59 protein-coding genes and 2 other annotated features (1 of these 61 running past the window's edge) are annotated in these 57,295 nt (G+C 43.1%); of the genes, 35 read left to right on the forward strand and 24 right to left on the reverse strand.

Going from position 1 to position 57,295, the window contains the following annotated elements; translation table 11 throughout:
• From CES82_RS02080 to CES82_RS02090, 3 genes are all read left to right on the forward strand, one after another.
• On the forward strand, nt 1-35 hold the end of the coding sequence (locus tag CES82_RS02080) for a glycoside hydrolase family 43 protein (protein WP_098823674.1). The gene continues 940 nt to the left of window position 1, outside the view; only the last 35 of its 975 coding nucleotides appear in the window; its start codon lies off the left edge, out of view; its stop codon occupies nt 33-35.
• A 17-nt stretch (nt 36-52) separates the two neighbouring features.
• On the forward strand, nt 53-1,312 hold the full coding sequence (locus CES82_RS02085; protein ID WP_098823675.1) for an oligosaccharide MFS transporter: 1,260 nt from the start codon (nt 53-55) through the stop codon (nt 1,310-1,312).
• Between the two features lie 136 nt (nt 1,313-1,448).
• Nucleotides 1,449-1,675, forward strand: a binding site (T-box leader).
• 60 nt (nt 1,676-1,735) lie between these two features.
• Nucleotides 1,736-2,818: an Ldh family oxidoreductase gene (locus tag CES82_RS02090; protein ID WP_098823676.1), complete on the forward strand. Its 1,083-nt coding sequence runs from the start codon at nt 1,736-1,738 to the stop codon at nt 2,816-2,818.
• 68 nt (nt 2,819-2,886) lie between these two features.
• On the opposite strand, the gene CES82_RS02095 is transcribed toward CES82_RS02090, so the two are convergent.
• Both CES82_RS02095 and CES82_RS02100 read right to left on the reverse strand, forming a co-directional pair.
• Nucleotides 2,887-4,077, reverse strand: coding sequence for an acetate/propionate family kinase (locus CES82_RS02095; RefSeq protein ID WP_098823677.1), 1,191 nt, complete (start codon nt 4,075-4,077; stop codon nt 2,887-2,889).
• 150 nt (nt 4,078-4,227) lie between these two features.
• Nucleotides 4,228-4,869 (reverse strand): histidine phosphatase family protein, encoded by a 642-nt coding sequence (locus tag CES82_RS02100; RefSeq protein ID WP_098823678.1) that lies wholly within the window; start codon nt 4,867-4,869, stop codon nt 4,228-4,230.
• 155 nt (nt 4,870-5,024) lie between these two features.
• Between CES82_RS02100 and CES82_RS02105 the strand changes: the two genes are divergently transcribed.
• Both CES82_RS02105 and CES82_RS02110 read left to right on the forward strand, forming a co-directional pair.
• Entirely contained in the window at nt 5,025-5,810 is a 786-nt protein-coding gene (locus CES82_RS02105; RefSeq protein WP_098823679.1) for a carbon-nitrogen family hydrolase, read from the forward strand.
• A 63-nt stretch (nt 5,811-5,873) separates the two neighbouring features.
• Complete coding sequence (locus tag CES82_RS02110; protein WP_098823680.1) at nt 5,874-6,347, forward strand: S-ribosylhomocysteine lyase; 474 nt, start codon at nt 5,874-5,876, stop codon at nt 6,345-6,347.
• Between the two features lie 255 nt (nt 6,348-6,602).
• Here the strand turns inward: CES82_RS02110 and CES82_RS02115 are convergent, their stop codons facing one another.
• The 7 genes from CES82_RS02115 to CES82_RS02145 all read right to left on the reverse strand — a co-directional run bounded on the left by CES82_RS02115 (nt 6,603) and on the right by CES82_RS02145 (nt 12,220).
• A complete protein-coding gene (locus CES82_RS02115) occupies nt 6,603-6,803 on the reverse strand; it encodes a cold-shock protein (RefSeq protein ID WP_089108851.1) in 201 nt (66 codons plus the stop codon).
• Nucleotides 6,804-7,103: 300 nt separating this feature from the next.
• Nucleotides 7,104-7,781: a phosphate signaling complex protein PhoU gene (gene phoU, locus CES82_RS02120; RefSeq protein ID WP_098823681.1), complete on the reverse strand. Its 678-nt coding sequence runs from the start codon at nt 7,779-7,781 to the stop codon at nt 7,104-7,106.
• Nucleotides 7,782-7,794: 13 nt separating this feature from the next.
• A complete protein-coding gene (pstB, locus tag CES82_RS02125) occupies nt 7,795-8,550 on the reverse strand; it encodes a phosphate ABC transporter ATP-binding protein PstB (protein ID WP_098823682.1) in 756 nt (251 codons plus the stop codon).
• Nucleotides 8,551-8,566: 16 nt separating this feature from the next.
• Nucleotides 8,567-9,367, reverse strand: a complete 801-nt coding sequence (pstB, locus tag CES82_RS02130; protein ID WP_098823683.1) for a phosphate ABC transporter ATP-binding protein PstB — start codon at nt 9,365-9,367, stop codon at nt 8,567-8,569.
• 7 nt (nt 9,368-9,374) lie between these two features.
• Nucleotides 9,375-10,262, reverse strand: a complete 888-nt coding sequence (pstA, locus tag CES82_RS02135) for a phosphate ABC transporter permease PstA (RefSeq protein ID WP_098823684.1) — start codon at nt 10,260-10,262, stop codon at nt 9,375-9,377.
• Nucleotides 10,259-11,182 (reverse strand): phosphate ABC transporter permease subunit PstC, encoded by a 924-nt coding sequence (gene pstC / locus CES82_RS02140; protein ID WP_098823685.1) that lies wholly within the window; start codon nt 11,180-11,182, stop codon nt 10,259-10,261. The genes pstA and pstC overlap by 4 nt, the downstream gene beginning before the upstream one ends.
• Before the next feature lie 141 nt (nt 11,183-11,323).
• On the reverse strand, nt 11,324-12,220 hold the full coding sequence (locus CES82_RS02145; protein ID WP_098823686.1) for a phosphate ABC transporter substrate-binding protein PstS family protein: 897 nt from the start codon (nt 12,218-12,220) through the stop codon (nt 11,324-11,326).
• 181 nt (nt 12,221-12,401) lie between these two features.
• On the opposite strand from CES82_RS02145, the gene CES82_RS02150 reads away from it, so the two are divergent.
• The 3 genes from CES82_RS02150 to CES82_RS02160 are packed head-to-tail and all read left to right on the forward strand — an operon-like array spanning nt 12,402 to nt 14,412.
• On the forward strand, nt 12,402-13,142 hold the full coding sequence (locus tag CES82_RS02150; RefSeq protein WP_180245630.1) for a response regulator transcription factor: 741 nt from the start codon (nt 12,402-12,404) through the stop codon (nt 13,140-13,142).
• A 17-nt stretch (nt 13,143-13,159) separates the two neighbouring features.
• A complete protein-coding gene (locus tag CES82_RS02155) occupies nt 13,160-13,627 on the forward strand; it encodes an NUDIX hydrolase (protein ID WP_098823688.1) in 468 nt (155 codons plus the stop codon).
• A complete protein-coding gene (locus CES82_RS02160; RefSeq protein WP_098823689.1) occupies nt 13,612-14,412 on the forward strand; it encodes a C39 family peptidase in 801 nt (266 codons plus the stop codon). The genes CES82_RS02155 and CES82_RS02160 overlap by 16 nt, the downstream gene beginning before the upstream one ends.
• Here the strand turns inward: CES82_RS02160 and CES82_RS02165 are convergent.
• Nucleotides 14,409-15,503 carry a DmpA family aminopeptidase gene (locus CES82_RS02165; RefSeq protein WP_098823690.1) on the reverse strand — a complete coding sequence of 365 codons (1,095 nt, stop codon included), beginning with the start codon at nt 15,501-15,503 and terminating at the stop codon, nt 14,409-14,411. The genes CES82_RS02160 and CES82_RS02165 overlap by 4 nt on opposite strands.
• A gap of 225 nt (nt 15,504-15,728) precedes the next feature.
• Between CES82_RS02165 and hisJ the strand changes: the two genes are divergently transcribed.
• The 13 genes from hisJ (at nt 15,729) to CES82_RS02230 (ending at nt 26,905) form a co-directional block, all read left to right on the forward strand.
• Nucleotides 15,729-16,565: a histidinol-phosphatase HisJ gene (hisJ, locus tag CES82_RS02170; protein WP_098823691.1), complete on the forward strand. Its 837-nt coding sequence runs from the start codon at nt 15,729-15,731 to the stop codon at nt 16,563-16,565.
• Nucleotides 16,566-16,708: 143 nt separating this feature from the next.
• Nucleotides 16,709-16,968: a binding site (T-box leader), on the forward strand.
• A 57-nt stretch (nt 16,969-17,025) separates the two neighbouring features.
• Nucleotides 17,026-18,168 carry an ATP phosphoribosyltransferase regulatory subunit gene (locus CES82_RS02175; RefSeq protein ID WP_098824003.1) on the forward strand — a complete coding sequence of 381 codons (1,143 nt, stop codon included), beginning with the start codon at nt 17,026-17,028 and terminating at the stop codon, nt 18,166-18,168.
• Nucleotides 18,169-18,807 (forward strand): ATP phosphoribosyltransferase, encoded by a 639-nt coding sequence (gene hisG, locus CES82_RS02180; protein WP_098823692.1) that lies wholly within the window; start codon nt 18,169-18,171, stop codon nt 18,805-18,807.
• On the forward strand, nt 18,807-20,087 hold the full coding sequence (hisD, locus tag CES82_RS02185) for a histidinol dehydrogenase (RefSeq protein WP_098823693.1): 1,281 nt from the start codon (nt 18,807-18,809) through the stop codon (nt 20,085-20,087). Before hisG ends, hisD begins: the two co-directional genes overlap by 1 nt.
• A gap of 11 nt (nt 20,088-20,098) precedes the next feature.
• Entirely contained in the window at nt 20,099-20,683 is a 585-nt protein-coding gene (hisB, locus tag CES82_RS02190) for an imidazoleglycerol-phosphate dehydratase HisB (RefSeq protein WP_098823694.1), read from the forward strand.
• Nucleotides 20,683-21,309, forward strand: coding sequence for an imidazole glycerol phosphate synthase subunit HisH (hisH, locus tag CES82_RS02195; RefSeq protein ID WP_098823695.1), 627 nt, complete (start codon nt 20,683-20,685; stop codon nt 21,307-21,309). The genes hisB and hisH overlap by 1 nt, the downstream gene beginning before the upstream one ends.
• Nucleotides 21,287-22,015 (forward strand): 1-(5-phosphoribosyl)-5-[(5-phosphoribosylamino)methylideneamino]imidazole-4-carboxamide isomerase, encoded by a 729-nt coding sequence (gene hisA, locus CES82_RS02200; protein WP_098823696.1) that lies wholly within the window; start codon nt 21,287-21,289, stop codon nt 22,013-22,015. Before hisH ends, hisA begins: the two co-directional genes overlap by 23 nt.
• Nucleotides 22,005-22,763 (forward strand): imidazole glycerol phosphate synthase subunit HisF, encoded by a 759-nt coding sequence (gene hisF, locus CES82_RS02205; RefSeq protein ID WP_098823697.1) that lies wholly within the window; start codon nt 22,005-22,007, stop codon nt 22,761-22,763. The genes hisA and hisF overlap by 11 nt, the downstream gene beginning before the upstream one ends.
• A 2-nt stretch (nt 22,764-22,765) precedes the next feature.
• Nucleotides 22,766-23,101 carry a phosphoribosyl-AMP cyclohydrolase gene (gene hisI, locus CES82_RS02210; RefSeq protein ID WP_098824004.1) on the forward strand — a complete coding sequence of 112 codons (336 nt, stop codon included), beginning with the start codon at nt 22,766-22,768 and terminating at the stop codon, nt 23,099-23,101.
• 1 nt (nt 23,102) lies between these two features.
• Nucleotides 23,103-23,423: a phosphoribosyl-ATP diphosphatase gene (gene hisE, locus CES82_RS02215; RefSeq protein ID WP_098823698.1), complete on the forward strand. Its 321-nt coding sequence runs from the start codon at nt 23,103-23,105 to the stop codon at nt 23,421-23,423.
• Nucleotides 23,424-23,438: 15 nt separating this feature from the next.
• Complete coding sequence (gene hisC / locus CES82_RS02220) at nt 23,439-24,518, forward strand: histidinol-phosphate transaminase (RefSeq protein WP_098823699.1); 1,080 nt, start codon at nt 23,439-23,441, stop codon at nt 24,516-24,518.
• A gap of 168 nt (nt 24,519-24,686) precedes the next feature.
• The gene (locus tag CES82_RS02225) at nt 24,687-25,556 is read left to right on the forward strand and encodes a helix-turn-helix domain-containing protein (protein WP_098823700.1); all 870 of its coding nucleotides are present in this window, start codon (nt 24,687-24,689) and stop codon (nt 25,554-25,556) included.
• A gap of 254 nt (nt 25,557-25,810) precedes the next feature.
• Nucleotides 25,811-26,905 (forward strand): PTS sugar transporter subunit IIC, encoded by a 1,095-nt coding sequence (locus tag CES82_RS02230; RefSeq protein WP_098823701.1) that lies wholly within the window; start codon nt 25,811-25,813, stop codon nt 26,903-26,905.
• Between the two features lie 65 nt (nt 26,906-26,970).
• Here the strand turns inward: CES82_RS02230 and CES82_RS02235 are convergent, their stop codons facing one another.
• Together CES82_RS02235 and CES82_RS02240 are read right to left on the reverse strand one after the other, a co-directional pair.
• The gene (locus CES82_RS02235) at nt 26,971-27,588 is read right to left on the reverse strand and encodes a DedA family protein (protein WP_098823702.1); all 618 of its coding nucleotides are present in this window, start codon (nt 27,586-27,588) and stop codon (nt 26,971-26,973) included.
• Nucleotides 27,589-27,687: 99 nt separating this feature from the next.
• Nucleotides 27,688-28,860 (reverse strand): NAD(P)-dependent oxidoreductase, encoded by a 1,173-nt coding sequence (locus CES82_RS02240; RefSeq protein ID WP_098823703.1) that lies wholly within the window; start codon nt 28,858-28,860, stop codon nt 27,688-27,690.
• Between the two features lie 65 nt (nt 28,861-28,925).
• Between CES82_RS02240 and CES82_RS02245 the strand changes: the two genes are divergently transcribed.
• The 5 genes from CES82_RS02245 (at nt 28,926) to CES82_RS02265 (ending at nt 33,041) form a co-directional block, all read left to right on the forward strand.
• Nucleotides 28,926-29,549, forward strand: coding sequence for a DapH/DapD/GlmU-related protein (locus tag CES82_RS02245; protein ID WP_098823704.1), 624 nt, complete (start codon nt 28,926-28,928; stop codon nt 29,547-29,549).
• Between the two features lie 135 nt (nt 29,550-29,684).
• A complete protein-coding gene (locus CES82_RS02250) occupies nt 29,685-30,008 on the forward strand; it encodes a PTS lactose/cellobiose transporter subunit IIA (RefSeq protein WP_098823705.1) in 324 nt (107 codons plus the stop codon).
• 116 nt (nt 30,009-30,124) lie between these two features.
• Nucleotides 30,125-31,423, forward strand: coding sequence for a nucleobase:cation symporter-2 family protein (locus CES82_RS02255; protein WP_098823706.1), 1,299 nt, complete (start codon nt 30,125-30,127; stop codon nt 31,421-31,423).
• A gap of 282 nt (nt 31,424-31,705) precedes the next feature.
• Entirely contained in the window at nt 31,706-32,494 is a 789-nt protein-coding gene (locus CES82_RS02260) for a hypothetical protein (RefSeq protein ID WP_098823707.1), read from the forward strand.
• Between the two features lie 73 nt (nt 32,495-32,567).
• Entirely contained in the window at nt 32,568-33,041 is a 474-nt protein-coding gene (locus CES82_RS02265; RefSeq protein WP_098823708.1) for a nucleoside 2-deoxyribosyltransferase, read from the forward strand.
• A 366-nt stretch (nt 33,042-33,407) separates the two neighbouring features.
• Here the strand turns inward: CES82_RS02265 and CES82_RS02270 are convergent, their stop codons facing one another.
• Nucleotides 33,408-34,286, reverse strand: coding sequence for a matrixin family metalloprotease (locus tag CES82_RS02270; RefSeq protein ID WP_098823709.1), 879 nt, complete (start codon nt 34,284-34,286; stop codon nt 33,408-33,410).
• A gap of 190 nt (nt 34,287-34,476) precedes the next feature.
• Between CES82_RS02270 and CES82_RS02275 the strand changes: the two genes are divergently transcribed.
• Nucleotides 34,477-35,670: an acetate/propionate family kinase gene (locus tag CES82_RS02275; protein WP_098823710.1), complete on the forward strand. Its 1,194-nt coding sequence runs from the start codon at nt 34,477-34,479 to the stop codon at nt 35,668-35,670.
• A gap of 84 nt (nt 35,671-35,754) precedes the next feature.
• On the opposite strand, the gene CES82_RS02280 is transcribed toward CES82_RS02275, so the two are convergent.
• Nucleotides 35,755-36,366, reverse strand: a complete 612-nt coding sequence (locus CES82_RS02280) for an alpha/beta hydrolase (RefSeq protein WP_098823711.1) — start codon at nt 36,364-36,366, stop codon at nt 35,755-35,757.
• A gap of 4 nt (nt 36,367-36,370) precedes the next feature.
• Entirely contained in the window at nt 36,371-37,333 is a 963-nt protein-coding gene (locus CES82_RS02285) for a ring-cleaving dioxygenase (RefSeq protein WP_098823712.1), read from the reverse strand.
• A 349-nt stretch (nt 37,334-37,682) separates the two neighbouring features.
• Here CES82_RS02285 and CES82_RS02290 point away from each other — a divergent pair, with 349 nt between their 5' ends.
• From CES82_RS02290 to CES82_RS02315, 6 genes are all read left to right on the forward strand, one after another.
• Nucleotides 37,683-38,591, forward strand: coding sequence for a GH25 family lysozyme (locus CES82_RS02290; RefSeq protein WP_098823713.1), 909 nt, complete (start codon nt 37,683-37,685; stop codon nt 38,589-38,591).
• A gap of 566 nt (nt 38,592-39,157) precedes the next feature.
• On the forward strand, nt 39,158-40,327 hold the full coding sequence (locus CES82_RS02295) for an aminotransferase class I/II-fold pyridoxal phosphate-dependent enzyme (RefSeq protein WP_098823714.1): 1,170 nt from the start codon (nt 39,158-39,160) through the stop codon (nt 40,325-40,327).
• Between the two features lie 31 nt (nt 40,328-40,358).
• Complete coding sequence (locus tag CES82_RS02300; RefSeq protein WP_098823715.1) at nt 40,359-41,354, forward strand: D-2-hydroxyacid dehydrogenase; 996 nt, start codon at nt 40,359-40,361, stop codon at nt 41,352-41,354.
• Nucleotides 41,355-41,453: 99 nt separating this feature from the next.
• Nucleotides 41,454-42,215, forward strand: a complete 762-nt coding sequence (locus CES82_RS02305; RefSeq protein ID WP_098823716.1) for an alpha/beta hydrolase — start codon at nt 41,454-41,456, stop codon at nt 42,213-42,215.
• A gap of 209 nt (nt 42,216-42,424) precedes the next feature.
• The gene (locus CES82_RS02310; protein ID WP_098823717.1) at nt 42,425-42,718 is read left to right on the forward strand and encodes a hypothetical protein; all 294 of its coding nucleotides are present in this window, start codon (nt 42,425-42,427) and stop codon (nt 42,716-42,718) included.
• Between the two features lie 12 nt (nt 42,719-42,730).
• Nucleotides 42,731-43,009 (forward strand): hypothetical protein, encoded by a 279-nt coding sequence (locus CES82_RS02315; RefSeq protein WP_098823718.1) that lies wholly within the window; start codon nt 42,731-42,733, stop codon nt 43,007-43,009.
• Between the two features lie 168 nt (nt 43,010-43,177).
• Here the strand turns inward: CES82_RS02315 and CES82_RS02320 are convergent, their stop codons facing one another.
• Nucleotides 43,178-44,941: a hypothetical protein gene (locus CES82_RS02320; RefSeq protein WP_098823719.1), complete on the reverse strand. Its 1,764-nt coding sequence runs from the start codon at nt 44,939-44,941 to the stop codon at nt 43,178-43,180.
• A 16-nt stretch (nt 44,942-44,957) separates the two neighbouring features.
• A complete protein-coding gene (locus CES82_RS02325; RefSeq protein ID WP_143466281.1) occupies nt 44,958-46,445 on the reverse strand; it encodes a hypothetical protein in 1,488 nt (495 codons plus the stop codon).
• A 298-nt stretch (nt 46,446-46,743) separates the two neighbouring features.
• Between CES82_RS02325 and CES82_RS02330 the strand changes: the two genes are divergently transcribed.
• Nucleotides 46,744-46,923: a hypothetical protein gene (locus CES82_RS02330; RefSeq protein WP_098823721.1), complete on the forward strand. Its 180-nt coding sequence runs from the start codon at nt 46,744-46,746 to the stop codon at nt 46,921-46,923.
• 265 nt (nt 46,924-47,188) lie between these two features.
• Here the strand turns inward: CES82_RS02330 and CES82_RS02335 are convergent, their stop codons facing one another.
• Nucleotides 47,189-48,352: a phosphoglycerate dehydrogenase gene (locus CES82_RS02335; protein WP_098823722.1), complete on the reverse strand. Its 1,164-nt coding sequence runs from the start codon at nt 48,350-48,352 to the stop codon at nt 47,189-47,191.
• Nucleotides 48,353-48,363: 11 nt separating this feature from the next.
• The gene (serC, locus tag CES82_RS02340; RefSeq protein WP_098823723.1) at nt 48,364-49,440 is read right to left on the reverse strand and encodes a 3-phosphoserine/phosphohydroxythreonine transaminase; all 1,077 of its coding nucleotides are present in this window, start codon (nt 49,438-49,440) and stop codon (nt 48,364-48,366) included.
• A gap of 444 nt (nt 49,441-49,884) precedes the next feature.
• On the opposite strand from serC, the gene CES82_RS02345 reads away from it, so the two are divergent.
• Nucleotides 49,885-50,496, forward strand: a complete 612-nt coding sequence (locus CES82_RS02345; RefSeq protein WP_098823724.1) for a histidine phosphatase family protein — start codon at nt 49,885-49,887, stop codon at nt 50,494-50,496.
• A 3-nt stretch (nt 50,497-50,499) separates the two neighbouring features.
• Here the strand turns inward: CES82_RS02345 and CES82_RS02350 are convergent, their stop codons facing one another.
• The 5 genes from CES82_RS02350 to CES82_RS02370 all read right to left on the reverse strand — a co-directional run bounded on the left by CES82_RS02350 (nt 50,500) and on the right by CES82_RS02370 (nt 57,156).
• Complete coding sequence (locus tag CES82_RS02350) at nt 50,500-50,985, reverse strand: GNAT family N-acetyltransferase (RefSeq protein ID WP_098823725.1); 486 nt, start codon at nt 50,983-50,985, stop codon at nt 50,500-50,502.
• Between the two features lie 301 nt (nt 50,986-51,286).
• Nucleotides 51,287-51,916, reverse strand: coding sequence for a BglG family transcription antiterminator (locus CES82_RS02355; RefSeq protein WP_098823726.1), 630 nt, complete (start codon nt 51,914-51,916; stop codon nt 51,287-51,289).
• A gap of 316 nt (nt 51,917-52,232) precedes the next feature.
• Nucleotides 52,233-55,307 (reverse strand): carbamoyl-phosphate synthase large subunit, encoded by a 3,075-nt coding sequence (gene carB, locus CES82_RS02360; RefSeq protein ID WP_098823727.1) that lies wholly within the window; start codon nt 55,305-55,307, stop codon nt 52,233-52,235.
• The gene (locus CES82_RS02365; protein ID WP_098823728.1) at nt 55,300-56,370 is read right to left on the reverse strand and encodes a carbamoyl phosphate synthase small subunit; all 1,071 of its coding nucleotides are present in this window, start codon (nt 56,368-56,370) and stop codon (nt 55,300-55,302) included. The genes carB and CES82_RS02365 overlap by 8 nt, the downstream gene beginning before the upstream one ends.
• A gap of 555 nt (nt 56,371-56,925) precedes the next feature.
• Nucleotides 56,926-57,156 (reverse strand): P8 family protein, encoded by a 231-nt coding sequence (locus CES82_RS02370; protein ID WP_098823729.1) that lies wholly within the window; start codon nt 57,154-57,156, stop codon nt 56,926-56,928.
• Nucleotides 57,157-57,295: the final 139 nt, after the last annotated feature.

A 57,295-nucleotide genomic window follows, 5' to 3' on the forward strand; every position in this document is an offset into this window, starting at 1 on the left:
ACTTCGGTAAGCCGGTTCCTTATAATTACGAATAGAATAGGAGTGAAATATCTTGGATAATACTGTTAAAACAAGTAAAAAGAAGGATTTCTGGGGTTTCCCAGTCACCCACTTTACTTACTTCTTCATGTGGCAAATTATTAATGGTTATTTAACACTTTGGATGGAACAAGTTGGCCATCTAAACGGGACCACAGCCGGATTCGTATTCTCAATGATGGCTGGTATGTCCTTAGTATTCCAACCAATTTTCGGGGTTATTTCCGATAAATTAGTCTTCAAAAAGAACTTATTAGTTACAATTGCGATTGCTGCTATTTTAATTGGACCTTATTTCCAATGGTTATTCTTGCCACTAGTGCACATGAACGCTGCATTAGTTGCCGTCGTAACTGGTATCTTCTTGAGTTTCGTATTCAACGGTGGTGTTTCTGTTGTTGAACAATATGTCCAACGTGCCAGTCTTGCCAACGGTTTTGAATATGCTCACTCACGTATGGGTGGTTCATTAGCCGGTGCCTGCGCCTCATTCTTAGGTGGTAAGCTCTTCCTATGGAGCCCTAACTCAATTTTCTGGGCATGTACTGTTATGGGTGCCATTTTAACCTTCACCATCATTTTCAGTGATAAAATTCACATGGAAAATGCTGCTGCTGCTGGTGACACCTCTGATTCACTTAACTGGGGCTTAATCGGTCAGATCTTCAAAATCCGTAACTTCTGGATTCTTTCAATCTTCTACATTGGTACTTCAGCTTTGTATGATGTTTTTGATCAACAATTCATCATCTTCTTCAAGACATACTTTAACAGTGCGTCTGCTGGTACCACTGCATACAGTTATATGACTACTGCACAAATCGCTTTGGAATTCTTACTCATGTTCCCAATGCCATGGTTAATCAACAAGATTGGTTCACGTAATGGTTTGATTGCTTATGGTTGCATCTTAGCTATCCGGATCATTGGTAGTGCCCTTTCACCTAGTGTTGTTTGGGTTGTCATCCTTCGTTTGTTAGCTGGTTTCGAAATGCCTTTGGTATTAACTTCAATCATGAAGTACATTGCCGGAGCCTTCGATATCCGGGTTTACGCGACGGTTTATGCGTTAGCTTCTAATTTTGCTAAGCAAATATCCGTCTTCATCTTCTCTACTGTTGCTGGTAACTTATACGATTCAATCGGTTTCCAACACACTTACTTCGTTCTTGGTGCGATTGTTATTGTCGCAACAATCATTGCTGCATTATTCTTAACTAAGGAAAATCGTGTGGCTGCTGGTGAAGCTGAAGCTCCGGATGGTAGTAAATAGATAATTTTTAATGTCAGAAATCTCAGGACGCGTTCCTGAGATTTTTTTGTGTTAAATTCTGGAATTTACCGAGTCATGTCACACTCTCAATCTTGACAATTGTTTCAACGAGTTCTAACATGAAATTATTTATAAATATTGTACATTGATGAGAAGAGTAATCAATTTTTAATTTTAAGAGAGTGCCGGTAGCTGGAAAGGCATCATTGAAGGTTGGTGAAGATGAGCTCGGAGTGCTAAACGCGTTCACGCGACGTTTACGGCAAGCAAACCGTTATCCTTGCATCGCTTGTTTGAGCGAACTGAGGCAGTTCTATGGAACTGTAAATTTAGGTGGTACCACGATTGCAAATCGTCCTTGTTGTTATAACAGGGACTTTTTTTATGGTTTAAAATCATTTACTAAGAAGAGGAGTACTAACAATGCGTATTGATGCAAAAGAAGAAAAGGTCTTTTTGAAGAAGGTATTAGCAGCCTTTCATTTTTCGGAGGAGGATGGAGAATTTCTTGCTGATACCTTGGTTGATGCTGACCTACGTGGCATTTCATCACACGGTATTCAGCGGATCACTTGGTATACCAATATGATTAAGGACGGCACGATTGATCCCACTAACAAGCCAGAGATTTTACGAGAAACACCGACCAGCTTGTTAGTTGACGCTAACAAAAACATGGGGCAGATTGCTTCTGGTTTTACCATGAAACGTTTGATTGAAAAAACGAAGAAGTTAGGTGTTTCCATTGCGGTCATTCGCAACTCTAACCACTTTGGAACTGCCGGTTACTACGCTCGGATGGCGGTTAAAGAGGGCTTGATTGGCATTGCAACAACCAATACGCGGCCATTAGTGCTCCCTACGAATTCCTTAGAGGCCTTTCTGGGGTCGAATGCTTTTGCGTTTACTTTTCCAGCAGAACCGCACCCATTTGTTTTTGACGGTGCGACCTCAGTGGTTTCAAGCGGTAAGATTCAAGTTTTAGCTAAAAAGGGTGAAAACATTCCCGGCGAATGGGCCGTAGGTGAAAATCGTCAAGTTGATCAGGATGCTCAGCGGGTTGAAGATAATTTATCGACCATTGCTTTCAGTGATGACCGGCCAGATGGTGGTGTTCTGACCTTAGGCGGTAACTTGGAGAATAATTCGAACTACAAGGGCTTCGGTAACTCATTAGTTGTTGAGATGCTGACGGGTATTCTTGCTCAAGGGTCAATTTCTGCTGATACCAACAAAGGCAAACACGATTTCAGTCAGTTCTTCATGACCATGGATCCGTCACTGTTTGGGGATCTGGATACCCTAAAAGCCAATGTTTCAACGATGTTTGACCGCATCAGAAATTTGAAGCATTTACCAGGTACGGAAATCAAGATTCCCGGTGACCGTGAATATCGGCGCTATGCTGAAAACCAAAAGCAAGGCGTATTAATTGATGACAAGACGGCCGCTGAATTGGCGACACTTGGAGAAGAAGTTGGTGTTAAAGTGCCAGAAGCACTGTAAAATAATGATGACGTTAGGTTCCCGATTATCGGCAATCTAACGTCATCATTATTAATGGCTGTATTAGTTTAGTTCTGTGTTAATCTTTCCACATCGCGAACAATCATCAACTCTTCGTTAGTTGGCACCACCATAACGGTTACCGGTGCACCATCTGGGCTGATCACCTGTTCCTTACCACGAACTTGGTTGCGGTCATGATCGATCTGAATACCAAAGTAGCTTAACTGATCAGCAATTTTGGCACGCATATCAATGCCGTTTTCGCCAGAGCCAGCGGTGAATATCAGGGCGTCTAAGCCGTTTAATTCTGCGATATATGAGCCAATATAGCGGACGATTCGGTTAGCATACATGTCCAATGCCAACTTAGCTTGTGGATTGGTATCCTGAGCTGCTTCCAAATCACGTTGATCGGGTGACAGTTGAGAAATGCCTAGTAGACCGGATTTTTGGTTTAAAATATCGATCATATCACTCATCTTAACGTGCATTTTTTCAGCCAGGAATGTTACCAGCGAAGGATCGATGTCACCAGAACGAGTGGCCATCATGACACCAGCTAATGGCGTAAAGCCCATGGAAGTATCAACAACTTTGCCATGGTCAAAAGCGGTGATGGATGAGCCAGAGCCAAGGTGCAGAGTAATTAATTTTAAATCTGAGAGGGGTTTACCTAATAGTTCGGCTGCTCGTTTTGAAACGTAGCGGTGGCTGGTACCATGTGCACCGTATTTACGCGCACCGTATTTCTTGTAATATTCATAAGGAATGGGGTAAAGCGCGTTGATCTTTGGCATATCCGTGTACAGTGCAGTATCGAAGACGGCTACTTGCGGCACGTTTGGCAGCAATTGTTGGAAAATTTCAATGTACGTTGCTTCAATCGGATTGTGCAGTGGCGCATATTGAGAAAGCTCATGAATTTGCTTCAATACGGTATCATCAACGACGGCTGAATCTGAAAAAACTTCGCCACCAGCTACGACACGGTGACCGATGCCAGCAATTTCGTGCAAATGCTTAACGATGCCCGCTTCCTTTAGGTGAGAAAGAACCATTGCAGCTGCCAAGCGATAATCGATGTTATCTTGAGTGACCACGTACTTGTCGGCGTCAGGGCGCTTAACCGTAAAGACTGAACCGGGCAAGTTCAAGCGATCGACCAAACCTGAAGCGATTACCGTTTCATCCGGCATCGAAAATAGTTTCCACTTTAAAGTTGAACTACCTGCGTTGACTGCTAAAATTTTTGTCATGATATATTCCCACCTCGTTGTTTTCTATAACCTAAATATAAGTCTAGTCTAACGGAGAATGAAACCGTTTTCAAGTGGCAGTAAAAAAGATCCCGCTAGCTAGGCGAAATCCCTTTATCTGGTGCGTTTGGTGACTGAAAGCAATTTTCATCATTGGTTATAGGTCTCAACGTTAACGTGGTCTGGGAAAATGGTTAATTCACTGACACTGCCATTTTGAGGGTAATTGCCCGTTGTGTCGACACCTAAATAATCAATGATTGTGCGAATTAAGGTGCCGTGGCTGACTAGTAGAATTGACTCGCCGTTTTGACAGTGGTCACGCAGGGCGGTAAAACCTGTTTTAACGCGTGAAATTACGGCGTCATAGTCTTCGGCGGTATGTGATGGGTCACTTTGCTTCATGGCATCACGCGTCTCTTGGAGGCCACCAATCGCCATCAAATCGTCTTGACTGTGTTTGCCATACGGTGCGGCAATGCCGGCCCAAATGTCATCGGAATCTAAACCCTCGAAGAAGCCAAAGTTCACTTCACGAAAGGCGGGTAATTGAGTTACTTCACGCGGTGTCTGGTGGAGCTGATTTAAAATGATGTTACGGGTACTAATGGCTCGACCTAAGTCTGAAGAAAAAGCGCGGTCAAGAGTAACACCCTGTAATTTTTCAGCGGCTTGTCCAGCTTGCTGGATGCCTTCATCTGACAGGTCAGAATCGATCCAACCTTGCATGCGATTGAAGCTATTTAACATCGTACTGCCATGGCGAACCAGATAAACGGTGAATGAGTTCATAGTGATTACCTCTTTCGAACGTAATTTCTTTAATTGTGCCGGATAATTGATGGATGTGCAACTATGGTTGTTAAGAAATTCAATTTAAAGATTAATATGGACTTGATAGCGAAAATATCAGTATTATACTAAAAACAAAACATGGAGGCGTTGGAATGAAAATTACAATTGCTTTAGCACAGATGGATATTAGTTTCGGTAAACCAGCCGAAAATTTTTCGAAGATTGAATCGTTTGTGGCACAAGCCGCTAGTGAACACGCGGATATTGTGGTTTTTCCAGAAATGTGGAATACCGGCTATGATCTGAGTCGTTTTGATGATATTGCTGATGCAAACGGTAGCCAGGCACTGCATGTTTGTCAGGCACTTGCGCAAAAGTACCATATTATGATTCATGCTGGATCGGTTGCTACCAAGCGGGATCAGCAATTCTTTAATACCACGTATGTTTTTAATGAAGATGGTGAGTTACTGACTACGTACGATAAAGTTCATTTATTTGGCTTAATGCGTGAAGATGAATTTTTGACTCCCGGTAATGCTCAGGATCATTTCGAGGTAAAGGGGACACCTGCAACCAGTGTGATTTGTTACGACATTCGTTTTCCTGAATGGTTGCGAACATTGTCGCTATCAGGCAGCCGGATTATTTTCGTCCCAGCTGAGTGGCCAACACCGCGGATACCGCAGTGGCGAACACTATTAGCTGCACGAGCAATTGAAAATCAGAGTTTTGTTGTGGCCGTTAACCGGGTCGGTGCGGATCCAGATAACCATTTTGGTGGCCATTCAACCGTAATCGATCCGCTTGGTAACGAGGTTTTGACCCTTGGTGACGATGAAGAGTTGAAGACCGTTACGATCAACACCAGTGCGATGGATAAGGTCCGTGGGTTTATGCCGGTGTTTGCTGATCGGCGTCCTGATTTATACGAATGACACTGAGGCTCAATCAGCGGTATAATAGTATTCGTACAGAGATTAATCTCAAGGAGGATTTTTATGGCAAAAGTAGAAAGCTTTCAATTAGATCATACTAAGGTTAAGGCACCATATGTTCGTTTGATTACAGTGGAAAAGGGACCTAAGGGCGATGCGATTACCAACTTTGATTTACGGTTAGTTCAACCCAACGAAAATGCGATTCCAACTGCTGGACTTCACACTATCGAACATTTATTAGCTGGTTTATTGCGTGACCGGATGGATGGGGTTATTGACTGTTCTCCATTTGGGTGCCGTACAGGGTTCCATCTCATTATGTGGGGCGAACCAACAACGACTGAAGTTGCTAAGGCATTGAAGAGCTCACTGGAACAAATTGCTAACGATATTAAGTGGGAAGATGTTCCTGGAACTGATATCACAAGTTGCGGTAACTACCGTGATCACTCGTTATTCTCTGCAAAGCAGTGGTCTCGTGATATTCTTGAAAAGGGTATTAGTGATGATCCGTTTGAGAGAAATGTTATTTAGAGAGAGTGTAAAATAACTCGTTTAGATTCCAGAATATAGTGTTAATAAAACAGGTATCCGCTGTTCTTGGGCGGGTACCTGTTTTATTAACACTATATGGCCGGAATCTGAGTTATTTTACACGTTTAGGCGAAGTAAGGGGAAACAAGTAGTCTATCTTGCACTATCTGGAATCTACCAAGTTTTGTCACAGCTTGAACAAAAAAGAACCCATCGACATAGTCGATGGGTTCTTTCATTATGATTTAAACGAATTTAAGCAACAGTAACGTTGGCTGCTTGTGGGCCGCGGTCGCCTTGTTCTACGTCTAAGGTTACATGTTGACCTTCTTCAAGAGTCTTGTAACCATCAGCATTGATAGCTGAGAAGTGAACGAAAACGTCTGAGCCGTTTTCCAAAGTAATAAAGCCAAAACCTTTGTCGCCGTTAAACCATTTTACAGTACCTTGTTCCATAAGAGTGAAACCTCCGAGCGCATAGCGCAATATATTTGTGTATCTGAAACTTTAGAAATCGGGGAAGTCATTCTTACGAACGTCGTACCAAAATTTCGAAGTATTAAATACATTAGTTGTAAGCTTACCAGCTATTGTTCGTAATAGCAAGTGCTAAAGCTCTAATTATTTGAAATTGTCTAGTATTTAGTCGGAATTTGGACGTCTAACCTTTACTCCCCCGTCAGTTATAGCAAAAAAGAAATTAATTAAATTATTTTTTTAAAATATGAGAATCAGCTAATTTGCCGTTTCCTTAACCTAATCATTGGGATGTAACCGTCCTTGATTAAGTTCAACAATTTCACCAGTTTGGTTATAAACCATTTCTTCAGCCAAGTTAACGATTCGATCACCAATCCGTTCCAATAATTTAGTCACCATGAGATAACTTGCACCAGCTTCCGCCACAGCAGGGTCCTTACGAATTGCATCAGTGATATTATTTCTGATCTCATCAAATTTAGCGTCCACGTCTTGATCCTGGTTAGCTACGGCCTGTGCTTGTTTAAGATCAATGTCTTGAAAAGCAGTTAGAGCTACTTTAAGCATATCCCGAATCATATTGGTCAATGACGCAATGTTAGTTTCTATTTCTTTATTGCGGTGTGAGCCTTTGACACGGATAGTTTCTAGTGCGATGCCAGTTGCATGATCACCAATGCGCTCTAAATCTGAACTGGCTTTTAAAATAGTGATCACATTGCGAAAATCATCGGCTACGGGCTGTTGCAACGTCATTAAAGTAAGTGCTTGTTTTTCAAGATCCACTTCGTTTCCGTTGATTGAATTATCTTGTTGCACAAGATTTTGAGCGGCAACCTTATCATGATTAATATAAGATTCGGTGGCTTGTTCGATCTGTTTGCTAACAGCATCACCCATCTGAGTGAAAACTGAGTATAACTTTTTAAGTTCAGTTGAAAAAATATTATTCATTGCGTAATCGCTCCTAACCAAATTTGCCGTTGAGGTAGTCACTGGTGTCTTGCATAACGGGCTTGGTGAACATTTTACTGGTAAGATCATATTCAATCAGGTTGCCATTTAACATGAAAGCTGTTCGATCAGCGATGCGTGAAGCCTGCTGCAGGTTATGGGTGACAATAATGATGCAGTATTCATTTTTAAGTGCCATCAAAGTGGTTTCAATCTGGGCACTAGAAATGGGGTCTAAAGCACTGGTGGGTTCGTCTAACAAGATAATGTCTGGCTGGACAGCAAGTAGTCTGGCAATACAGATTCGTTGCTGCTGACCGCCTGAAAATGACATGGCGTTTTTATTCAGATTATCTTTGACTTCATCCCAAATAGCGGCTTGCTTCAACGCACGTTCGACTTGTTCATCCAAAAATTTTCGGTCATTGTGGCCAGCTAACTTCAGTCCATAAGTGACGTTTTCGTAAACGGAGAACGGAAAGGGGTTCGGTTGCTGAAAGACCATGCCAATTTGTTTGCGTAGTTCAACTAAATTAGTGGTAGGCGCATAGATATCTTGTTCGTGAAACTGAAAACTGCCAGTAATGGTCGTGTGTGGAATTAAGTCGTTCATGCGATTTAAGCAACGTAAAAAGGTTGATTTACCGCAACCAGATGGCCCGATTAGAGCGGTGATGCTGTGATCGGCAAAGTCTAAATCGATGCCGTGAAGCGCTTCTTTTTTACCATATGCAAGATGAACATCTTTTGTTGATAGAAGTGCAGTCATAAATGGGTATCCTTTCTCAGCCAAAATTGCCAGTGACATAATCGTGTGTGGCCTGTATTTCTGGGGTTTGGAAGATTTTTTCGGTCTGATCATATTCGATAACATGTCCCAAATGGAAGAATGCAGTGTAGGCACTGATTCGTGAGGCTTGCTGCATATTATGAGTCACGATAATGATGGTGTAATTTTTGGTTAGTTCTTTCAGGGTGACTTCTAATTTAGTGGTAGAAATAGGATCTAAAGCACTAGCAGGCTCATCGAGTAATAAAATATCTGGTTTCATAGCGAGTGCGCGAGCAATGCACAATCGTTGCTGTTGACCACCAGACAAGGCGAGTGCGCTCTTATTAAGATCATCTTTAACTTCGTTCCATAGAGCAGCCTCTTTCAGACTGGTTTCAACACGTTCGTTTAACTCCTGACGATTCGTGATTCCGGCAGCTTTAAGTGCAAAGGTAATGTTTTCGGAGATTGATTTTGCGAAGGGATTAGGTTTTTGAAAAACCATGCCGATATGTTTGCGAACCTCATAGACGTTAACTTTAGGACTGTTAATATTGGTACCACGATACATAATTTCACCCTCAATCCGGGCAATTCGGTCATTCATGCGGTTGAGTGAACGCAAATAAGTTGATTTTCCTGAACCGGAGGCACCAATCAAGGCAGTAATCTGAAAGCGGGGGAAGCTCAGACTAGCATCAGTCATGGAAGCACGAGAACCACTACCGTAATAGACCTGTAACTGATTAGTCGATAGGGCAATTTCTTCTGGTGGTGTGACAATGTGATTTTGGCTTAAATCATAAGTTTCCATGGGTATCTTACTTTCCTCCAGTCATTTTCTTGTACATGTGGTTACCAATTGCACGGGCGCCAAAATTAAAAAGTAGGATGACAATGATCAGCACGGCTGATGCACCAGCGGAAATGCTAACGGCATCTGGCGTAACGCCTTCGGTATTGACTTTCCAGATGTGAACGGCTAGGGTTTCGGCCGGACGCATTGGATTAAGGAAACTGCTACTATCAGTGGGATTCCAATTTGAATAATTCAGAATCGGTGCACTTTGTCCAGCCGTGTAAATTAGAGCGGCGGCTTCACCAAATACGCGGCCAGCGCTGAGAATGATACCCGTCAAAATTCCGGGCAAGGCTGCTGGCAAGATAATCCCACGAATCGTACGCCAGTTAGAAAGACCAAGTGAAATTCCAGCTTCACGCTGGCTATCTGGGACTGCGTGCAGGGAGCCTTCAATACTACGGACTAATAGTGGCAGGTTAAAAAAGGTGAGCGCAATCGCACCTGAGAGAATTGAAAATCCCATGTGAAATTCAATGACGAATAGCAGGTAGCCAAATAAACCAACTACGACGGAAGGAAGTGAACTAAGAACTTCAATCGCAGTTCGAATTAGCCCAGTACGCCAATTATTACCCGCATATTCAGACAAATAGATGGCTGATCCGAGGGCGAGAGGAAACGAAATAATGAGCGTTAACACTAGTAGGTAAAGAGAGTTAAATAGTTGGTCTCGAATGCCCCCACCGGCACTGAACGAACTGGATGGGGAAGTTAAAAAGTGCCAACTGATGTGGGGAAAGCCACTCAAAATGATGTCGCCTAATAGGAAAAATAAGATTAGCACGACGATAAGAACCAAAAAATTAATCACTTGAGTAGCTATTCGATCTGTTTGATTCGGTGTCATGATTTGATTTCGCCTCGCTTTCCGATGTAACGGATGAGTAAGTTAAACACTAAGGACATTAATAGCAGAATCAAGGCTAATGACCACAGTGCGTTGTTTGGTAACGTCCCCATGATGGTATTACCGATATTAGTTGTTAACTGACTGGTCAACGTTGAAGTTGGTGTCACTAGATTATGGGGCATTAAAGCGGCGTTACCAATGACCATCTGAACGGCTAGTGCTTCACCGAATGCGCGAGCCATCCCGAAGATGACTGCGGTGAGTAGGCGGGGCATGGCTGCGCGTAAAAGAACTTTATAGATAGTTTGAAAACGAGTTGCACCTAGCGCTAATGAAGCGGAACGAAAGTAAGTTGGGACTGCTTTGAGTGCGTCAACTGCCAGTGAAGTAATCGTTGGTAGTACCATCACAAACAGCACGATAGTACCAGCTAAAATACCGGACCCAGTTCCTCCGAAAAGGTGACGAATAAAGGGGACAACTACCGTTAAACCGATAAACCCATAAACGACGGATGGAATTCCCACCAACAGTTCAATCACCGGCTGCAGAAATTTGGCACCATTTTTTGGTGCGATATCAGTCATAAATAGAGCTACAGCAATCGCAAATGGTGTGGCTACTAAGGCGGCTAAAATCGTGACACTGAATGAAGTGACGATCATCGGTAGCGCGCCAACTTGCGGCTGGCCGCTTGCGTTCAAGGTCCCAGGATTCCATTCTTTTCCAGACAAAAATTGCCAGAGATTAACGTGATTAGCTGTAAACGTGGCGACTCCCCGGGAAGTAATGAAGTAGAGAATACTGATCACCAGGATGATGATTGCAGCGATGCAGGTGTAGCTAATGATTCGACCCATGACATCTTCACGGGATGCTTTAGAAGGTGCAGTTAATTTGTGTTGAATATCATCCATATAAAAGCCTCCAATATCACAATGTATTTGTTTCAATGCCAGCAGGAACGACGAAATTCGTGCTGGTATGCCATAGACAAGCGGAAAATCAGGATAGTTGGTAATTACCCGATTTTCCGCTTATTGGTTGTTTAAGTTCAGTTATTTGGTGACAACGTTTTTAGCGTTTTTGGTTACCTTCATATCATGAATACTAATGTAGCCAAGTTTGTTGACCAGACTACCTTGGACTTTGTCAGAATTCATGTACTTTAAGAAACCTGCAGCTGCTTTAACTGGTTGACCCTTGGTGTACATATGTTCATATGACCAGATGGTCCATTTGTTAGTGGTCACGTTTTTATCAGTTGGTTTGACATTATCGATGGAAAGGGCTTTGACCTTGTCGTTTACGTAGGAGAAAGCGAGGTAACTGATGGCACCGGGTGTTGATGAAACTAGTTTTTGAACGGTACCGTTAGAATCTTGTTCTTGAGAGGTTACGGCCTTTTTCCCTTCCAGTACAGCACCTTCAAAGGTTGCTCGAGTTCCGGAGCCTTGCGCACGGTTGATTACTGAGATTTTTTGATCCTTGCCACCAACTTGCTTCCAGTTAGTGATCTTACCCGTGAAAATGTCACGTAATTGTGCCATTGAGACGTTAGCCACACCGACTTCAGGGTTAACCACTGGGGTCATACCCACAACAGCGACTTTGTGGTCGACCAGTTTATCAGCTTTAATCCCTGATGATTGTTCTGCAAAAATATCGGAGTTTCCGATTTGAACAGCACCTTGTTGAACCTGACTTAAACCAGTTCCTGAGCCACCGCCTTGAACGGTAAGGTTGACGTTTTTATTTGCAGCCTGATAATCCTGTGCAGCTTGTTCAACTAATGGTTGGAGTGCGGTTGAACCAACGGCTGTAATCTTGGTGACCTTTGCCGCCTTGGTGTCTTCAGAAGAAGATTTGTGACTTGATTTCGAACTGCAACCTCCTAATAGCAGGCCGGCGAGACTAAAAGCAACTAACGTGGAAAGCAATGTTTTTTTATGCATGAACATATTCCCCTTTAAAAGTATTGTGTTGTAGAAAGGTAATTCCTAAGCACAAGGTTAGTATAAAAGGTCTGCGTAAAGTTAATGTATAGGTCATGTAAAGATTATGTAAAACGGGTTTTGTTGGGCAGTGAAACGTGGGATAACTATGGTATCAATTGAAATGAAAAGAGGAAGCCCCATGGATAGAAGTATTTTGCTGATTAGTGATAATGCGAATCTTTTGAAACGACTCAAACAGATTATGATTGATTGGCAAATCATTAGCAGTCCCACTTATTTACCCGACTTCTTATTAAACCGTGATAATCAAACTGTTATTATTTTGGATTTAGACCATTTTTTTGCTTTAACTCAGCGAATCGATACTTTAGTTTTAATGCGACAGCAATTTCATGGGCCGTTATTAGCCATTCATCGCCAAAAATTAGCTATCACGACCGTTTGCGATATTTTTAACCGATTTCATTTTGATGAATTACTGTCGTTAGAAATGGCTAACTGTGAATTACAGGCGAGAATTCAACAGAAGATTTGGCGGTACTATCAGCCACAGGAGGAAAATCGTGAGTTCTTAAATACGGGACAACTCAAGGTGGATTTTCAGCACTACATGATTACCGTGAATGGCCGCAAACTCACGATGGGTCCCGTTGATTTTCGGTTACTCGTTTACTTTATGCAACACGAAAACGTTGTGCTGACCCGCGCACAACTTGCAGAAGGGGTTTGGCGCAATGGTCGTGATGCGACATTGCGTTCGATTGATTCGCATATCAGTAAATTACGTAAATTGATCGAGGTTGATGCCAAAAATCCGCAGTGTTTAAAGACTGTTCGGGGGTTCGGCTACATTTTTAAAAGCGTTGCGGAGAAGGATACAGCTGACAGGGTAACTGCTATAATAAAACCGAATACCTAAACTGAAAGGGTGGTTTTATGGCAGACTATATTCATGAAATGAGAGCGTTGGTTGGACACCGGCCAATGATTTTGAATACTGCAGCTGGTGCTTTGCTAGACGATAATAACCGTTTGTTATTACAAGAACGTGCGGATACGGGTGACTGGAGTTTTCCAGGTGGCTACATGGAGTTTGGTGCTAGTTTTGTCGAAACCTGCCAGCGGGAATACCTTGAAGATGCAGGAATTGAAGTGGAACCGGTGAAGTTGATTCAGTTGTTCGATAAAGATTTTTATACCTATCCGAATGGTGATCAGACACAGCTGATTACAGCACTATATTTAGTTCGACAAACGGGTGGTAAACCATTGGATCACGTCACCAACGAGACCAAGCAGGTGAAGTATTTTGATTTAAACCATTTACCAACTTTGTTTAATGATCAATCAAAGAAAATGGCCCAAGCGGTTATTGACGAGGTAGACTCATGGCAAACGGATTAGCATTAGCATTGCATCAGCCTGAACAAACTAGTGGTTGTGTAACGGAAGATGGTACGGTAACCGTGGATGCCAGCGGAAAAGAAGTTGGCCAAATGAGTGCTTTGACCGCTGTTACCGTAACTCAAGAAGTAACGGATGGGCACGGTGAACATTTCTATCAGTTGCCGGGTGACCGTTATGTTTTAAAAAATGCCGTTACGCTGGATCCCAATTTATGGCAAGCAGCTCTTGAAAAGGGGCAACAGCCATTTAGCCTTAAAGCAGAAAACATCAATCAAATTTGGTGGGGGATGCAAAGCGGTTGTGAACCAGCTGCCTTGTTAGAAGGTTTGCACGTAAAGGGGTATGCCACTGAATTAGATTATTTGACCTTCTTAAAGGACATGCCCAGAGCAGCTGATTTTAATCCAAACTACGGATTTGGCGGTGAACCTGATCAGGATATGCCGGGGCACTTTGAAGCGATTTATCCCAAACCGTTAGTTGCGTGGGCAAAAAAATACGCGCCAGTCAGTGACGTCAGTGGTTTAACTGCTGAAAAGATACCGACTTTACTGCAACAAAAAAAGCCCATCGTCGCATACGTGACGGTGAACTTTGAAACCCCTGAATGGGGAGAATATTCATTTGGACGTGCAATGGGCAATAATCACGCGGTATTAGTTGATGGTTATTTTGGTGAGTTATTACATGTTTCAGATCCAATTGATGGTCGTTATTGGCTCAGCATGGATCGTTTTAAAAAGGCTTACGATGCCCGCCAGTGGGCCGTTGAAATTGGTTAAATGCCTAGCTGATCTTGTAGTCGGACAATGTCAGGATCTTGATGTTCAGCCTGATAATCTCTTAAAGCGTCGTGGAGGCTCAGGCGAGGATTATCTTTTCGGTCGGTGACCGTCGTTGCGTGAGTCAATACACTTAAGATGGCTTCTTCAACCACTGAAACGGTCATGCGGAAGTAACGGTCAATTTTATCATCAGTGATTGCGGCCTGTGAGGACAGTTCAGTCTTAGGATAGTGGGCAATCCGGTTAGCCGTTGAAAAGGCTAAGACGATTTCACCGCTACCGTTACCAATGAAGGCGCCAGTCCGGGTGATTCCAACACTGGCACGCTTAGCGATTCGGGTTAATTGACGGGAATTAAAGGGAATATCAGTTGCTAAAATAGTGACGATACTACCCTTTTCTTTTTGCTTCTGTTCAGCTTTAAAGGTAGCCAGCTTTTCGCCGACTGGGACGTTATAGATATTTAGATCTCGTAGGAAACCGTAATTTGATAGGACCAGTGCACCCATTGTAAAGGACTTGCCATCGATTTTGATTACTCGGCTGGCGGAACCAATGCCACCCTTTAAATCGTAGCAGCTCATACCGACACCGGCACCAACCGTTCCTTCATCAAATGACTCGCCAGTATGGTGTAACGTGTTTAAGACATCTTTTTTGGTAATGAAAACGTCGCGAATATCGTTGATATCACCATCGTTACATTCCATAATGACGGGATTAACCGTACTGGTGGTGTCGCCAATATCTGGGTTCTCAGCCATCATGTCTTCTGCCAGTGCAGTTTCAGCTGTCCCCACTGAAAACGTATTGGTCAGCACAATGGGGGTTTCTAGCGTTCCCAGTTCATTGATCTGAACTAGGCCGGTACTTTTGCCAAAGCCGTTGATGACGTGGGCAGCAGCTGGTAATTTATTAAGAAAAATGTTGTCGGCAGTCGGTTTAACCACCGTGATCCCCGTATGGTGGGTACCGCTATTGAAGGTGGTTTGACCAACTGATACACCAGGCACATCAGTGATCAGGTTTAATGGACCACGAACTGAATCAGTACTAATTGCGTCTAAAAAAGGTTTTGAGAGTCCCAAAATTGTTCCTCCTCTTAATGAATGACAAGTGAGAGCTTTAAATAATGATAAAACGGTGAGATAATTTAGTTCATTATAGCAATTATTCTGAGAAAATGTCACCATATGCCGGTGGGATTAGCCAACAACAGTGTCTAGATTATTTTCTGTCAATCAACCAATTAATAACAATATTTACTTCAGTATAGGATACAACGATAGCAATTCAAGGTTAGGAGGATTTTTATGCTTAAACAAGATGGCCATTCGCACACGGAATTTTGTCCGCATGGTAGTGGTGATGACGTGGAGCTAATGATTCAAAAGGCAATTCGGCTCGGGTTTAAAAGCTACAGTGTTACAGAGCACGCACCGTTACCGCCAGCCTTTGCTGCGGAATATGCGGGGCTAGAGACCGGTTATACCGAGGCCTCAATGGCCATGAGTGACCTGCCGGCTTATTTCAAAAAAGTGCAGCGGATGCAGGATAAATATGGTGCTCAAATTCGAATCAACGTTGGGTTTGAAGTGGACTTTTTACCCAATCAGGTACAGTGGACGCGGGATTTCCTAAATGAATATGGCCCGCAAACGACTGATAATGTTTTATCCGTCCACTTTATGCAGGGAACGGATGATCATTTTTGGTGCGTTGACGATACCCTTGATGATTTTGAAAAGGGACTGTTAAAACCTGCAAGAAACGGTCAATCATTATATCGTCAGTATTTTGAAGTGGTAACCGAAGCAGTGAATGCAGACCTAGGATCGTACGCACCCAAGCGCATTGGGCACATCACGCTGATTAAAAAGTTTCAGGATTATTTTGGCTTGCCACGCACTTATGATGCTGAGACGAAGCAAGTGATTACGACCTTACTACAGGCGGTCAAACAGCATGGTGACGAGCTTGATTATAATGCTGCCGGACTTTATAAGGAATTCTGTAACGAAACTTATCCGGATGCGGCTATTTTAAAGCAGGCTCAGCAAATGCAAATTCCCTTAGTTTATGGTAGTGACGCGCACAGTATTAAAGAGGTGGGTCACGGTTATCATACGTTGATGGCTATGATAAATTAAAAATAATTTTAATAATTGAGAGTACTATTAAATCGCGGAATAAAGCGTTAACATCAAGAAATATTGGTGGCAATTATTAAAGAATACGTTGACAAATTAGAATTTGGTGTTAAATTATATACAACCATTAAAACTGAATGACAAAATAAGTTGTGATTAGAAAAAGTAGTTGAACGCCAATGCGCAGAGAACTTGGAATGCTGGAAACCAAGTGATTGGGACAACGAAACACCTCTATGAACTGATCAGCTGAATTAAGTAAGCTGCTCCGCATGTTTAGCGTTATCAGGGTTACCCTTAACTGTTCTTGAAGTTTCTTCAACGACTAGTTATTGGCAACGTAAGGCCGTCATCGAGAGGTGGCGACAAATTGAGGTGGAACCGCGATTAAATCGTCCTCGTAAACTAACTTGTTTAGTTTGCGAGGATTTTTTGTTTATCAGAAAGGAGAGCAAGCATGATTAAAAATCGAAATTTACCAAGTGGGACGCGCGACGAATTTGGTCCGCGAGCCGCGGTTAAGGAAACGATATCAGCACAGCTTTTTTCCATTTTCAAACAGCGTGGTTTTACCAAGTTAACCACGCCAATTCTCGAATATGCGGATGTTTTTAAGCCCTTAAATCTTGATAATTACCGGCCGTACCAACTCCTGGATGAGCAGGGCGAAGCGTTGGTACTTCGACCAGATTTAACCTTACCAGTTGCTCGGATGATGAGTACCACGGGCGTTGAGTTACCAGCCAAATGGTATTACGGCGGTGACGTTTTCCGGGTAAAAAAGCAACTTTCTGGAAGCTACAACCAGGTGACTCAGGCCGGTATTGAATTAGTTGGTTCAAGTAGCATTAAGGGCGAACTGGAATGCCTAACGATTGCTTTAGCGGGATGTTTCGCAACTGGTGTTAAGAAAATGACCTTGGAATTGAGCGATGCCCGTTTTGTGGAAGGTGTTTTAGAAGCATTACCGGTGCCAGAACCAACTAAGGTGGCGTTGAAACAAGCCTTGTTTACAAAGAATCTGACTACTTATAACCAGATTTCAGAGTTGCTTAATGAAACTGAGTTTGGTGATTTTCTAAGCGAGTGGCCTTGGCTGTTCGGTGATTTTGATACCGTCATGAAGGTGGTTAAACGCCTGCCAAAGATTGCCAAGGTTCAGACAGTGATTGAGAACTTAAATGCGGTTAACCAATTTATTAAGCGGCTGGCACCAGATCAGCGAGTGGTTCTCGACCTCAGTATTCCTTCACCGCAGACCTATTACACGGGCATGGCTTTCCGGGGTTACACCCAAAATGCTTCAGATTATTTGTTCAGCGGTGGTCGTTACGATGACTTGTTAACCAGCTTTCAGCAGATCAAAGAACCCGCTGTTGGGCTAGCATTCGACGTTGATGCCCTGGCTGATCGGGTACCGTTACCGGAAGCACCACAGCAGACGTTGATTTATTTTGAACCTGATCAGTGGCAACAAGCTGAACAGGTTTTGAAAGAGACACCAAACAGTACTTTGTGTCTGGCGGACAGTCGAGAAGAAGCCAACCGAATTGCCGTTAGCAATAATAAGAAGCTATTAGATTTAACGAAGGAAGGTGAGTAAATGCCAATCAAAATTGCTTTAACCAAGGGCCGTGTGGAACAGCAAGTGGTGCCGCTGCTTGAAGCCAGTGGGATTGATTGCAGCGGTATTCGCAACAAAGGACGGCGACTGATTTTTGACGAAGATCCAGTTTACGAAACCATCTTAGTCAAGGGTCCCGACGTTCTGACTTATCTCAACAGCGGTTCGGTCCATCTGGGAATTGTTGGCAGCGACATCTTAGCTGAGCAGAACAATACCCAGTACGCCATGTTGGACTTGGGCGTGGGGCGTTGCCGATTCGTCCTTGCCTCTACCAGTGATTTTAATCCCCAGCAAGTTCGGCGGAAAATCATTGCTACCAAGTACCCGAATATCACGAAGCGTTATTTTCAAAGTATTGGTGAAGACGTTGAAATCATTCGGATCGAGGGTTCAGTGGAGCTGGCACCGTTGATTGGCTTAGCTGATGCCATCGTTGATATTACGGAAACGGGGACTACGTTGCGAGAAAATAATCTCCATGTTTACGCTGAACTGCAGCCAGTTAGCACACAGTTAGTCGTCAACCGGTTAGCTTTGAAACAGTATCATTCAGAAATTAGAACCTTAGTTGAAAACTTACAACAAGCCAAAAATAATTTAGGAGTGAATGAATAATGAAAATTTTAAAAAACCAAACTTTAGACCAATTACTCGAACAAGTCGACCGTCAAACTGACCAACAGGCTAACCAACCAGAAGTTGAAGCAACTGTTTCAGAAATTATTGCCAACGTGATTAAGAACGGTGATAAGGCTTTAAAGGAATACAGCCAAAAGTTCGACAAGGTTGAGTTAGATGACCTTCGAGTGCCACAAGCTGATATTGATGCTGCCTATAAAAATGCAGATCAAGATTTAATCGATGCCTTGAACTTAGCTAAGAACAACATTGTTAGCTATCACCAAAAAGAGATTCAAAACGGTTTCGTGGACGCTGAACAAAAGGGTGTTGTCCGTGGCGAAAAGATTACCCCATTAGCTGCCGTTGGTCTGTATGTTCCCGGTGGTACTGCTGCTTATCCTTCATCTATTTTGATGAACGTTATCCCAGCTAAGTTAGCTGGTGTTGGCAAAATTGTGATGGTCACACCCCCACAAAAAGATGGTATTGGCCAAGCCGTTTTAGCCGCCGCTAAGATCGCTGGTATTGATGAAATTTATCAAGTCGGCGGCGCCCAAGCCATTGCTGCTTTGGCATATGGGACTGAAAGTGTTCCTCGTGTTGATAAGATTACCGGTCCTGGTAACATTTTCGTTGCCGTTGCTAAGAAACAAGTTTTCGGCCAAGTTGACATCGATATGATTGCTGGCCCATCAGAAATTGGTGTGATTGCGGATGACTCAGCTAACCCTAAAGAAGTTGCTGCTGATTTGCTGTCACAAGCAGAACACGACAAGATGGCGCGGCCAATGATGGTAACGCCTAGTGAAAAATTTGCTGAAGCTGTTAGCGATGAAATTGATCGTCAAGTGCAAACTTTACCACGGAAAGAAATCGCTAGTGCTTCCGTTGCCAACAAAGGCTTTATTGCCGTAGTTGATGACCTTGATGAAGCCTTTACCGTGATGAACGCTATTGCCCCAGAACACTTGGAAATTGAGCTGGAAGATGCTATGCAGTATCTTAACCAGATCAAGAATGCCGGTTCCGTCTTCTTAGGCTTTAACGCCTCAGAACCAGTGGGTGATTACGTTGCAGGTCCTAACCACATTTTACCAACAGGTGGGACAGCCCGCTTCTTCTCACCACTTGGGGTGTCAGACTTTGTTAAACGAATCCAATTTGTCACTTATTCACGGGATGCGCTGAAGAACGAAGAAAAGGCGATTACCACCTTAGCACGTGTTGAGGGTCTTGAAGCCCACGCCCGCGCTGTTGAATCACGGTTTAACTAAGGAGGCCTGTCATGAGAGAAGCAACGGTTAAACGCAATACGAACGAAACTCAAATTGAATTGAGCTTAAATTTGGATAATTACGATACGATCAAAATTGATACTGGTATCGGCTTTTTGGACCACATGTTAGACGCCTTTGCCCGGCACGGCCGGTTTGGTCTCGTTGTTAAAGCCAATGGGGACTTAAACGTTGATCCTCACCATACCACCGAAGACGTAGGAATTGCTTTAGGAATGGCGCTCAAGCAGGCGCTGGGTGACAAGGTTGGTATCGAACGGTTCGGATCAGCGTTGATTCCGTTAGACGAAACGTTGAGTCGAGTAGTCATTGACCTGTCTGGCCGGAGTTACCTGGTATTCAACGCCGAACTGACCAATCCCAAATTAGGCGATTACGATACCGAAGTTACGGAAGACTTTTTCCAGGCCTTTGCTTTTAACGCTGAATTAAACTTGCACGCAGAAGTGCTGTATGGCAGAAATACGCACCACAAAATTGAAACGTTATTCAAGGCATTGGGTCGTGCGCTACGTGCGGCAGTGACCATTAATCCTGAAATCAAAGGGGTGCCATCGACTAAAGGAGTGATTTAATGATTGCGATTATTGCTTACGACACGGGCAACACCAGAAACGTCAAAAAAGCGATGGATTTTCTCTCAATCCCCAATACGCTGTCAGCTGATTCAGGGGTTATTTCAAATGCTGATGGGCTGATCCTTCCAGGAGTCGGTGCATTTGGCAAGGCAGTAGAAGCGCTCAAAGAACGTGAACTGATTCCGGTCATTAAGCAAGCGGCAAAAAAAGGAACGCCTATTTTAGGTATCTGCCTTGGCATGCAGCTGTTGTTTGACCGCAGTTTTGAATTCGGTGAAACGGCTGGATTAGGCTTGATTCCAGGCGAAGTTGTGGCCATTCCTGAGAATTTAGGCGTTAAGGTGCCACACATGGGCTGGGACCAGAACCAAGTGACGCAATCAGACCCTATTGCCAACGGCTTTGACCAGCAATCAACGTACTTCGTGCATTCTTACTACGTCAAAACACAACCGCAATATATTTTAGCCGAAAGTGATTATGGCGTTAAGATTCCCAGCATCGTACGTAATCAAAACGTGATCGGTATGCAATTTCACCCAGAAAAGAGTGGTCGGATCGGCTTAAATGGTCTGGCTGCGTTTAAGGAGTTGGTATCTAATGGAAATTATTCCCGCAATTGATTTAAGGAATCAGCAATCTGTTCGCCTGTACCAAGGTGACTTTGATCAAACCACACTGATTGCCCAAGATCCGCTGAAGCAGGCTAAGCAAATTGAGGCAGCTGGCTTAAAGCGACTTCACTTAGTCGATTTAGACGGTGCTAAAAGTGGCCGCCCGGTAAATCGGGAACTCATCAAACAGATCTGTGCCGAAACCAGCTTAAAAGTTGAAGTTGGCGGTGGTATTCGTACCTTAGCTCAGATCAATGGTTATCTCACTAGTGGTGTTTCACGAGTCATTTTAGGCTCAGCAGCGCTTACTGATCCGAAACTTGTTCAGGAGGCTGTCAACCAGTTTGGCAACGATCAAGTCGTTGTGGGTATTGATGGTAAAGACGGCAAGGTAGCCATTTCTGGCTGGCTTGAAGAAAGCGATGTGTCCATGAACACCTTGATGACATCAATGGTGGCAGTGGGCGTAGTCAACTTTGTGGTGACCGATATCACGAAGGATGGTACATTAAGCGGACCAAACGTGGATTTGTTAGGAAAACTGCAAAAGGCCTTTCCAACCACTGAGGTGATTGCTTCCGGCGGTGTCACCACTGTCGCTGATTTAGAAAAATTAGCTGATGCTGGCATTAAAGCAGCCATTGTCGGCCGGGCGATGGCAACGGGCGACCTTCCTTTAAGAACCTTAGCGGAGGTGTCCAGCAATGCTAGCTAAGCGAATTATTCCTTGTCTGGATGTTGATCACGGCCGGGTTAAGAAGGGCGTTAATTTTGTTCATTTAACCGACGTTGGCGATCCAGTGGCGATTGCTGCCGCCTATGAAAAACAGGGCGCCGACGAACTGGTCTTCTTGGACATCACAGCAACTAACGAAAAGCGGCCCGCCATTGTGGATACCATTGAAAAGGTGGCTGGGCAGGTGTTTATGCCCCTGACGGTTGGTGGCGGGATTCACAGCGTTGACGATATGCAACGGTTACTGAAAGCTGGCGCGGATAAAGTTGCGGTGAATTCAGCAGCGGTACGTGATCCCTCACTGATTTCAGAAGGTGCCGAAAAGTTTGGTGCCCAGTGCATTGTGTTAGCAATTGATAGTAAATGGGATCCTGAAAAACAGCGTTACACCGTTTACGTAAATGGCGGTCGTGAGGCCACTGATTTAGACGTTATCGAATGGGCAAAACAGGGTGTCGCTGCCGGTGCTGGCGAACTCATGGTTACCAGTATGGATAAGGATGGAACTAAGAGCGGTTTTGATATTCCGCTATACCAAGCCCTGACAGCAGCAGTTAGAGTACCGATTATTGCTTCGGGCGGTTGCGGTAAGATCAGCGATTTCAATGACGTTTTTAAGCAAACGGATGTGGATGCAGCTTTGGCCGCGTCGGTATTTCACTTTGGCGAGTTCACGATTCCGGATGTTAAGGCAGCATTGAAGCAGGATGGAGTGACAGTACGATGACGTTGAAGCCAAATTTTGATAAATACCCGGATGGCCTTGTGCCAACCATTGTCGTGGATGATCAGACGAATCAAGTGTTGATGATGGCTTATATGGACGAAAAGAGTTATCAGCTTAGTTTAGAAAGCAAACAAACCTGGTTTTGGTCCCGTAGCCGAAAAGAGCTTTGGCACAAGGGTGCGACCAGCGGGAATACCCAAGACATTGTTGCCATCCAAATCGATTGTGACGAGGACACGTTACTCGTTCGCGTTAATCCAGCCGGACCGGCATGCCATACTGGACACACCAGTTGTTTTTACCGTGACATTAAACTTAATTCAGCAGGAGGAAAATAGTATGCAAGACTTAGATGAACTTTACCAGTTAATTTTAGACCGTAAAAACAACCCTAAGGAAGGATCATACACGGATTATCTCTTTACCAAAGGATTAGATAAAATCTTGAAGAAGGTCGGCGAAGAATCCACGGAAGTTATCGTTGCAGCTAAGAACGACAGCGATGACGAATTCGTATATGAAGTTGCTGACTTAGCCTACCACGTGCTGGTTCTCATGGCAGATCGTGGCATCAGTGTTGATCAAGTTAAAAAGGAATTGGCTGAACGTGAAGGCTTAATGAGTAAAACAAAGGAACGCCGGGATATTAAAGATCTGTAGGAGGAATGAACGTCAATGGTCAAAGAAGCGATTAAAAAACTAAAACCGTATATCCCAGAAAAAACGATTGCTGAAATCAAGCAGGAACAAGGTTTGACCAAACTAGTTCGCTTGTCCGCTAACGAAAATGCTTGGGGGACTTCACCAAAAGTGGCTCAAGCAATTCTGGACTGGGGTGTTAAGGGTGCTAACCGCTATCCGGACAGTGAAGTGACAGGTTTGCGACAAACCATTGCCACTGGCTTAAACGTTTCACCAGAAGCATTAGTTTTCGGTGATGGGCTGGATGAAATTATTCAGCTATTGTCTCGGACACTGCTTTCTCCTGGCGACGAGGTGATTTTAACCCAGCCGACATTTTCGGAATATGCCCTTCATGCTGAAATTGAGGGTGCTAAGATGGTGGACGTTCCCGTGGATAGTAACGGGGTTACCAATCTGGACGGAATGCTGGCAGCAATTACACCAGCAACAAGTATGGTGTGGCTTTGCAATCCCAATAATCCGACTGGGACATACGTTACCCATCAGGCGATTGCTGAGTTCATGGCTAAAGTACCGCAAAGTGTGACTGTTATCGTTGATGAAGCTTATATCGACTTTGTTACGGCTGAAAAACAGGCTTCAGTTGTTGATCTGTTGACTAAGTTTAATAACTTAGTGGTTTTACGTACTTTTTCGAAGGCGTATGGTTTAGCTAACTTTCGGGTGGGCTTCGCGGTAGTTGCCCCACAACTGGCAAAGATTCTGCAAACCGTGCGTTTACCGTATAATTTGAGTACGTTTGCGGAGATTGCTGCAGAGGCGGCTTACTCCGATCAGCAATTCGTTCAAACGGTAGTTGAAACCGTTGCGGATGAACGACAAAAATGGTTAGCCTTTTTCAAAAAGCTAGGTGTTTTGTACTATCCGTCACAAGCAAACTTTGTTTTTTTCAAAATTAATAATGCTGACGCACTCAGCCAGGAACTATTGCACCAAGGGTATCTTGTTCGGACGGGATTAGGACCTGATTGGTTACGAATCACAGTTGGTCAACCAACGGATAATCAAATTGTGCAGCAATTAATTTGGAAGTTTGCCGACAAACAATAATTATAAAAAAGTGTTACCGAGTTCGGTGAAATAACGAATTTAGTAACACTTTTTTGTTGTTATAACGTATCTGATATTGTTACAATTAACGTGGAGTTTTTATAAATCTATGGATTTACTTTTTAGATAATTTTAAAGGATAGCAGATGCTGTTAGGAGGAACGAAAAATGGCACAGGCTGCATATATTTCGCTGTCTTGTCTGCCATTACCGACTTTTATCGAGGGTCGCCGGGTAGAACTTAAACCGGATGGTAGTAAGATGAACCAAGTTCACTTGGAGTATTTTGTGTTCGTTTTCGTGCGCAAAGGACGCCTAAACGTGATTCAAGAGGACGTTGAACAGCAGATTAGTGAAGGGGAAATCTTCATCATGACCCCGGGTTACCATAAATATGTGTGGTGGGCAGATAAAGAAGCGGTGAAACTAGACTGGATCTACGCCTATGTTGGTGGTGATTGGCATGTTCAATCGTCGTTGACACCCGCAAAAAATTCAATGAAAACGTTAATTCTTCATCCACCAGTACCAGTACAAACGCTTTTTTTAATGCAGCATCGTTCAGTTGAACAGCCTGAACAGGTTTATTCAATGGTAGACCAATTAGTTTCCAAAGAGCTGAACTGTAATTCGAAGCAGTTTTTTGAAGCGCAATCTATTTTCATTAAATTACTATCCTGTTTGCAGACACAAGATAATGCGAAAAACGAGTTAACTCAGATGTCGCTGTCGATTCAGAGGTACCTCAAAAAGAACTTTAATAAAAAAATTACTGCTGCCACGTTAAGCGAGCATTTTGACGCACGGCCGAATTATATTGTGCGTGTCTTACGTCAGACGATCGGCATGTCGCCAGCGGAGTTTTTGATGCAGTACCGGATGGAAGAGGCAACGCAGTGGTTATTAAATACGGATACCACGGTGGAAGACATTGCTTTGAACGTCGGTTTTCAAAATATCTACTATTTTTCAACGTCATTTAAGAAGTACACGGGTGTTTCACCGACCAAGTACCGCCAGAATGCAAAAGCAAAATAATTTGAGTTGTAGATTTTATGATCTAACAGAAATAAGCGTTATTCCGATTCTTTATCGGGATAACGCTTATTTCTGTTAGTTGGTTTAATTGGGCCAAACATGCTCAATAAATAATTAGAATAAAATGAGATTTCTATGTGAAAAACTATTGACAAGGTTTTGCGATAATGCTTTAATAACAGCATAAACATTTTAATCATTTTCTCATTTTATAACATAGCTCTTATTTAAGGGGCAAAAGAGAGGTCTTACATATGGAAAGTACACAAGCAGCAACAACTGACACCGAGAAAATGTCAGTAATGGATTATGTTTATAAGGTTTCAGCCGGTGTTTCTAATGCCGTTTTGGTTATGCTGGGGATTGGGCTATTAACACAGTCAATCGCTAATTTCGTTCATTGGCAAGCCTTATTCCAAGTTGGTTCAATTGCCCAATGGTTACTGGCACCAGCGTTTGGTGCCGCAATTGCATCACAAATGAAAGTTAACACGTTGGTTCTCTTCAGTGCCATGATTTCATCCACTGTTGGTGCCAATGCCGTTTACTTCACTGGAACGGCAATGCATGCAGCAACCGCTACTGGTAACAAGATGGTTGAAGCAGCCCAATCAGGGATCTTCACCACTGGTCAACCTATCAGTGCCGTTGCAGCTGGTTTAGTTGCCGTATTAGTTGGTAAGTATCTTACTGGTAAGACACCACTAGATATGATGCTGGTTCCATTAGCTGCCACGTTAGTTGGTTCAATTGCCGGTCTTGGATTAGCAAGTGTTACCACACCTGCTTTGAACTGGATGAGTGCTTTCATTGCACAATCAATGCAAGTTAACCCAGTTATCGGTTCAATCTGTGTTTCCCTTGCTTGGTCATTGTTCTTGATGACACCTGCTTCGTCAGCTGCTTTGTCAGTTGCCGTTATGCTGTCACCTTTAGCTGCTGGTGCCGCTTTGGTTGGTACCACTGCTCAATTCGTTGGTTTTACCGCTATCTCATGGCGTCAAAACAAGATTGGTGCTAACATCGCTCAAGGTATCATCACTCCTAAAGTTCAGTTCCCTAATCTATTGAAGAATCCACGTTTGGCAATTCCATCGTTTGTTGCTGCTGGGGTTTGTGCACCGCTTGCGACCGTCTTCTTCGGTTTCAAAGTTTCGTACACCCTTGGTGGTTTGGGATTAAACTCATTGATTGCACCAATCAACTTGGCTTCAAGCAGTATGCCAATGTTCATCGCCTACATGGTAATGGCAGTTTTGGCACCAGCCGTAATCTCACTGGTTGTTTACCACCTGCTTGCCGCAATTGATTGGGTTAAAGACGAACAACTTCATTTGGAAATCGTCTAGGTATTAAGTTAAATCGAATTAAAGAAAAGGACCCCATGGCTGCTGTCATGAGATCCTTTTGTATTTTAACCGTGACGCTTTTTTCTATGGTAGTAGAAGGCCCCAAGCAGGACTGCTAAAACGATGACACCTATCAGTACAAACATTGACGCTTCTTCAAACCAGCCCAATACAGATTGCCAATGGGATCCGGCTAGGCTGCCGGCATTGATCAGCACGGTATTCCATATTAGGGTGCCTAACGTAGATAAACCAACAAACGACCAAAAAGGATACTTGGCCATTCCAGCAGGAATAGAGATCAGACTGCGCACTACTGGCACAAAACGGCCGTAGAAGATAGCGATACCACCTCTGCGATTAAAGAAGTTCCCTGCGCGTTCAATATCAGTTTGCTTTAAACGAAGTAGGCGTCCTGCCCGTGTTTCAACGAACCTGCTGAGTCGTTCGACCGAAACTAGTCGGCCAACGCCGTATAAGACGATGGCACCGATAATCGAGCCTACCGTGGCGGCTATAATCGACCCCCAGACAGTCAGATGAGTGGTCAGCGTCAAAAAACCAGTAAAGGTTAGAATAACCTCAGAAGGAATTGGCGGAAAGACGTTTTCTAAGGCAATCAAGAAAACAATTGCGAGGTAACCGTATTGATTAATGAGTGTCATGATAGTTTGGGTATTCATTTAGGCGTCTCCTTATGACGTAGTAGAGGATACTTATGATATCAGTTTATCGAAGTTCGGATACTTCAGTCAATTATCCGTTACTGAGCATAGAGATTCTTAAGAATTTGACCCACTTGCGAGTTCTGACGGATTATTTAAGATGCGAACGCGTAAGGTACCAGACACCGCTTGGAGATCATCAACCAACTGCTGGGTCTGGTCTGTAGCGGTTAAATCAACGTTAACGATCATGTAGCCGTAGTCATCGCGGAGGTTACTCATCATTTCTAAAACTGGGACGTGATATTGACGGAGAACGGCGGAAATATCGTTCCAAAATGCAGCACGAGAAGTAAAGAAAAAGGTTAATCGATTAGGACTGGTAAAGGGTAAATCAGCAGTTGGAAAGTTCACCGAAGAGCGAATAATACCAGTTTCAAGGAAATCACGGGTATTTTGCAGGGTCAAGTTAGCACTTTTGGATAGTGCTTCTACAGTGTTACCACCGAGATGCGGCAACATGACAATGTGGTCGTGATCTTGAAGTTCCTCTGCTGGGAAATCAGTGATATAGCGACTAAATTGGCCTTGATCCAGTGCGGCAATGACGGCTTGGTTATTAACCAGTTCGCCACGGCCAAAGTTTAATAAGACTGCGTTTTTACGCATAAGTCGGAACCGTTCGGCGTTCATGATGCCCTCAGTCGTTTCGGTCAATGGCAGGAGAAGAACCACAAAGTCGGCGATGGACAAAACTTCATCGATAGTTTCCAATTGTTGAACGGACTGGAGATTTTTAGGGCTGCGATTATAGCCGACAACTTGCATGCCTAAGTGGTAGCAACTATCTGCTAGTCGCTGACCAATGGCGCCTAAGCCTAAAATGCCAATCGTTTTACCATATAGTTCGTTACCGATGAACTGGTATCTCGTCGCTTCTGCTTGTTGCTGGAGATGGTCACCAGTCAGTGAGGCTGTGTGTTCAATGGCTGATTGCAATGGTCGTGCGCTGGCAAACAGTGTCTGAATGACTAGTTCTTTCACCGCGTTAGCGTTGGCGCCTGGGGTATTAAAAACGGCGGTTCCGTTTTGCGTGCAGGCTTCAATGTTGATGGTATTGGTTCCAATTCCGGAACGGGATACCAACAATAAATGCGGGGTGATCAGTTCATCTGGTACTTTTGAGCTACGCACAAGGATTGCGTCAGGGGCACTAGTATCTTTAAGCTGAAAAACGTTACCCGCAAATTCACTAACGTTAAATTCGTCGATTGCTTTTACTTGATACATAATTTTTCCTCCAAAATAGATTCTCGAGTATAATTAATACAAATTTTAAGTCAGGAGTGAGGTTAATGCACATTGATTTCGTGAAACTTTCCAAGGATCATCCCACGATTGGTGAAGGTGGACAAACAAAGGACACCACCTTTGGCCAGTACGTGGAAATTGGCAGTCAGAATTTTATCGATAACAGTACGATTGATGACTATACGTATACGGGTCAATTATGCTTTATCCAGAACAGTGAACTCAAGAAATTTATCAGTATGGCCGCGATGGTCAGAATTGGGCCAACTAACCATCCTTATAATAGACCAAGTCAGCATATTTTTGCATATAACGGTGCGGGTTATGGTTTCGGTGATCCTGATACCGCATTTTTACAGAAACGTCGAGAGTTAAAAACGGTGATTGGCAACGATGTTTGGCTAGGCCATGACGTGGTCGTTCAAGCTGGCGTGACGGTTGGTGATGGTGCTGTCATCGGTGCTGGTGCAGTGGTCACTAAGGACGTTGAACCCTATACGATTATCGGTGGTATTCCTGGAAAGAAGATCAAGGACCGTTTTCCGGATGAAATTAAAACCGATCTGGAGAAAATTGCTTGGTGGGATTGGTCGCGCGAAGAACTTGAAGCGAACTACGCTGATTTTAGATTACCAATCGAAGAATTTGTGGCTAAACATGTGAAATAGAGATGATTGATTGAAGAACTCTGATAATAGGGTTCTTTTTTTGCATATAAGGCGCAATTTACTCAAGAAGTGATTGCATCTCATACTAATTGGCGCTACGGTTATAGTTAAAAAACTTTTCGGAGGGCGTATAACATGGGCGATGAGGAACAGCACGTGGCAATGCAATTAATTCTAGTTGCTGGAGACGTCAAGAAGCAGGTTTTTAAGGGGATTGAATTGGCTAAGAAGGGATTGATTCAAGACGCACGTACGAAGTTAGACAATGCTGAAAAGCGGTTAGGTGAGGGACATCAATTTCAAAGCCACTATATTAGTGAACACGTTGACTCGGATGAGGGGCCATCTTTGCTCATGGTTCACGCTCAGGATCATTTGAGCATGGCAATGACCACGATTGAGATGGGACGCGAACTGGTAACTGTTTATGAACGATTGAATCAAATAGAACAGCACTGAATACGAACTATTTTAATCTATTTACGAATAATGTTCATAATTAGTTTGAATGACTGATGGATAGATGATAGTATGAAGATACTGATAATATAAAACCGAATGAGGGGTAATGGAACGTGGAGACTGTTAAAAACGATCGTTCAGTTGTAAAAAATTTAATCTTAGGGTTTCAGCATTTATTAGCGATGTATTCTGGTGATATTTTAGTTCCGTTACTGGTTGGCGGTGCGCTGCATTTTAGTACCGCTCAGATGACTTACTTAGTTTCAATGGATATTTTTATGTGTGGCATTGCGACTTTGCTGCAGTTGAAGCGAACTGCAATTACTGGGATTGGTTTACCAGTTGTTCTCGGGTGTGCCGTTGAATACGTGGCACCACTTCAAAGTATTGGTAATCATTTTGGATGGACTTATATGTATGGTGGCATCATTGCAGCTGGTATCTTTATTATTTTAGTCGCTGGTCCATTCGCTAGTTTGCGACGTTTTTTCCCACCAGTAGTCACGGGTTCACTGATCACGCTGATTGGGTTCACGTTGATTCCTGTGGCATTTCAAAATTTGGGTGGGGGAGACGCTACTGCTAAAAGCTTTGGCTCACCCATCAATTTAACTTTGGGGTTTACCACCGCGTTAGTGATTATTGTGATTAATATCTGGGGTCGCGGGTTTCTTAAACAGATTGCGATTCTAATCGGTATCTTAGTGGGAACGTTACTGGCGATTGCGCTGGGAAAAGTTGGCTTTGCTCCCGTTAGTGCGGCTCACTGGTTACAATTACCACGCCCATTTTACTTTGGGGTACCACGGTTTGAGTGGTCATCAATTGCCACAATGATTTTGGCGGCTGTGACTTGTATGATTGAATCGACTGGGGTCTACTTCGCCTTGGCGGAAATTACCGGACGTGACTTAGATACCAAAGACTTAAAACATGGTTACCGTTCTGAAGGGTTAGCCGCGATTCTGGGTGGCATCTTTAATACCTTCCCATATTCGACTTTCTCACAAAACGTTGGGATCGTTCAATTATCTGGCATCAAGACCCTTCGTCCAGTTTACTACTCAGCTTTTCTGCTGATTTTCTTGGGACTAATTCCCAAGTTTGGCGCTATTGCAACTCTGATTCCATCCGCTGTTTTGGGTGGCGCGATGCTGATCATGTTTGGTATGGTGGGTGCCCAAGGGATTAAGATGCTGATGAAAGTTGAGCTCAACAATCGTAATCTACTGATTATTGCTGTCTCAGTTGGTTTGGGTCTAGGTGTTACCACGCAGCCGCAACTCTTCCAGTTCTTGCCAGCAGAAGCCCAAACCATTCTCAGCAATGGAATGGTTGTAGGGAGTTTTACAGCAGTTATCCTAAATGTTTTGCTGAATAATACGTCGTTAAAGCACAAGGTAGAAGATTGATTTTAGAGATAAGTATTTGGAGAGAAGTGTCAATTACCGTCAAATAGTGGCTAATAGGGAATACACTAAATAAATCTCATGAAATTTTAATCAAAAAGGGTCATCAAATCTGCTAAGATAAATTTGCTAAATACTTGTTGGCATACGATTTTGCCGTCGTGTGCAGAATAGAGGACCGCAATAACCAATCCGTTATTGTGGCCCTTTTCTTTAACGCACAATCTTTGCATTTTTAGTGAATTTTCAATATGATAACGGCAATTAATAAGGGGGTGGATGACAATGTTATCTGAAGAGTACCGGCATCGACCGTTACCAGCAGAGCTAGAGACAATCACCATTTCTCAGCAGTTGGCGGAGCAGTTACACAACAGTTATGCTTGGCTAGATGTAAAGGGTGAACGTCCCTTTGCCAGTTTAATTTCTCCCGCTGGCACCGATGAAGTTGCACTTTATCATTTTATTGATAATGCCACTTTGAACCACCATAATTTGAACCGGTTTATGAATCGGACAGTGACGGCCACTGAAGTTCTGGGTAGCTTTAACGCCAGTGAAGTTAGACCAGTGGCTGAGCAATATTTAGGTAGTTATTTACTGCAACAGAGTCAGCGAAATGATTTGTTACTACCGTTAATGAATGTGTTGGCGTTAGCTAATTACGATGTAATTGGTGTCTTTGCTGTTATGATAACGGTTGATATCGAATCGTTACCCAATACGCTCATTGAGTTAAGTGCCCGGCTGCTAGCCCGTTTAGCACCAAACCTTATTACGCTTGATCACGTGCCAGAGGAGGCGGATTATGTTTTACCGCCACATCTGATCATTGCCGTGGAAGATACTGACGGTACGCCAAGTGACATTCCCGTTGCACTTCTAGACTGGTTACCGGATCATCTGACAAAGATACTGACGATAGCGGAGGGTAATGAGATTGGACTGCTTAATTTGCTGAACGAACAAACGGATGATAATAGTTTAGTTATCCGTGATTGGCTAGTCCGTAATGACGACAACCAAAGGACCTTTTCGCAGTGGATTTTTCAACACAGACAGCAAGTTAAATAAGCTGATTTTTAATGCTGAAACGTAGCGTATCTATGGTATGCTAATGGATAATATAATAAAGGAGCGACTTTTGATGAATAATATTTATTTAGCAGCCCCATTCTTTAGTGATGGTCAAAATGACCGTGTTAACGAGGTAGTGAGTTTATTGCGTGCCAACCCAACGGTCGCTGATAATGGTATTTTTATTCCTTCTGAGCATCAGCAGGAAGATTTGGAATTTGGTACTTTCAAGTGGCAAGTGGCAACGTTTAATAGTGATGTTAGGCAGATTCGCAAAGCTGACGCGGTAGTCGCTATTTTAGATTATCAATACGAAGAAACTAAGGAAAATGAACCAGATTCAGGAACGATTTTTGAAATTGGTGCGGCATGGCAAGCCGGTATTCCAGTGGTCCTCGTTCAGTATGATGAAAGTAAGAAGCTTAATTTAATGCTGGCACAGTCATATACTGCCTTTTATAACGGCAAAGAAGCGATTCAAGCGTTAAAGGCTTATGACTTTAATGATCTAGAACAGCACTATACGGACAAAGAAGTCTTTTAATTTAGAACAACAAAAAAGCTGACTGCCTAAGCAATCAGCTTGAATAATGGCTCTATGTGCATTCACCAAAAAGTGAATAAAGAAAAATTGGTGATATGTACGTTTGTTTTCCACTGGTTATAGTACCATGAGAGAATGCTTCAATTCAATAGTAGATTGAGATAGTAAAGGATTGTAATCAGTTTGAAATAAAGGCACCCCTGGAGTGTGTGACAAAACTCGGTAGATTCCAGAATTTAACGTAAATAAGGCTTATTCCGACGAACTTTTCGGGATAAGCCTTATTTGCGTTAAATGGCAGGAATCTGAGTTTTGACGCATGATTAGGCAATCTTATGGCACAACCACTTGCAGGTGTCTTTTGTATTAGTGCAATGCATCATGGACGGAAAGCGCTAATTTTGCACGGTTAACATCGGTTTTGTCCAGTGTGTTAAACCCGTTTTTACTGGCCTTTACTTTGCTGTAGTTGTAAATGTTGGGTGTTGTACTATTAGCGGCCATCGCGTCTTTTGAATTTGCAGAGTGCTGTAGACCCAATGAATGACCCATTTCGTGCGCAATGATGTTCGCGTATTTAAAAGTTCTGGCTTTGACGTCAATCTTGTGGGTGGTAATGTTCCGTTTTTGAGTGTTGATCTGTTTTTGAGTCTGATTGATCTGTGCGGCCCGGTAGGTATTATATCGATGAGCAAAGTTAGCTTGGCGAGCAATTTTATGGCCGTAAGCTAAAATTCGGTTATTGGTCTTGGTGACGGCGGTTGAAGTCGATTGATTGATCATTTTATTTCGGATCAATGAAAGTTGCTGATTGTAATCTGCCTGCTCCAGTAAAATCTGGTGCTGGACAGGCTTCCACCAGGCGTCGGCACTGGTGTTCTTAGCAGTCATACTGATAGTCATCGTGCGATTGGTTTTCGTCCCCTTGGCAAAAACCGTATGGCCTAGCTTTTGGTTCCAATATGACATGGCCAATTTGGCACTTTTTTGGACTTGTGTATTGCTGCTAGCAACGTAAACCTTGACGACTTCCTGGCGAGTTAAGGCAGTTTGTGCAGCGTAGTTTAGTCCATAGCGGTTAGCAAGCGTTCTAGCATTAAATCGGTAGTAGTTTTTACTTTGCCTAAGCATAGATGAACTAGGCGTAAGCGTTGTCGCGTGTGCCGTAGTTTCCTGAGCAGAAAGTGGTAGCGCAACTGCTGTCATCAAGGTTGCGGCCACAGCAAAAAAACGTCCTCGTTTCAAAATGATTCCCCCTCTAAAAGAATCCCTATTCATTGTGACAATGTGAGTTGTATATGATTGTATTGTATGTGATAGGTTTTACTTGTTCAACGAATATGCGCTTTTTTCGAAAGGTGTATGATCTTTCTATGAACTTACCTTAAATGACCTCAGTATCCTGTAAAATAGAGGTAAACGGAGGTATTGACCTATGACTAAAATATTGCTGATCAATGCTGGAAGTTCCTCTTTAAAATGGCAGTTGGTGAAGATGCCAGCTGAACATGTGATTGCTTCAGGTCAAGTGGAGCGACTCAATTTACCAGGGACCATCGTAAAGGTTAAAGTGGGCAGTAAGAAAACTAAAGAAGTAGTAGAGACCTTGGATGAAATCACAGCCATCGACCGCGTTTTGAAACGTTTGATCACAGTTGGTGGCGTTGAAACTTTAGATGAAGTCGAAGCGGTAGGACACCGAGTAGTGGCTGGCGGTACGCTCTTTAAAGGACCGGTGAAGTTGATTCCAAGTCGAATCAATCAGTTAAAGGGCTTGAGTGAACTGGCACCGCTGCACAATCCGCTGGAGGTTAAGTGTATTGAACTGTTAGCACAACGATTATCCGGTGTGCCACAATACGCCGTGTTTGATAGCGCCTATTTTCACGGTTTACCAGAGAAGACGGCGATTTATGGCATTCCGTATGAATGGACTAAAAAGTACCAAATCAGACGTTATGGTGAGCATGGAATTTCACATCAATATTTAGCGCAACAAGCAGCGGTGATGCTTAATCGACCACTAGATGAGCTAAATCTGATTACCATGCATTTAGGCAGTGGCGCGTCAATCACAGCAGTGAAGAATGGTCGGCCATATGATACTTCCATGGGTCTAACACCAGTTACCGGCGTGATGATGGGCACGCGAAGTGGGGACGTTGACCCAACTTTGGTCCCTTATTTGATGAAACGGTTAGATTTGGAAACACCTGAAGTTGTGATTCAAGAATTGAATGCTTCTTCGGGATTGCTTGGCGTTTCAGGGGTGTCCTCAGATATGCGTGATCTTCATGAAGCCGCTGAGAAAAATCAACGTGCTAAGCTGGCATTGGACATGTTTGTTAACCAAGTGGTGAAGCTGGTGGGCGGTTACTATACGGAAATTGGCGGTGCGGATGCGCTGGTATTTGCGGGTGGTATCGGTGAAAAAGATCCGGAAATTCGTCAGGCAGTTATTGAAGGTCTGCGCGTTTTAGGGATTAAGCTTGATATCGCACTCAATGAAGCTGGAAAAACCGGACCACTAGAAGCCCAGGATAGCCGTGCCAAAATATTACTGATTCCGACCAACGAAGAGTTAGCGATGGCTCGTGGCGTTCAGCAATTGATGGATGAAGAAAACTAATTGTAGATATTTTGTTATTGAATACCAAATAGCGCAATTCCATGTTTTATGGAATTGCGCTATTTTTAGTGTTCAAGTTGAATCCTATAGTTTTTTAATCCAGGCTTGCGCAGCCATTAATTCCGTTTGCGTCAGATGATGGGATTGATGGTTTTTGAAGGCCTCAACGGTTACGTGGGCATCCGTTAGTTGCTGGATCAATTGATCAAAGTTATCTTCAGAAACGATGGGATCTACGTCTCCGTAAGTGGCGAATGTCCGATACCCGGTTAAATTCACGATTTGGTGTGGTGGCGTAATCATCATGGGGTGCAACAAAACCGCAATTTTAAACGGTGTCGGTTTATTTAACCAAGCATAAGCAGCAATGTTGGCACCATTGGAAAAGCCAAGGACGATGAGTCGGTTGGCATCCAACTGGTAACGCGCGGTTTCCTGTTCGATAGCGTTTAGTAGCCAATCAGTTTCCTGATTTAAATTATCCAAGTCGAACGTGCCATCCTCGTGGCGAATAAAGTATCGGTTACTGCCGTGTTCATTGATTCGGCCACGGATACCTAGTTTGGGGTGTTCTGGAAATAAAAAGGTCGCGATTGGTAGCAGATCACTCTCATCGCCACCGGTACCGTGTAACATTAACACCGGAGCTAGGTCGGTTCTGCCAGGGAAAAAAGCAGTGTGAATTCCATTTGTCATTAGTTCACTCCTCCTTAGAATTAAACGGGATCAAATTAGCTTCGATAGCTGCTCGTTGACCCTCTAAAAAGGGTGGTAGTTCTAAGTGAATGCCAGCTTCTTCATACGTTTCGTCAACCAGAAAACCGGGGCCGTCAGTAGCGATTTCAAATAATACGCCTGGAGCGGCTCGAAAATATTCTGATTGAAAATAAAAGCGTTCTATAAAGCCGGAATCATGAAGCCCAGCGCGCTGAATTCGCTGAATCCACTCCTTCAAACTATCGGTATCGGGCGTTCGAAAAGCCATGTGGTGAACCGAACCGTAGCCTTGAATACTATCGGGTAAGATGAGGCTGCTTTCAATAATGACCTGAGCGCCGTGACCGCCATCGTGAAGTTCATAGAGAGTCTGAGAACCCTGGCTTTCAAGTTTAGTAAAACCCATGACGCTGGTTAAGATGTTGCCTAGGTGGTCCGGCTGGGAAACGGTGATAATGGTTGGTCCAAGCCCACTGATTGCCACATTATTAGGAACAGGACTGTGACGATATGGCGTGCCACCTGGTAAGCCTGAGTTATGTTCATCAGAAACTAACTGATAGCGTTGCTGATCAAAATCGTAAAACGGAAGGACTTTAGCGCCGAACTGCTCCTGAATTGAATCAGTTTTGATGTGATACTGTTCGAAGCGGTTTTTCCAGTAATTCAATGCCACATCGTTTGGTACCCGAAAGCCAATTCTGGAAATACTATTTTTACCGTAGTGTCCGCTGGCAATTCCGGGAAAATCGAAGAAGGTCAGGTCAGTGCCGGCAGTTCCCATATCATCGGTGAAATAAAGGTGATACGTGGCGACATCGTCTTGATTAACCGTCTTTTTGATTAAATGCAGGCCTAAAATCGTTGTCATAAAATGAAATATTTTTGGTGCGCTTGAAGTAATTGCAGTGATGTGGTGTAAACCAATCAAATCAGTTTTTTCCATGTTGACGCCTCCCATACAACGCTTAATTTTGAACGTATTATGACAGATTATTGGGTTGGGGACAATGATGTTGGCTCACTGTCATGTAGACTAATCAGGCTCCAGCAGGCAGAGAACTGCATGTAAGGCGATTATGACATAAATCCAAGCCCAGGATTTTTGTCATAACCACCTTACACTCCGTTTCCTAAACGCTTGTTTCCGCACCTTGCCTAATCAGTCTCTAAACGCCGGGTTTCACACCTTGTTGTCACACAACAGTAAATGAACTGTAATTCACATGTTTTCCCTCTGTTTCATTCTTGCGTTACACTAGTAATAATTAATAAATTAGACTAAGGGGATTTACATGAAAACTAATCAATTATTGAAGAGAATTTTTGCCGGATCATTAGCACTTGTTAGCGCCCTAACTGTTGGAACCACCGCCTTTGCTGCTAAGACTAAGATTGCCGATGTTTCGCAATATCAGGGAAACATTAACTGGTCTAAGGCTTCTAAAGATTTACGGATGACGATTATTCGTGTTAAACATGGTAACCCTGGTGACTCTGATTACCGGATCGATCCTAAGCGTGACGTGAACGCAAACGGTGCTCACAAATATGGCACACCGTTTGGTCAATATGATTATACAGAGTTCAATAGCACTGCTGATGCTGTGAACGATGCGCGTCAATTCTATGCGCTATCAAATAAGAACGCTAAATTCTATGCTCTGGATAACGAACACCGAGTTTCTGGTGTCAAAGGACATGAACAGACTTATGTCAACGCTTGGTATAACACAATGCGGACTTTAACAAAGAAGCCTTTGGTCTATTATTCATACCAAAGCTTTGTCAGAGAACATAGCATCAACTATTCCAAGTTTAATGGCTCATGGATCGCAAACTATTCACAAAAGCCAAATGTCGCAACGGACTTATGGCAATATAGTAGTACAGGTTCGCTTTCAGGTATCAGCGGTCACGTTGATCTGAGCCGGACTGTGGATAATTCAACCGTAACAAAGTGGTATACTAACACGCCAAAGGACAGTTACTTTAGCAGTATTAAAAACGGTCAAAAATTACGGGTAACACGTAATATTGGCAGATACCAAACCGCTAACTTGACTGGTAAAAAAGGTAGTTTAAAATACAATACCATTGTGACGGCTAAGGCAATTGCTCGTTCACACGGTGGTACTTACCGTATCCAATTGAGCGATGGCAGTTACATCACTGCTAATCAGAGTTATGTTCAGGTTCAATAAACTTTAGATGTTAGGGGTCATCATCCTGTTTGGGGTGGTGGCTTTTTTGTTGCAGCTTGGCTTAATCGGGCTCCAACAAGCAGAGAGCTGCATGTAAGCGGACAAGCACATAAATCCAAGCCCAGGATTTCCGTCCTTGTCCACTTACACTCCGCTCTCTAAGCGCTTGTTTCCGCACCTTGGCTTAATCGGGCTCCAACAAGCAGGAAACTGCATGTAAGGTGGCTACAACATAAATCCAAGCCCAGGATTTTTGTCATAGCCACCTTACACTCCGTTTCCTAAGCGCTTGTTTCCGCACCTTGGCTTGCTTTCTTCCATTAAAATGCTATGATAAAAGTAACCACTATTCTGAGAGGATCGTCATGATGCAGACAACTACAGTTACTCAGTTGAATAGTCGATTTTACTTTTGGTTTTTCCAGTCCTGATCTGTGAAGAGCCAAGAGCATTTTGTCATTAATGCAAACGGACCACACAGATCAGATTCTGACTGTGTGGGTAAACTTCGACACCTGTACAGTCATTGGCTGTATGGGTGTTTTATATTATAAGGAGTGTGTGAAATGAGTCGATTGTCAGACAGCATGAAAAAAGAGTTAAAACAGATTCAGCCATCATCAATTTTAAAGTTTAACCAAGAAATTTCTCAGGTACCAGATATGGTTAAGCTGACCTTAGGTGAACCCGATTTCAATACGCCAGATCACGTGAAGCAGGCCGCCATTCGCAGTATTGAAAATAACGAAAGTCACTACACGAATTCTCGCGGAACTGAAGGCCTCCGCAAAGCGGCTTCAAAATTCTTGAATGATAAATATAACGTCAACTATGATCCCGAAACTCAAATTTTGGTGACCACTGGCGCTACGGAAGGGATTTTCTCTTCATTAACAGCGATGCTAAATCCTGGTGATACCGTCATTATTCCTACACCAATTTTTCCACAATATATTCCAGTTGCTATTTTAAATGGTGCTAAGCCAATCTTTCTTGATACGTCCGATAACGGCTTTATTCTCTCACCAGAAAAGTTGCAAGCGACCATTGAAGCTAACAAGGATACTGTAAAAGCGGTTGTCATGAACTTTCCGTCTAATCCAACGGGGGTGACTTATAATCGTGAAGAACTGCAAGCACTCGCAGATGTCTTGAAACAGTACGATATTTTTGTGTTAAGTGATGAAATTTATTCGGAATTAACTTATGGTGAACGTCACGTTTCCATGGGCGAATTATTACCAGAACAGACTGTTTTGTTAAATGGTGTGTCAAAGTCTCACGCTATGACCGGTTGGAGAATCGGTTTAGTATGCGGACCAGTTGATGTCATTTCAGAAATCGGTAAGGTGCATCAATTTGCCATTACTTCTGCCACCGCAAACGCACAAGCTGCCGCTGAGGAAGCCTTTAAAAACGGACCCGACGATGGGGTTGCCATGCGTAAGATCTATCAGCAACGCAGAGATTTGTTGTTAGCGGGGCTTAAAGAAGCCGGTTTTGAATGTGCCAATCCTAAGGGAGCGTTCTACCTCTTCGCTAAGATTCCAGCCAACCTCAATCAGGACAGTGTGGCATTCTGCTATGAACTGGCTAAAGAAGCCAAGGTAGCGGTTATTCCTGGAGCATCATTTGGACCTGGTGGCGAAGGCTATGTTCGTATCAGTTACGCTGCTAGCACCGAAGATTTGAAGAAAGCAATCGAGCGGATTCAAAAGTTTGTTGATCAGCATTAAAAGGAAATCGTTGAGGAAGAGGGAAGTCGCAGTGAAGTTTTTGTTATATCATGCACGTGAAGATGAGTTAGTTGCCGTTAAGGAATGGATGAAGGATCATCCCGATGTTCAGGTGGATACCAACGATGTGCCGTTGACCGAAGAAACCGTTGAACTGGCTAATGGGTATGATGGGATTGTGATTCAGCAGCATATTCCAGTAGACTCGCCGAAAATTTACCAGCGGCTGCATGCATTTGGAATTAAACAGCTCACGTTACGAATTACGGGTTACGAAATTATTGATTTGAAATTGGCTGCTGAAAATCATCTAGTGGTTACCAACGTACCAGCATATTCACCTCGTTCAGTTAGTGAGCTGGTGTTGGCACACGTGATGAAGTTAGTTCGTCACTTAGGGATTACCCAAGCCCGTGAAGCTCACCACGATTTTACTTGGGGCGGATTGGAAGCTAACGAGATTCATAATTTAACCATTGGCATTATTGGTGCTGGGAAAATTGGTAGTGCCGTTGCCCGGATATTCAAGGCATTAGGTTCAACGGTGATTGCGGCTGACCCGATTCACCGGCCAGAACTTGGAGATACCTTAACCTATACGGATCATGAAACGGTCTATAAAACGGCGGATATCGTCACCATGCACACGCCCTTAACTGATGAAACACACCACATGATTGATAAGCACGTATTTAAAATGATGAAGCCATCCGCCTTCTTCATCAATGCCTCTCGGGGACCAGTTGTCGTTGCGGATGATCTGGTGGACGCACTGGAAACCGGTGAAATTGCCGGTGCCGGGATTGATACCATTGAAGGCGATAGTCAGATTTTCAGTCAGAACTGGTCTAATAAGAATCTAAATAATCCACCGCTGGAAAAATTGCTGACCATGCCCAACGTGAGTGTCAGTCCACACGTTGGTTTCTATACGGACGCTGCTGTAGCTAATATGGTGGAAATTGCCTTGGATGACGCTTTAACCATTGTCAAAGGCGGCACTAGTCGCCATCAAGTAACTGAATAATTTGATTGTCTTTTAAATCGCACTACCAGATTGGAGGTGCGATTTTTTAGTGGTAATAGTGTAAAATATTCTAAAAAGAGAGTAAAGGAAGTGCTTGAGATGGATTTGCCACAGGCGTTTTATTTTAAAGCGGGTGAACCGGCTGTGTTGTTGTTACACACATTTTCCGGGACACCCAATGATGTCCGCATCATGGGACGAGGATTGCAGAAACGTGGATATACAGTCTTAGGACCTATGTTTGCAGGCCATGGCACCGCTGACCCGCGGCAGATTTTTAAGACTGGCGCTCCTGATCGTTGGTGGCAGGATACAAGAACAGCTATTCAGCAGCTTATCAATGACGGTCACAGTGAAATTGCAGTTTTTGGGGAATCTCTGGGTGGCTTATTTGCTATGAAAGCTTTAGCACAATTTGATGAAGTGGTTGCAGGCGGCACAATTGATACACCGCTTTTTAAGGTAGACACCAGTCGGGTAGCGGCACGTTTCTTGTTGGAATGTCGTGGCTGGTACCAGAAAATGAAACTGGCAACGGACGAAGTAACAGAAAGAATGCAGTATTTATCACAGCATATTGATGAGATGTTAACGACTATTGAGACGTTTACAGGGCCGGTACATGACGAGATCCGCGGCCTAACCAAGCCAGTCTTTATTGCGCAAGCGGATGCGGATGAACTGATTGATCGTGATATTGGTCAGCGCTTGGCAGATTATTTATCGCCCAGCGCACCGGTAACGTATCGGCACTATCCAGAAGCGCCTCACGTGATGACCTTTAGTCCCCAGGGGCGTCAATTAACCAAAGATATTGGTGAATTTCTAGAGGCTGTCATGCCGGTTAATCACTCGAATTGACCTTATTAATCAGAATAAAAGTCGGCTGATCACTTGATTAGTCGACTTTTTTAGTTGGTCTGTAAAACCTTTACAGCAACGTTTATCATTTTTTTTAATTTTTTTAAAAAAACTGGGAAGGAAAAGCTGTCAAGAAACGTTGATTTTAAGCGCTTTCAGCGTACTATTATAGTATAGACATATGCTAAGTCAGAAGGGGGCCGAGCAAAATGGAAAAGCAACATTTATTACGTAAAACATATTATTTTTGGGGGAGTCTTACAGCAACGGTGGTTTACGGGGTTACTCAGTTTCCTAAACTAGTTAATGCTGCTACATCACAGTTATTGGTAAAAGCCGATCGTGAAGATTTAACGGAAGCAGTCTTTATAGGCATGGGGTTGTTGGTATGCTTAATTGGACTGTTTGGTTTAGATCGGTTTCGTGCTCGGCACCCACGTCCTAAAAAGACAGACGCCAACATGGAAAATGAGATGACCGAATCTGCATCAACGCAGCACTAATGGGGGATTACAATGAAAAGAATTGATTTAACCAATCAACGGTTTGGCCGTCTGACCGTGACTAGTTTTGCTGGGATGGCGAAAAATGGCAATGCCTTGTGGAATTGTCGGTGTGATTGCGGTAAAGAAGTTGTTGCTGACGGCTATTTATTACGTAAGGGAAATACTAAAAGTTGCGGTTGCCTTCGTCGTGAACGGGGGCGTGAAGCGATGAAAACAAATATCAGTTTAATTGCTAATCGTGGGAACATTAGCAACTTAAAGCACGTTAGGGGAGTCGCATCGTTTTAATGACAGAGTTCAAGCACTATATGATTGAGTATACTTAAAAATTCGGATCAAAAAAAGATTACCAGTGAATGTTGCTGGTAATCTTTTTTAGTTTAACTTGTGACAACAAATTTAGAATCAACAAAAAGCATTCATTTTTGTACGCTTCAAAAATGAGTGTTTTAAACTTTATACTCTTGTACCAAGATTGATTTTGCCGGAAAGGCTGATGAAGTAAGCAGCCAAACCAGAAATTTGATTACCACCGCTACCAGTAGCTGCGGCGCTGTGTTGATGTGATTGGCCGAGATTAGCAATGGTGTCGCGGTGAACCTGGTTATTTCGTTCCGTATCTTTTGCAGTCGCTTCAGTAGTGTGTGTACGAATTATCTGCTGGCGCTTTTGGCTGTTTTGCTGAGTCGTTTGAGTCGTGTTTTCGGAACGTTGATTGTTATTGCTATTGTTTGTTTGATCTTTATTTATAGTTTGAGCTGCTTGCCGAGCGGGTTGTGAAGCTTGACCTAATTGGGTAACAATTGGCATTGTACTGTGTTGGAAAGGATCAGTCTGTTGATCAGTCTGACTTACTTTAACAGTTAAGACGCTGTTATCACGCCCTAACTTGGTGTCACCCTTAACACCGTTACTTAAGATTGCAAAGCCCTGGCGTCGCAGGTTGTTCAGTTCAGGTTGAATCTGAGTGCGAACGTTGGTGCCTGGTTGGCCGCTAACCGTTAGCTGATTGATTGGCTTGCCCGTTTCCGTAACAACATTTACCGTTGCAGTAGGTACTGATGGCGCTGTTGGTAAGGAAATTGGTTTTGTCGGTGTCTGAGTATTGATATCAGTTGTAGTAGCTGACCCAGTTGGCACCTTTTCGATAACACTACCAGTACCTGTAGTACCACCGTTAGTACGGATTTGATTAGATCCAGTTGGTTGGATACCATAATGACCAATTTCAATAGGCGGTAATTGGTCACGTTGGAGGTACATGCTAAAGCTGTATTTACCCGTTGCCCCAATTGGCGTTGTTTTAGACGTTACAATCCAGTTACTGGTATCTAAGGTACTTGTTGAACCAGATTCTGGTTGATAGTAGTACGTAATCACAACCGGGTTAGCATCGCTAAGCGAGTTGACGGTCTGGTTAATAATACCATTCGCATCACCACTGACATGATTGAGCTTATACCCAGCAAATGGGATTAAATTATCAGTGGTCGAGAAGAGCTGACCCTGAGTTGCATAGGTAGTTGGAATTGAGTAGGTCCACAATAACCGGTTAGGTTCTGCAACGTAGCGGACAACAATCGTTGAGAGCGGCTTATAGTATAAATTGGCAATTTGAGTGCCCCCAATAAAGTTATCGGGAACAGCAGTGTCGGCATTACCGACGAATGAATAGCCGGGAATATGAGTGACGAAAGCCGACTTATCCTTAATAGCTGAACCAACGTAGCCTTGATAATGACTGGTAAAGGCATCACCGTTGATCTTTTCATTGGTTATCGCATTAAAAGCGTTAACGACTAAGTGACCTAATTGATTAGTAGCAGTATTATCAGTTTCTTTATTCTGATTAGAACCATTTGCTGGCGTACTAGAAGATGATTCACCAACTGAATTTGAAATGACACTGCTTGTCTTTGAATCACTAGTGCTGCTAATAGATGTTGAAGAAGATGAACTACTGTTACTACTATTTTGAGAACTAGATGAACTGTTACTTTGCGAATTAGAGGAAGTGGTCGTCGTTACACTTGAAGATGATTTCAGAGACACACTATGGGTAGAGCTTGTTGTTGCGGCCGTTGTTGAGGTAACAGCAGTCGTATTTTGCGTCTCTGAGGCGTGTACAGCCATTTGCTGCAAGTGGAAACCAGTTAAAACGGTCGCTGAAAACAGGCATGCTGCTAGCCACTTATTTCTCGCTGACTTACTGAGTCTCATGAACGCCACTTCCTTTCTATTCTGGTTCTTGCGTATCTTGGTTTGGAAATAAATCTGGTAATTTTTGGCGCTTAACGTCTAGAATCAAATCGGCTAAGTTTGACCAATCGACAGGGGTCGGTGGGTCTTGCCAAATGACTTGCGTCTGACTAATTTTCTTAGAATGAAAATCTGAGATATAAATGTCGGTGTCAGGCGTCAATTCAGTGTCAATAATAATGTGGGCGTGATTAAAAGCGTCCAGGGATTGAATAACGTAATTGGTATATAAAACACCCTGTGAAAAGTCCACGCAAATATGAACTTGATCTCGCATTAATTCAGTTGGAACCGCATTGATTAATGCAAACATGTAGCTGAAGTATAAATTGACAGCCATCTTCTGCGTTAAGTGAAGATCCTCGCGACGCTGTAACTTAGTGATGTTATGGGAAACAGCAACGTCGAAGGCAGGATAAAGTTCCGAAAAGAATTGAACCTGGTCGGGATCAATAAACGTTGTGGGCTCAATGTAAAACGTCGTGAATTGGAAATGAATACTCAGCAAACTATCTTTTAGCTGACGATTATCAACCAAGTGAGTCTTGAGTAGCACATTAGTATCTTGCAACTCATCCAAAAACTGGTTGGTTAAGTCATCAACAGCGGGAATGTTAGCAGCCAATTCATGCATTTGATCGAAGCCTAAGTAACCTTGTGCAACTAAAAAGCTGTACAAATAGTTAAATTCGTCGTCGGTTAGTGTCAACTGATCTGCTAATAGTGTTTGAAGCTGTTGATGCATTGTTTTGCTAGACTTTGTGGGTTTTATTTTAAGCAATTGAGACGAACCAATCGGATCGGAATTAAGCATTCTGAGTAACCATACCCGTAAAAAGGTTGATAACTTGGTTTCTTGGGTTGGTTTTAAGGCGGCAGGCAATCCAGCTTGAATGGCTGAAACGAGGTCTTCAACCAACGGATTCAGAGGCTCAAAAGGTTCAGAGACACCATTATATAGTGTGTAATAAAGCTGGAATAAGTGGAGCCGAATGGTGAATTCTTTACTAGCGTACAAACTACTGGCTTGGAAAAAATGGTGCTTTTCCAGGATTGCTTCAAGTGAATCCAATGAACGGTAGAATACCGAAACACTCATGTAATTTGCGGCAACATAGCCGCTTTTGGTATATAAGTGATTGTAGAAGAACTGATACTCTAGAGCCGTAAAAAGCGGTGCTCGATTCAAATAGAGCAGAGTAGCCCTTTGTAAGACGTAAGAGTTCAGTCCAAATGCTTGCCAGACCCCCTTATTGGGTTCATCCAGGTAACAGGGCGTATCTTCTGAAACGACAGCTAGATCTGCGTTCATCGTTTCAAAATACTTATTTAACTGATAGTTCGTCAATGACAGTGACTGACTTAACTCCGCTTTATTCAAAGTTTGGTCAGTTTGTTGGGTGAAGAGTGATAAAATTTCAAGACAAATTTTATCGTTTTTCGACAATAGAAACGTATAATCCATGGCAGCCAGTCCAATCATAGTGTTCGATTAATCTTTTCACCCTAAATTATACTTTATTATAGTTCATTTGTGTCCATTAATCAGTTATTCTGCCAAATTGACTTTGTCAGTTTTTTTAAAAAAATTAAAAAAACTGGGAGACTCGAAGTGTTGAATTTACGGCTATTTCAAGCCATAATTAGTCTTGTATTAAAGGAGCTCTTGCTTAACGTTTCTACATGGCTAACTACCTGGAAATTAGCTAGGGAATTTAATACAAGGGTTAATTACATTACATGATGTATCTTGTGGTAGACAAATGGATAGTTCTGGGAGTGTTTCAACAGCGAAGTTTAATATTGGAGAGAATATTGAGCCGACTACTACTGCTGAGCTAACTGTTTATCAGCGCAATTTATGGATTGGTAATGGAGTTGTAATTGCCGGAGCGTGGGGGCGCGATGGCAAGCTGCAGCGACTAGATAAGGGTGTTTGGTGACGACGAATCATTTAAACACTCACGGTAACAGTTTTTAGATATTACACACAAACTTTACTTCGCGTTCCCTAACAACGGTAAGGTTTTAATTAAAAACGGGTATCAGCGTGTAGGGCGCTGATACCCGTTTTTGCATATGGTTCAGTCATGAGTATAAACACAGGTTCCGGCCTAAATAATGCCTATTCCAAAAATCGCGGAATAGGCATTAATTGCGTTAAGTTTTGGATCTACCGAGGTTTGTCACAGCATCCTCTATTTACGATTATTTCTTAATTAGTCTGACCCGGTAAACGGCCTCAATAGCACTTAACTGGTCAATAATCACGGCGTCTTGCTTTTGTAAATGGTTGACGTCAATGATGGTGTAAGCCACTTTATCTTTAGCCGCGTTACTCATGTTTTCAATGTTGATGTTGGCATTGGCTAGGATCGTTGCAATTTGACCAACCATGTTAGGAATATTTTGGTGCATGACGGTGATTCGGTAAGGTGTGCCAAATGGAACTTGTAAATTGGGCAGGTTAACACTGCTTTGCACGTTACCGGTTTCCAGGAAGTTCATGATGGTTTCAGCACCTTGTACGGCGCCGTTGGTTTCTGCTTCGCCAGTTGAGCCACCAATGTGCGGGGTCACTACAACGTCTTTCCGGTTTAAAATTTCGTCACTGCCAAAATCAGTGAAGTAGCCTCTTGCCTGACCGCTGTCCAACGCTTTGAGCATTTCAGTATTGTTCACGATACCGCCACGAGCAAAGTTGAAGACTGTCACACCAGGTTTCATTGCCGCAAATTCTGCAGCACCAATCATGCCTGTCGTTTCCTCATTTTTAGGGACGTGAATGGTAACGTAATCAGCATTCTTCAGTGCTGCTGGTAATGTTTTAGCCCGGTGGATGTCAGTGGAGATCCGCCATGCGGCATCGGATGACAGATAGGGGTCATAAGCAATAACTTTCATGCCGAGCTGACTGGCCGCATTAGCGACTAACGAGCCGACGTGACCAACACCAATCACAGCCAAGGTTTTCCCTAATAGTTCTTGACCGCTGAACTTCGTTTTATCGTGTTCAGTCCGTTTTGAAATGTCAGCACCACTATTATGAGCAGCGTAATCAGCAGCTGCAAAGAGGTTTCGAGAGGCCGCAATCAGCATAGCAATCATGAGTTCTTTCACCGCGTTGGCGTTACTACCCGGAGTGGTGAAGACCGCCGTACCGTTTGCGGTTGCACGGTCAATAGGAACGTTATTGAAGCCAGCTCCGGCCCGAACGATAACTTTCAAACTGTTAGGTAAATCTTGCTCATGTAGGTTTACCGATCGAATTAGGTAAGCATCAGCATCATCAGTTTGATTGATCTGATAGTGGTCAGTAAACCGGTCCAGACCGGCTTTTGCAATTGCGTTGTACGTTTTAATCTGATACATGACAAGGCCTCCTATAAATTCTTTTCAAAATGATAAAGCTCATTGACCAATGCTTGCACACCTTCAAATGGCATGGCGTTGTAAAGACTGGCACGCAAACCGCCGACACTGCGGTGACCCTTTAGATTCAGCAAACCATGAGCGGTCAGATCATCGATAGCCGCTTGGTCAATTTTAGCATCACCCGTCATGAATGGTACGTTAGTGAGGGAACGGTCATCATGTTTGACGGGGTTGTTAAATAGTTTTGACTGATCCAAGAAATCGTAAAGTAAACTGGATTTTTTCTTATTGAGAGCTTCCATGGCTTCAATACCACCAATTTCTTTCAGCCATTTAAGGGTTAATCCCACGGCGTAGATGTTAAAAACGGGCGGGGTGTTTGGCATGGAGTTCTTTTTTGCAAACAGCTCGTAGTTAAAGACGCTTGGGATGTGATCTACATGTTTGATCAGTGCCTTTTTCACGATGACCAACGTAACACCTGCTGGGCCAAGGTTCTTTTGCACACCAGCAAAAATCAAGTCAAAATCAGTCACTTGATAGTGTTGCGCCATAATGTTGGAAGACATGTCAGCTACTAGGGGCGTACCGTTAGTTTGAGGCAGATCATGATAGGCGGTACCTTCAATGGTGTTGTTGGTGCAAATATGCAAGTAGTCATAGGTATCAGCAGGTAACGTTGAGGTTCGGGCGGGGAGCCTATCGTAATGGGTGCCCTTAGTAGAAGCCAGTGTGTCCACTTGATAACCTAAGTTAGCGGCTTCTTCACCGGCCTTAGCTGCCCAGTGACCACTATCTAGTAAAGCAATACGGTGGTGTTCAGTGGCTAGGTTCATCGGAACGGCTGCGAACTGACCGGTTCCGCCACCCTGAAAGAAGAGCACTTCATAATCGTCAGGAATACTCATGAGGTCGCGCAGATCCTGTTGTGCAGTATTGATGATATCGTCAAAAAGTGCTGATCTGTGGGAGATTTCCATAATGCTCATTCCCGTTCCTCGTAACGAGGGAAGTTCGCTTTGAATCTGGTTGATAACTTGGTCTGGTAACGTTGCTGGACCAGCGGCAAAATTATAAACTGTCATGAGATTTCCTCCAAATGATTTAAAAAATTAAAAACCCTCACAGTATTGACTGTGAGGGTGATTGTTTACAGTTATAGCGGCCTCACAGTTGAATTTAAATTCGTAAATTCATCTGTGTGAGACCAATTAAGACACGTCAAGATGGGCCTACACAGATGTGACTGTAGACCAGGAGAATGATACTGTTTGTGTGTTATTTAAGTTATTCAAATTGTTAGCCTCCCTTTCTTTAATTAAAATTTAACAGACGATAGAATACTTGTCAACGAAAATTTTATAACTAATAAGCGATAAACACGTAATGGAAGCGTTTTAATCTACTGATAGAATTTTTTTATAATTACACGGATGCTTTAAAGATTGGAATTACATGAGGATAATTGCTATTATGAAAACATTCATGAATTTTAAACCACTAACCATCTAGAAATGAGGGACAACTGCATGACTGAATTTTATTTTATCCGCCATGGGCAGACTGAGGCTAATGCTCTTGGTCTAAAACAGGGCACGATTAATTCTCAAATCACTTTGTTAAATGATAAAGGGAAAAAACAGGCACGGCATTTGCACGATGTGTTTGACATTGGCTTTGCTGATCAACTGATTGCCAGCCCATTGCACCGCACGCAAGAGACGGCGGCCATTCTCAATGCAACGGCGAAATTGCCTACGGAAACGGATGAACGGTTACTTGAAATCTCCTATGGTCAGTGGGACGGTTTAAAAAACCAGGCGTTACAAGCACAATATCCAGCTGTATTTGATCCGGTTCTACGTGACGTTTTACCCAGTTATACGGAGTATGCCACTGATGGTGAAACATTTGATCACGTGATAGCGCGCATCACCGACTTTATGACGGCCTATGCGAATCGTTCAGCGGATGGAAAATACATCGTGGTCACCCATGGATTTACTGTTAAAGCAGCCGTGTTAGCCGCTTTGCAGCCACGGGATGCGATGACACTGCCAGAGCCCGATAATACCAGCGTCACTAAAATTAGTTTAATTGATGGGCACTGTTACGTTTGGTTTTATAACCGATTATTATGAGCGTTAAAGGGACTTTATCATGTTATACCAGGTTTCACCAGCATGCGTAGAAGCTGAAACGCCCTCGTTGACATAGCCATTCCGTTCATAAAAAGGCACTAACTTTGCCAGACAGGTCAGCGTGATTGCTTCGCGGTTTTGAATGCGAGCTACATCTGCTAATTTCGTTAATAATTTACTGCCGAGACCCTTTCCACGTGCATCTTTGGCTACTGCAAGACTCAACACGGTTTGGTAACGATCCGTTGAGTTATTGGTCGTTAAGTGATCATAGAGGTCATCGGTAAGGTAGCGTTCGTTTGAAGCAGGACCAACCGCGTAGCCTAAGACTTGTGATCCCTGTGAGGCAACAATAAAAGTGTCGCTGATTTGCTCGATACGTTGCGCCATGCTGGTTCTGCTGGCGGCTTCGTCGGGAGTGAACCCCTGATTTTCAATGGTCATAATGGCATCAAGCTGGTTTGGTTTGGCGGGTTGAAATTTAAACATAGACATCCTCCGGGTAATATTAGAATTGAAAACAACGCTCTCATTATAAGTGAATCTTAGGACAAAAGAAAAGGCTGTGACATAAGGGTATATTGGTAAAAATTTCATCTGTTTTTTGGCTGAAAGACAACTTAAAGTTCGCTTTTACTCAATATTCTAATCTAGTCTAAAATGTTTCACAACTCAGGTTCTGGCCATTTAACACAAACAAAGCGTATTTCGGCAACTTTGCCGAAATACGCTTTGTTTGTGTTAAGCTCTGGAAACTACCAAGTTGTGTCACACTCGCTTGATAATCTAATCAGTTAGCATACAGCCAAACTCTTAACGTTAATAAATAAGCTTCGACTAGAGGGAAATCTTGTTTTCCTGGTAAAGAATCCTCTAAAACTTCGATGGTCTTTTGGGACCAGGGATGGATGCCCTTTTCATTTGAAATCAGTGCCAACTGTCCAGGCGTGAATAATTCTGCCAGTCCCAGTCGCTTTACTCTGCCATAGCGGTAACGCATGGCTAATGTCCAAAGGTAATCGTAAATTGATTGTTGTGCGGTAGTATCTAACGGAATGGTTTTAAGCAACGCATCTAATCGTTGTTCCAACTGCGTTTCTAATGCTGGATCCGAAATTGGTAAGTCAGTAACCAGTTGATGGGGTTTGGAAAGTGATTTTAAGAGGTCTAAAGCTGCCCGAAATAGGTAATTTTCCTGCCCGTAAACAGCTACTTGCTGATCAACGGAAGGGTCGACAACCAGGCCATAACGCGCCAAAAAGTCGGAAACCCAGTTCAGGTCGTGACGAATTGTGTCTGCGTCAGCGTTTAACGCTTGAGTGAGTTCTTCAAGAGGAACGTGCTTTGGGGCGTGGATAACGAGTAAAAGGGTTAAACGGGTAAGTCGTTCTGTGGTTTGTGGATCTTGATTTTTAATCATTTTTAAGCCTCCTTAATGACGTTAGTTTCACTTCTAATCTCAATGATTACAACTTAATCATCGCAGGTTAAAAGCCGGGTGTCAATCAGAAAGTAAACGGTTTCACTAAAGACGTGATTCAAATTGGTAAATACCAAAATTTAAATCAAATAAGGCGTATTCCGTTCGACGGAATACGCCTTATTGCTCACATTCAAAACGTGTTCAGGTAGGCAGAGACTTGCACATAAGCTAAGAAAACGACGATCAGGACAAAACCACCTGATCCCCGTTTTCTTAGCTTACGCTCCAATCTCTAGACGCCTACCTTCACACTCTACTGTTTAGCACTAGCAGACTGAGCATTTTTCACTAAAGCTGCGACAGTGTCAGAAGCGGTAAACAAAGTGACTTCGTGGCTTAAAGCCCGGGTTGTTAATTGCTTGGCCAGACTGCTTTCATCTTCAGTTGCGAGAACAAAAGCTAAGTTTTCGGGCCACTTTTGTCCCATCTGATAAACCTGGTGCGGATAGCCACCCGCATCAAGTGCTGCCATTAATTCAGTATTTTTAGCATCGTGTGGCGTAACCAAGATTGGTCCCACTTGGTCACTATCGAAATGGTAGCTGTCAAAGAATGCTTTATGAAGTGCTTCAGCTAAGGTCTTGCCGTGACCAAGATCTTCACCGGTTGATTTCATTTCTGGACTAAGTGCAGTTGGTGCACCCGGTAACTTAGCGAATGAGAAGACGGGTGCTTTCACATAAACACTATCTGGTTCTGGATACATTCCTGGCTGCAGGTCGATTTCGTCCAGTGATTTGCCAATGATCAATTGGGTTGCGAGCTGAGCCAAATGCATATGAGTAATTTTACTCATGAATGGCACGGTCCTTGAAGCCCGTGGATTCACTTCAATCACGTAAACTTGATCAGCGACGATAAACTGGATGTTCATCATACCGATGCAGTGGACGGATTTACCAATTTTAGTTGCGATTTGAACGATTTCGGCTTTTTGAGAAGTCGTTAACGTCTGTGGTGGGTACATGGCGATTGAATCACCTGAGTGGACACCAGCGCCTTCCAAATGTTCCATGATGCCTGGAATGAAGACTTGTTTACCATCACTGAGGATGTCAACTTCACATTCGGTACCCTTAATGTATTTATCAATTAAAATAGGTTCGCCATGGCTGTGCTTCAATGCTGGAACGAGGTAATCGTTAAGCTCGTCTTGATCATGAACGATTGCCATACCCTTGCCACCAAGGACGAAGCTTGGCCGTACTAAAACGGGGTAGCCTAGCTTGGTTGCAATTTCATGGGCACCTGGAATATCAGTTGCAGTGTCACCAGCAGGATGAGCAATGTTCTGATCAATCAGCAGATCTTCAAAATCGTGCCGATTTTCAGTTTGTTCAATGCCGGCCATGTTAGTTCCGAGGATTTTAACGCCACGATCAGTGAGCTGTTGAGTCAAATTAATCGCTGTTTGACCACCAAATTGAACGATAACACCGATGGGTTTTTCTAAGTTAACGATGTTCATGACTGAGTCAATGGTGAGGGGTTCAAAGTAGAGCTTGTCTGAAATTGAAAAGTCGGTTGAAACGGTTTCCGGATTGTTATTAATAATAATGGCATTATAACCGGCAGCCTGAAGCGCTTTGACCGAGTGAACGGTGGTGTAGTCAAATTCCACACCTTGACCGATCCGGATAGGGCCAGCACCTAGTACAATTACACTGTTGCCCAGTGGCTTACTTTCGTTTTCGTTACCAACCGTACTGTAAAAGTAGGGGGTAAAACTTTCAAATTCAGCAGCACAGGTATCAACCATTTTGTAGACTAAATGTTGATCGGTCATACTATGAAGTTTAGTTAATTCATCATCAGTAACGTTGGTGACGGCTTTGATCATGTCGTCATCAAAGCCCAGCTTTTGGGCTTTTAGAACCAAGCTAGAGGTTAACATACCAGTCATTAACTCTTTTTGCATGTTAATGATGTTGATTAATTTGGACAAGAAGAATTCATCAATTTTGGTTGAATCGTGCAGTTGTTCGATCGTTGCACCTTTGCAAATGGCTGCAAATAATTCAAATAAACGAATATCAGTTGGTGTTTTAATAGTTTCGAGTAAATCGTCAAGTGATTTATTTTTAGCATCATCCGGTAAAAGCGTGGTTTGCATCTGGGAGTCCAGCTCTAATGATTGAACTGCTTTTAAGAGGGATTCTTCAATGTTACTGCCAATTGCCATGACCTCGCCAGTGGCCTTCATTTGGGTGCCTAGTTTACGGTCGGCATGGTAGAACTTGTCGAAAGCAAAGCGCGGAATTTTGGCAACAACGTAATCTAACGCTGGTTCAAACATGGCGTAGGTCGTTTGTGTGATTGGATTAATGATTTCGTCCAGATTAAGGCCCACCGCAATTTTAGCCGCAATCTTAGCAATTGGATAACCCGTTGCTTTTGAGGCTAAGGCTGATGAACGGCTGACCCGAGGATTAACTTCAATCACGTAGTAGTGTTCGCTATAAGGATCCTGAGCTAATTGAACGTTGCAGCCACCTTCGATTTTAAGGGCGTTCACAATCGTCAGCGATGCGTCACGTAAGCGTTGATACTCTTTATCCGTTAGTGTTTGTGTTGGGGTAAAGACGATTGAATCACCGGTATGAACACCAACGGGATCGAAGTTTTCCATCCCAGCCACAATAATTGATGATCCCTTGTGATCGCGCATGACTTCAAACTCAATTTCTTTGTAACCAGCGATGCTCTTTTCAACCAAGCATTCGGTTTCTGGTGACATGGTTAAACCACGATTGAGTACCGTTTCCATTTCCGTATCGTTATGAGCAAAACCGCCACCAGTACCGCCGAGGGTGTACGCTGGCCGGATAATAACGGGATAACCAATTTCGTGGGCAAAATCTAACCCTGTTTTAAGGTCGTAAACCGTCTTCGAAGGTGGAATTGGTTGGTTGAGATCCTTCATTAAGTCTTTGAAGGCTTCACGGTCTTCAGCTTGGTTGATCGTATGCAGGTTAGTTCCTAAGAGCTCAATTCCCAGGTCAGCAAGAATACCCTTTTTAGCTAGTTCTACTGCCAGGTTAAGCCCAGTTTGACCACCTAAAGTTGGTAGGATAGCATCGGGTTTTTCCTTCTTCAAAATGGCAGTGACGCTGTCCAACGTCAAGGGTTCCAAGTAGACTTTATCGGCGATTTCGTCGTCGGTCATAATCGTGGCTGGGTTGGAATTGATCAGAACGGTGTCATAACCCTCTTCTTTTAAGCTTAAGCAGGCTTGACTGCCAGCATAATCAAATTCAGCAGCTTGGCCAATAACGATTGGACCAGAGCCGATAATGACGATTTTATTTAAATCTGTTCTTTTAGGCATGTTGTACTCCCCCATTCGTATGCATTGAACCAATGAATTTACTGAATAACCGCGTTGCTTCATGTGGTCCCGGTGCAGCTTCTGGGTGATACTGAACAGAAAAGACCGGTTTACCAGGGTAGCGCAATCCTTCGCAGGTTTGATCATTGATTTCAATGGCGGTAACTTCAAGGGGTGTTTCATCGACGGAATCAATATCAACGGCGAAACCGTGATTTTGTGAGGTGATAATGACTTCACCTGTCAGTAGGTTCTTAACGGGGTGGTTAATACCACGGTGTCCGAAGACCATCTTATAAGTGCGGGCGCCATTTGCCAGCGCCAAAAGCTGGTGACCCAGGCAGATACCAAATAGTGGGTAATGCTCCTGCAGTTCTCTAATAACGGGCAGGAAATCCGTGAATTCTTCGGGGTCTCCAGGGCCATTCGATAACAGGATGCCATCTGGATGCAAAGCTTCGATTGACTCGAAGTTAGCTTCTGGTGTGACCACAGTCACGTTAGCACCGAAGTTTCTCAGTGATTTAACAATGTTTGCTTTGACCCCGAAATCAACTAAGACAACGTGATCCGGATGCTCGTTTTCAGGGTGTGAGAAGGTCGCTGATTTAACCACCATATCCACGGCTTTAGTCTGGTTAAAACTGCTTTTAGACAGTGGCTGATTAGTCAAACTGGCTTTCATGGTACCGTGTTTCCTGATGATTTTTGTTAATTTACGAGTGTCAACACCAGTGATGCCTGGGACGCCAGACTTTTTTAAGAATTCATCTAACGTCATGACACTTTGATAATGAAAAACCGTCGTTGCAATTTCTTGCATGACAACGGCTGATGCAGCAATCGTTGGCGACTGATTAGCGTGAAGCGAAATGCCATAGTTACCAATTAATGGATAAGTAAAGGTGATGATTTGGTTCGTGTATGAGGGATCGGTGATGCTTTCTTGATAACCTACCATGCTGGTAGTGAAAACTAATTCACCCTTAATCTCTTTAGTGAGGTCACCAACAGCGGTGCCTACAAATTGTTCTCCGTTTTCCAGTGTTAAATATTTCTTCATGTTTGATAGCCTCCTCAATGACCGCCTCGCCGGACGGAGTTAATTGCTTTTTGTATAAGATAAGATTTTTATCGAGTATTGTCAAGTTGGTTTATACATAAAAACGGCTATTTTCAGTTAAATATAAGTTATTTAGGCTTTATATGAATACTTATAGAGATAAAACGCAACTTTATTTTATACATTCCCGAAAGATAGCTGTCTGACATTACTCAACAAAACCTTGATACAAAAAGGTTTACAACAAACTGTGGAAAAATCTAGAAAACGCCAATAGAACAGTGTTATGCAGAAAACTGAATATACAAAAGTTTTTTCTGAATATTTGTCAGTTGTTGCTATTGATTTTTTTAGATTTGAATTGATTTTAAACTAAATCTACGAATAAATCTAGTCAAAATCAGTTCTGATATTCGTTTTTAATTGAATATATCAGTTATGATCTCCATTATATTGTCTGCAAAACATAAAAAGACAAACTAATCACAAAACAAGGGTCGTTCACCAATTAGTGGTGAACGACCCTTGTTTTAAAACGATTTTACTAATAATAAATTACTTAGCATCCGCAGTCTTCAAGTTACCTTCAACAAACTTACGAATGTCAGCTTCAGATTCGGTCATGAATGGTTTCATTTGTTCCTCGGTCTTCATGGTATCGTGACCGTTGTGTTCCATGAGGTAATCCCAAATGGCGTCGCGAACTGGCATTTCTTCATCGCTCCAGTCAAAAGCGTCATTCATATTGTAATCCAAGAATAAAGTCTTATCTACTGATTCTGCCATATTGAATTCCTCCTTACAAACTACATTGTAGTCCTTTATTTCTGAGTGTTAAATTTTTTGCTTATGAATGAGATTAGACACATTAAATCATCTACTGGAAGCGTTTAGAAGATGATTAAATCGGGCTACAATCAATCAT

This window comes from Secundilactobacillus silagincola, assembly GCF_002583405.1.
GTDB lineage: Bacteria > Bacillota > Bacilli > Lactobacillales > Lactobacillaceae > Secundilactobacillus > Secundilactobacillus silagincola.

What these genes read in the sequence shown, in the direction of transcription:
- CES82_RS02090 (WP_098823676.1), top strand. Translation starts at nt 1,736, where the DNA reads ATGCGTATTGATGCAAAAGAAGAAAAGGTCTTTTTGAAGAAGGTATTA.
- CES82_RS02095 (WP_098823677.1), bottom strand. Translation starts at nt 4,077, where the DNA reads ATGACAAAAATTTTAGCAGTCAACGCAGGTAGTTCAACTTTAAAGTGG.
- CES82_RS02100 (WP_098823678.1), bottom strand. Translation starts at nt 4,869, where the DNA reads ATGAACTCATTCACCGTTTATCTGGTTCGCCATGGCAGTACGATGTTA.
- CES82_RS02105 (WP_098823679.1), top strand. Translation starts at nt 5,025, where the DNA reads ATGAAAATTACAATTGCTTTAGCACAGATGGATATTAGTTTCGGTAAA.
- CES82_RS02110 (WP_098823680.1), top strand. Translation starts at nt 5,874, where the DNA reads ATGGCAAAAGTAGAAAGCTTTCAATTAGATCATACTAAGGTTAAGGCA.
- CES82_RS02115 (WP_089108851.1), bottom strand. Translation starts at nt 6,803, where the DNA reads ATGGAACAAGGTACTGTAAAATGGTTTAACGGCGACAAAGGTTTTGGC.
- phoU (WP_098823681.1), bottom strand. Translation starts at nt 7,781, where the DNA reads ATGAATAATATTTTTTCAACTGAACTTAAAAAGTTATACTCAGTTTTC.
- pstB (WP_098823682.1), bottom strand. Translation starts at nt 8,550, where the DNA reads ATGACTGCACTTCTATCAACAAAAGATGTTCATCTTGCATATGGTAAA.
- pstB (WP_098823683.1), bottom strand. Translation starts at nt 9,367, where the DNA reads ATGGAAACTTATGATTTAAGCCAAAATCACATTGTCACACCACCAGAA.
- pstA (WP_098823684.1), bottom strand. Translation starts at nt 10,262, where the DNA reads ATGACACCGAATCAAACAGATCGAATAGCTACTCAAGTGATTAATTTT.
- pstC (WP_098823685.1), bottom strand. Translation starts at nt 11,182, where the DNA reads ATGGATGATATTCAACACAAATTAACTGCACCTTCTAAAGCATCCCGT.
- CES82_RS02145 (WP_098823686.1), bottom strand. Translation starts at nt 12,220, where the DNA reads ATGCATAAAAAAACATTGCTTTCCACGTTAGTTGCTTTTAGTCTCGCC.
- CES82_RS02150 (WP_180245630.1), top strand. Translation starts at nt 12,402, where the DNA reads ATGGATAGAAGTATTTTGCTGATTAGTGATAATGCGAATCTTTTGAAA.
- CES82_RS02155 (WP_098823688.1), top strand. Translation starts at nt 13,160, where the DNA reads ATGGCAGACTATATTCATGAAATGAGAGCGTTGGTTGGACACCGGCCA.
- CES82_RS02160 (WP_098823689.1), top strand. Translation starts at nt 13,612, where the DNA reads ATGGCAAACGGATTAGCATTAGCATTGCATCAGCCTGAACAAACTAGT.
- hisJ (WP_098823691.1), top strand. Translation starts at nt 15,729, where the DNA reads ATGCTTAAACAAGATGGCCATTCGCACACGGAATTTTGTCCGCATGGT.
- hisG (WP_098823692.1), top strand. Translation starts at nt 18,169, where the DNA reads ATGCCAATCAAAATTGCTTTAACCAAGGGCCGTGTGGAACAGCAAGTG.
- hisD (WP_098823693.1), top strand. Translation starts at nt 18,807, where the DNA reads ATGAAAATTTTAAAAAACCAAACTTTAGACCAATTACTCGAACAAGTC.
- hisB (WP_098823694.1), top strand. Translation starts at nt 20,099, where the DNA reads ATGAGAGAAGCAACGGTTAAACGCAATACGAACGAAACTCAAATTGAA.
- hisH (WP_098823695.1), top strand. Translation starts at nt 20,683, where the DNA reads ATGATTGCGATTATTGCTTACGACACGGGCAACACCAGAAACGTCAAA.
- hisA (WP_098823696.1), top strand. Translation starts at nt 21,287, where the DNA reads ATGGAAATTATTCCCGCAATTGATTTAAGGAATCAGCAATCTGTTCGC.
- hisF (WP_098823697.1), top strand. Translation starts at nt 22,005, where the DNA reads ATGCTAGCTAAGCGAATTATTCCTTGTCTGGATGTTGATCACGGCCGG.
- hisE (WP_098823698.1), top strand. Translation starts at nt 23,103, where the DNA reads ATGCAAGACTTAGATGAACTTTACCAGTTAATTTTAGACCGTAAAAAC.
- hisC (WP_098823699.1), top strand. Translation starts at nt 23,439, where the DNA reads ATGGTCAAAGAAGCGATTAAAAAACTAAAACCGTATATCCCAGAAAAA.
- CES82_RS02225 (WP_098823700.1), top strand. Translation starts at nt 24,687, where the DNA reads ATGGCACAGGCTGCATATATTTCGCTGTCTTGTCTGCCATTACCGACT.
- CES82_RS02230 (WP_098823701.1), top strand. Translation starts at nt 25,811, where the DNA reads ATGGAAAGTACACAAGCAGCAACAACTGACACCGAGAAAATGTCAGTA.
- CES82_RS02235 (WP_098823702.1), bottom strand. Translation starts at nt 27,588, where the DNA reads ATGAATACCCAAACTATCATGACACTCATTAATCAATACGGTTACCTC.
- CES82_RS02240 (WP_098823703.1), bottom strand. Translation starts at nt 28,860, where the DNA reads ATGTATCAAGTAAAAGCAATCGACGAATTTAACGTTAGTGAATTTGCG.
- CES82_RS02245 (WP_098823704.1), top strand. Translation starts at nt 28,926, where the DNA reads ATGCACATTGATTTCGTGAAACTTTCCAAGGATCATCCCACGATTGGT.
- CES82_RS02250 (WP_098823705.1), top strand. Translation starts at nt 29,685, where the DNA reads ATGGGCGATGAGGAACAGCACGTGGCAATGCAATTAATTCTAGTTGCT.
- CES82_RS02260 (WP_098823707.1), top strand. Translation starts at nt 31,706, where the DNA reads ATGTTATCTGAAGAGTACCGGCATCGACCGTTACCAGCAGAGCTAGAG.
- CES82_RS02265 (WP_098823708.1), top strand. Translation starts at nt 32,568, where the DNA reads ATGAATAATATTTATTTAGCAGCCCCATTCTTTAGTGATGGTCAAAAT.
- CES82_RS02275 (WP_098823710.1), top strand. Translation starts at nt 34,477, where the DNA reads ATGACTAAAATATTGCTGATCAATGCTGGAAGTTCCTCTTTAAAATGG.
- CES82_RS02280 (WP_098823711.1), bottom strand. Translation starts at nt 36,366, where the DNA reads ATGACAAATGGAATTCACACTGCTTTTTTCCCTGGCAGAACCGACCTA.
- CES82_RS02285 (WP_098823712.1), bottom strand. Translation starts at nt 37,333, where the DNA reads ATGGAAAAAACTGATTTGATTGGTTTACACCACATCACTGCAATTACT.
- CES82_RS02290 (WP_098823713.1), top strand. Translation starts at nt 37,683, where the DNA reads ATGAAAACTAATCAATTATTGAAGAGAATTTTTGCCGGATCATTAGCA.
- CES82_RS02295 (WP_098823714.1), top strand. Translation starts at nt 39,158, where the DNA reads ATGAGTCGATTGTCAGACAGCATGAAAAAAGAGTTAAAACAGATTCAG.
- CES82_RS02305 (WP_098823716.1), top strand. Translation starts at nt 41,454, where the DNA reads ATGGATTTGCCACAGGCGTTTTATTTTAAAGCGGGTGAACCGGCTGTG.
- CES82_RS02310 (WP_098823717.1), top strand. Translation starts at nt 42,425, where the DNA reads ATGGAAAAGCAACATTTATTACGTAAAACATATTATTTTTGGGGGAGT.
- CES82_RS02315 (WP_098823718.1), top strand. Translation starts at nt 42,731, where the DNA reads ATGAAAAGAATTGATTTAACCAATCAACGGTTTGGCCGTCTGACCGTG.
- CES82_RS02320 (WP_098823719.1), bottom strand. Translation starts at nt 44,941, where the DNA reads ATGAGACTCAGTAAGTCAGCGAGAAATAAGTGGCTAGCAGCATGCCTG.
- CES82_RS02325 (WP_143466281.1), bottom strand. Translation starts at nt 46,445, where the DNA reads ATGGATTATACGTTTCTATTGTCGAAAAACGATAAAATTTGTCTTGAA.
- CES82_RS02330 (WP_098823721.1), top strand. Translation starts at nt 46,744, where the DNA reads ATGGATAGTTCTGGGAGTGTTTCAACAGCGAAGTTTAATATTGGAGAG.
- CES82_RS02335 (WP_098823722.1), bottom strand. Translation starts at nt 48,352, where the DNA reads ATGTATCAGATTAAAACGTACAACGCAATTGCAAAAGCCGGTCTGGAC.
- serC (WP_098823723.1), bottom strand. Translation starts at nt 49,440, where the DNA reads ATGACAGTTTATAATTTTGCCGCTGGTCCAGCAACGTTACCAGACCAA.
- CES82_RS02345 (WP_098823724.1), top strand. Translation starts at nt 49,885, where the DNA reads ATGACTGAATTTTATTTTATCCGCCATGGGCAGACTGAGGCTAATGCT.
- CES82_RS02350 (WP_098823725.1), bottom strand. Translation starts at nt 50,985, where the DNA reads ATGTTTAAATTTCAACCCGCCAAACCAAACCAGCTTGATGCCATTATG.
- CES82_RS02355 (WP_098823726.1), bottom strand. Translation starts at nt 51,916, where the DNA reads ATGATTAAAAATCAAGATCCACAAACCACAGAACGACTTACCCGTTTA.
- carB (WP_098823727.1), bottom strand. Translation starts at nt 55,307, where the DNA reads ATGCCTAAAAGAACAGATTTAAATAAAATCGTCATTATCGGCTCTGGT.
- CES82_RS02365 (WP_098823728.1), bottom strand. Translation starts at nt 56,370, where the DNA reads ATGAAGAAATATTTAACACTGGAAAACGGAGAACAATTTGTAGGCACC.
- CES82_RS02370 (WP_098823729.1), bottom strand. Translation starts at nt 57,156, where the DNA reads ATGGCAGAATCAGTAGATAAGACTTTATTCTTGGATTACAATATGAAT.